Raw genomic sequence first — 56,517 nt, forward strand, 5'->3', positions numbered from 1 at the left:
CGCGTGTCTGCTGGCATTGGGGCTGACCGGCTGGGCCTTGCTGGCAGGCACGCTGGTGGTGGTGTGGATGACCAATCTGTATAACTTCATGGACGGCTCGGACGGGCTGGCGGGCGGCATGGCCGCAATCGGCTTTGGCGCGCTGGCGCTGGCGGCAATGCTGGGCGATGCGCCGGGGCTGGCCGCGTTTTCCGCGGCGATTGCGGCGGCGGCGCTGGCGTTTTTACGCTTCAACTTCCCACCCGCGCGGGTGTTCATGGGCGATGCGGGCTCGATTCCGCTGGGGTTTATGGCGGCGACATTGGGCATAGTGGGTGCGATGCAGGGTGTGTGGCCGTGGCTGTTCCCGCTGCTGGTGTTTTCGCCCTTCATCGTCGATGCCAGCGTGACGCTCATCCGCCGTGCGCTGCGCGGAGAGAAGGTCTGGCGGGCGCATCGGTCGCACTATTATCAGCGGGTGGTGCTGCTCGGCGCGACGCATCGCCAGCTTGCCCTGGCGGCCTATGCGCTGATGCTGGCGACGGCTACGCTGGCCTTCGCGCTGCTGCTTCTTCGGCAATACGCTGCATGGTTGCTTATACTGTCGGCCGCAATATATCTGTTGATCTTCCTGGCAATCGATTGGCGCTGGCACCGTATTCCCAATGAACCTTAATCCCCGCACCGTCAATCCCCGCACCGTCGCCATCATCCTGCACGACATTCTGGCGGCGACCTTCGCCTGGCTGGCTGCGTACTTGCTGCGTTTCAATCTGGAGATGCCGCCAGAGTTTCAGGCGGCGGCGCTGACTACGCTGGTTTGGGTGGTGCCGCTGCAGGCTGTGGTGTTCTGGCGCTTTGGCCTGTATCGCGGCCTTTGGCGCTTTGCCAGCCTGCCCGATCTCAAGCGCATCCTGCTGGCCGTGGGGCTGGCGGCGTTGCTGATTCCATTGGTGCTGATCCTGTTCCGCGTCAGTGCCGTGGTGCCGCGTTCGGTGCTGATCCTCGACCCGCTGCTGCTGGTGGTCCTGATGGGCGGCAGCCGCCTGGCCTACCGCGCCTGGAAGGAACATCGTCTTGCCAGCATGCTGCACCCGGATAGCAAGCCGGTGCTGGTGGCGGGCGCGGGCACGGCTGCGGACTTCTTGCTGCGCGAACTGGCGCGCAATCCGTCAGGGTTTCATGTGGTGGGTCTGCTGGACGACAGCCGCGACAAACGCGGGCGGTTGGTGCAGGGGATCCCGGTGCTGGGAGCGCTCGATGAGGTCGCGGTCTGGGCACGAAAAATGGAAGTAGACGATGTGGTGCTGGCGCTGCCGTCGGCTGCGCACGCGGTGCGCAAGCGTATTACCCAGACCTGCAGCGACGCCAGGCTGAACGTGCTGACCATCCCCTCGCTGGAAGACGTGGTGTCGGGCAGGGTGTCGGTCTCGAGCCTGCGACGCATTGAGCTCGACGACCTGCTGGGGCGAGATCCGGTGGCGCTTGACGACAGTGGCCTGCATCGCTTGCTGACTGGCCATGTGGTGATGGTGACTGGTGCAGGCGGCTCGATCGGCTCGGAATTGTGCCGCCAGATCGCGCGTTTTGCACCTGCGAAACTGGTGTTGTTCGAACAGTCAGAACTGGCGCTGTATGCAATGGAGCAGGAGTTGCCGCAGCGTTTCCCGGGCTTGCAGATTGCACCGGTGATCGGCGACGTGAAGAATTCCGTCTGGGTGAACCAGGTGATGGCCGAGCATCGCCCCGCGGTGGTGTTCCATGCGGCGGCCTACAAGCACGTGCCGCTGATGGAGAACGGCAATGCCTGGGAAGCGGTGCGCAACAACGTGCTGGGTACCCAGGTGGTGGCTGCAGCGGCGCAGGCGCATGGCGTGGGTAAGTTCGTGATGATTTCCACCGACAAGGCGGTCAACCCGACCAATGTCATGGGTGCGACCAAGCGGCTGGCCGAGATGGCCTGCCAGGCGATGCAGCAGCGCCAGCCCAATCAACAACCTGGCGGCACGCGCTTCGTGTCGGTGCGCTTCGGCAATGTGCTCGGCTCGTCCGGCAGTGTGATCCCCAAGTTCCAGAAGCAGATCGAGGCGGGCGGTCCGGTGACGGTGACGCATCCCGAGATCACGCGCTATTTCATGTCGATTCCCGAAGCCGCGCAGTTGGTGCTGCAGGCGGGCCTGATGGGCCAAGGCGGCGAGATTTTCGTGCTCGACATGGGCGAGCCGGTGAAGATCGCCGAGCTGGCCAGACTCATGATCCGGCTGTCGGGCGCGGACGAAGCGAGCATCCGCATCGAATACACCGGCCTGCGCCCAGGCGAAAAGCTCTACGAAGAGTTGCTGGCCGATGACGAATCAACCTTGCCCACCCCGCACCCCAAGCTGCGGGTGGCGAAGGCGCGCGCGGCCGATGCCGGCTGGCATGGCGAATGCCTGGACTGGCTGGCGCTGACCTGCTTTCAGGACGAGGCGGCGGTCAAACGACAACTTAAAGCCTGGGTGCCGGAATACCAGCCGGAGCCGTGGGCTTGAATAGCGCTTTGCTGATTGTTTGCCTAGGGGACCTCTGCAAAAGCTGTCATTGCGAGGAGCAAAGCGACGCGGCAATCCAGAAACTAGCGCTAAATCAACCCTCTGGATTGCTTCGCTTCGCTCGCAATGACGGCCTTTTCGACTTATGCAGACCTTCCTTAGAGCAAAAAAACCGTTGTAGGAGCGGCGCCCCCGCCGCGAATGCCGCGCCCATGCGGCTGCCCGCATTCGGCCCGAGGGCGGGCCTCCTACGCGATTTTCAACGTCCTGTTAGGTAATTTGCACCCTATTCCAGGCATTTCACGCCCTTGAACCGAGCCGCATAGGATAAAGAGATGAAAATCTGCCAGGTATTGGCCAGTCAGGGTGAGGGCGGCTTGGAAAAACATGTCCGTGAACTGGCGGGGCAGCTCGCCGAGGCGGGGCATGAGGTGCTTGTCTTGGGTGACGCAGACTATCTGGCCACCCTGTCCGCGCAAGTGGGCCGTGTGCCAATACGCTGCGACAGGAGCAGGCGAAATCCCCTGCTGTTGCTGGAATTGCTGTTCAAGCTCCGTCGTTGCCGGTGCGACATCATTCATGCGCAAGCCAACAAGGCGACGTCGATGGTTGCCAGTTTGCGGAGGGGGTTGGCTGCGCCAACCGTTGGGACCCTGCACAATATCAAACGCAATATCGCGGCATTCCGTCGACTTGATCACGTCATTGCGGTCAGCCAGCAACTTGCCGGTCCATTCCCGAAGCCGCATTGCTCGGTTGTATATAACGGAATTGCCCCCCCGAGTTTCGAGCGGGTCGACCTGAAAGCCGAGTTTGGCTTGCCCGCAAACCGCCCGCTTCTCCTTGCCGCCGGGCACCTGGTTCAGGCAAAGGGCTTCGACATCTTGCTGGATGCTGTTGACGGGTTGCCGCTCAGCCTGATGATTGCGGGAGAAGGCCCCGAACGCCCTTCCCTCGAACAGCGTATCAAGCGCCTGATGCCTGAAACGCAATGCCGACTCCTCGGGTACCGAACCGATGTCGCGACGCTGATGGCGTCGGCTGATGCGGTGATTATTTCATCGCGACGGGAGGGCTTCTCGTATGTTTTCAGCGAAGCCCTGTTGCTGGGGGCCCGTATTCTCGCCACCGATGTTCCCGTGGCCAACGAAGTGCTGCCAGCCGAGTTGATTGTCCCGGTCGGCGATGCGCAAGCCTTGCGGAACCGCCTGCAGGCGCTTCTCGACAACCTGGACGGCTGGTCGGGCTTGATGAAGGCGCCTCAGGCCCTCTTTAGCGAAGGGATGACGTTGAAGGCAATGGTGGGGGAAACCGTTGCCGTCTATGAAAAGGTGCGCGCTGAAAACTGATCCCTTTGCTTCGCAGGGCACGACAGGGTTGGTTTTGCCGGGGACGGCCTGCCATGACGAGGGTGCCGCGTGTGATATCTTCCCGCAAAACAGCCGTATCATCCGCATATTCACCGCCTGCCCATACGGGGGTAACTCGCCAGACGAGCCCTGTTTGACTGCAGGGCTGACAGTCAGGCGAATGCTTTGAACCTATTGAGCCATGACTTCGCTTTTCACGGAACATCTCCGCAAACATATCGCCGCTGTGACACGCCTTGCCGAGCTTCAGCCGGCAATCGAGGCCGCAGGCAGGCAGATCGCCGACTGCCTGCAGCGCGGCAACAAGCTGTTGCTGTGCGGCAACGGCGGCAGCGCCGCTGATGCGCAGCACATCGCTGCCGAGCTGGTTGGCCGCTTTGTGGCTGAACGCAGGGGCTTGTCCGCCATTGCGCTGACCACCGATACGTCCATCCTGACTTCGGTCGCCAACGACTACGGCTACGACCACGTCTTTGCCCGGCAGGTCGAGGCCCACGCACGCACAGGAGATGTTCTTGTCGGCATTTCCACCAGCGGCAACAGCGCCAATGTGCTTGCTGCGGTCGAGGCGGCCACCCGGCTCGGCTGCACGACGATTGGTCTGCTCGGGCATGATGGCGGAAAACTGAAAGCGCGCGTTGACATCCCGATCGTGATCCCCGCGCCACAAACCGCGCATATCCAGGAATGCCACATCGTGATCGGCCATCTGTGGTGCGCCATGGTCGACGCTGAACACCTTCAGAACCCCGCATGATCCAAAATAATCCATTAGCCCGTCATTCCGGCGAAGGCCGGAATCCAGTCCGAAAAAAAACCCGCAAAGCGGACAAAACCGTGATGTTGTCCCGCTTGCGCGGGAGCGTTTTAATCCGCTGGATTCCGGCTTCCGCCGGAATGACGCAGTTTTATCTAATGGACAATCCCGGATGATTCATCCGCCCGACTTTTCTGCCGCCCGCGTGTTCGTCGTCGGCGATGTGATGCTCGACAGCTACTGGCATGGTCCCACCTTGCGCATTTCGCCCGAGGCGCCGGTGCCGATTGTCCAGGTTCATCAGCAGGAATCGCGCGTGGGCGGCGCCGGCAACGTCGCCATCAATGCGGCCAGCCTGGGTGCTTCAACCCGGCTGCTTGGCCTGGTGGGCGAAGACGAAGCGGCCAATCAGCTGGAAAGCCTTCTCGTCGAGCACGGGATTGAGTGCGCCCTGCAGCGCGTAGCCGGCAGCAAGACCATTACCAAGCTGCGCGTCATCAGCCGCCACCAGCAGATCATCCGTCTCGACTTCGAAGACCATTTCCCGCGCTGGGATCCGGCCACGCTGCTGGATGTCTTCAAACGGAACGCGCAAGCGGCCGATGCCGTCATCTTCTCGGACTATGCGAAGGGCGCATTGCGCGATGTTCAGCCGCTGATCGTGGCTGCCCGGGCGCTCCAGCTGCCCGTCATCGTCGACCCCAAGGGCACGGATTTCGAGCCTTACCGCGGCGCCACCGTGCTCACCCCCAACCTGTCGGAATTCGAAGCCGTAGCGGGGCTATGCGCCAGCGAAGACGAACTCGTCCGCCGTGCCGAAAGGCTGCGCCAGCAGCTGAATCTGCACGCCCTGCTCATCACCCGCAGCGAACACGGCATGACGCTGGTTGCTGAGGGCCAGGCGCCGATCCACCTGCCCACCCAGGCGCGCGAGGTCTTCGACGTCACGGGGGCCGGCGACACCGTTGCGGCCATCGTCGGCGCAGGGCTCGCAGCCGGGCTGACACTGATCGATGCCGTCGCGCTTTCCAATATCGGCGCCGGCATTGTCGTCGGCAAGCTTGGCACCGCCAGCGTGACAGCGGACGATCTGCGTGCGGCGCTGCACCTGAACACCGCGCCACACAGTGCCAGCGGCATCTGCACGGAAGCTGAACTCGTCGCGCAACGCCAGCGGGCGCGTGCCCAGGGGGAGACGGTGGTGATGACCAACGGCTGCTTCGATATCCTGCATCCCGGCCACATCGAATACCTGGAGCAAGCCCGCGCGCTGGGTGACAAACTCATCGTGGCGGTCAACGACGACGATTCGGTGCGCCGGCTCAAGGGGGCGGCGCAGGGGGTGCCCCGGCCGGTCAATTCGCTTGCGCATCGTCTGCGAATGTTGTCTGCCCTGGCCTGCGTGGACTGGGTCGTGCCGTTTTCCGAAGACACGCCGGAACGCCTCATCAGCCGTGTCCTGCCCGACATCCTGGTCAAGGGCGGCGACTACCGGCCGGAACAGATCGCAGGCGGCGAGCAGGTGATCCAGGCGGGTGGGCAGGTACAAGTGCTCGATTTCCTGCCGGGCCATTCCACCAGCAAGCTGATACAGAAAATCAGGCAAGAGGACTGAACATGATCATCGTCACCGGTGGCGCCGGTTTCATCGGTGCCAACATCGTAGAAGGCTTCAACCGGCGCGGCATCGACGACATTCTGGTTGTCGACCACCTCGTCAATGGTCGCAAGATGCACAACCTGTCCGACCTCGATATCCGCGATTACCTCGATCGCGACGACTTCATCGCCCGCATCCAGGCCGGTCAGGATTTCGGTCCGGTCGAAGCCGTGTTTCACCAGGGCGCCTGCTCGGCCACCACCGAATGGGACGGCCAGTATGTGATGCGCAACAACTTCGAATACACCAAAACCCTGCTGCACTGGTGTCAGCAGCGCGCAGTGCCGCTGATCTATGCTTCATCGGCATCGGTGTATGGGACCGGCAAGCATGGCTTTCAGGAAACGCGTGCCTGCGAACGGCCAATCAACATGTACGCCTACTCCAAGTTCCAGTTCGACCAATACGTGCGCCCTATGCTGCCCAAGGCCACTGCGCAGATCGTCGGGCTGCGCTACTTCAACGTGTACGGGCCGCGTGAAGGTCACAAAGGGCCCATGGCGAGCACGGCATTCCACTTTCACAACCAGATCCGGGAAACGGGCAAGGCCCGGCTGTTTTCCGGTACGGACGGCTACGCCGACGGCGAGCAGTTGCGCGATTTCGTCCACGTCAGCGATTGCGTCGATGTGAACCTGTGGTTTTACGATCACCCTGAAAAGTCCGGCATATTCAATTGCGGCACCGGCCGGGCGCGACCGTTCAACGATGTGGCCAAGGCCGTGATTGCCTGGAATGGACAAGGTGAAATCGAATACATCCCGTTTCCTGACCATCTGAAAAACGCGTATCAGAGTTTTACCGAGGCAAATGTCGGGAAGCTGCGGGAGATTGGATACACCAAAGAATTTCTGACGGTGGAAGCGGGTGTGAAGCGCTACCTTGACTGGCTGAGCGAAAACGGTTGAATGTACCGCCCATGCAGGAATCTCAATTGGGCTGCGTGAAACACTTCAACCTTTGCAGTGAAAAATGACGGCCGTGCAGCCTGAAAAAATCCGCCGTATTCTGGTCGTCAAATGGAGCGCGCTGGGTGATGTGGTCATCGCCAGCGCCTTGATGGAAGACATCGCGTGCGCCTTTCCCAACGCTGAAATCCATCTCAACACGCAGCCGAATTGCAGCAGCCTGTTTGCGCACGACCCGCGCTTTTCCGAAGTATGGGCGATCGACGTGCGCAGCAAAAAGCACCGCTGGGCCAATAGCGCCGCGTGGCTGAAAAAAGTGCGCGCCGGGCGGTATGACCTGGTGATCGATCTGCAGCGCTCGGATCATTCCCGGTTTCTGCTTGCGCTGCTCTGGCTCACCGGTGGCGCGCCGCGCATCCGCATCGGCAACCTCGGCGGCTTTCCCTACACCCATCAGCCCGCGATCCGCAAACCCGGCGCGCATGCGCTGCCGATGATGCAGTCGGCGTTGCAGGCCATCGGCATTCCCACGATGACCTCGCATCCGGTGCTGTATCCCCCGCCTGACCGGATGGCGGGGGTGGCCGCGCTGCGTCAGGCACATGGCCTCGAAGAGGGGCGTTATGGGGTGCTGCTGCCCGGGGCGGCAGCCGCGCATCCGCTGAAGCGTTGGGGCACGAAGCGTTTTGCCGAACTGGCGCAACGCTGGCATCAGCAGGGCATGCCGAAAATCGTGCTGATTGGCGGGCCGGACGAGGTGGACGTCTGCGCTGAAATCGCCGAGGTCGGTGACTGGGTGGTGAACCTGAATGGCCAGCTTCAATTGCTGGATATCGCCCCGCTGTGTGCGGGGGCTGCAGCGATCATCGGTAACGATACGGGCACGGCGCATTTTGCCTCGGTGGCCGGGCGGCCTTTGCTCGTCCTCTGCGGGCCCACCGATCCGCGTCGCGTCAAGCCCATTGGCCCGCAGGTTGTCGCGGTGCAGGCGGTGTTGCCCTGCATCAATTGTTATGCCAAAACCTGCAGCAACCCGGACACCCATGCCTGCATGAAGGCGATCACCCCTGAATGGGTGGCTGCCCGGCTGCCGGAGCTCATTTCGGGCGAGTTGAAAGCCGGGCAGGACTTTCCCGGCAATTTGCGCAGTTTCTGAGGACGCCCATGCCCCGCCTGCGCGTGAAAGTGGTCAGCAGTTTGCCGGAGGCCCTCTGGCTGCACCAGTTTCCGCATGGCGAACCGGTGTGGGGCGATTGCACGTTTGTTTTCGATCGTGCGGCGACGGATTACGACTGGCTGCTGGTTTATGACGACCTGCCGGCGCGCGCGGGCGAGGCCAAAAAAACCAGTTCCGAAATCCTGGCCTGCCCACGTGCGCATACGCTGCTGGTCACCACCGAACCGTCGTCGGTGAAAATCTACGGCGACGATTACACGCGCCAGTTCGGTGCAGTGCTCACCAGCCAGCCGGCATGGGCGCTGCCGCATCCGCAGCGGATCTTTTCACAGCCCGCGCTGCACTGGTTTTATGGCGTGGGCAGCCGGGAAACCATGCCCTTCGACAGCATGCTCGCGCATCCGCCCGTGGCCAAAAGCCGCGACGCATCGATGGTGTATTCGCCCAAGGCGATGCGCCACACGCTGCACTATCACCGCGCCCGCTTCATGCACTGGCTGGTGCAGCATATGCCCGAGCTCGACACCTTCGGTCGTGAAACGGCACGCAAACTGGACGACAAGGCCGACTGCCTGCGCGATTACCGCTATCACATCGCGATCGAGAATTTTATCGGCGAACACCACTGGACCGAGAAACTCGCCGACCCGTTTCTCGGGCTGTCGCTGCCTTTTTATTACGGTTGCCCCAACGCGACGGATTATTTCCCCGACGACAGCTTCATCCGCATCGACATTCGCGACCCTGCCGGCGCGCTCGACATCATCCGCACGGCGATCGCCCACAACGAATATGAGAAACGCCTGCCGGCGCTGATCGAGGCCAGGCGGCGCGTGATGTTCGAACACAATCTGTTTGCCGTGGCCGCGCGTGAAATTGCGCGCCTGCATCGAGCCGAGGCGCACATCGATCCGGGTGCCGTGATCCTGTCGCGCCGCGCGATGCGCTTGTCCAGCCCGGCGGTGGCGCTGCGCGATTTGTACGGCAAGCTGCGCGGACGTCTGCTGCATCTGCCCGGCGCGATCAGCGGCCGGGCGTAGGCATCAGCGGCGCGGCGTGCGCACCACCTGCGCGTACAGCGTCAGCGTCTGATCCAGCATGGCCTGCAGGGGGTAGAACGCGCCGGCCGGAACCGGTTCCGGATGTTGCAGCAGTTGGGTGATGCGCTGGCAGGATTCGTCCAGGTGGTCGAGCGGCAACAGTCCGACCGGATAAATCCTGCGCAGGATTTCGCCGACCCCGCCGCGGTCGTAGCCTGCCGTCGGCACGCCGAGCCGCAGCGCCTCAAGCGTGGTGCGGCCGAACGACTCGGGCTGGGTGGAGAGCGACAGCACCAGATCCGAAATCGCCAAGATGTTTTTCAGGTCGTCGCGCTGGCCGGTGAAGCTGATGTCGGCTGCCAGTTCCATGCTGCGCACGCGGTAGCGCAGCTTGTGCAGATAGCGTTGCTTGGATGCCGATGCGCCGCCGACGATCAGACCGTGCACCGGCAGCCCGCGCCGCTTCAGCCGCGCAATCAGCTCGATGAAATCTTCATGCCCCTTGAGCCGGGTGATGCGGCCGGGCAGGGTCAGGATCTGCTTGCCGGCGGCACCGGGGAGCTGGGCATAAAACGCCTGCTGCCAGACCGGGTCGGGCTTCCAGCCGTGCGGATAGGCATGGCCATCGACGCCGCGATGGATGACCTGAATGCGCCACGGCGGCGTGTCGGGGTATTCGCGCAGGATGTAATCGCGCACCGTGTTGGACACCGCAATCACGCGCTCGCCCTGCGTCATGATGCGGCTGTAGCGATTGGCGCCGTACATGCCGTGCACCGTGGTGACAAAACGTGGTCGCGTGGCCGGATTCATGCCGCGCCAGGCCAGCCAGGCGATCCACGCCGGCACGCGCGAGCGCGCGTGGATGATGTCCACTTTTTGTTCCAGCAGAAACTTTCGCAGCTTGCCGACGAGCAGCAGCGTTTTGAACGACTTTTCTCCGATTGTCCAAGCAAAGTGTTCGGCGCCCGATGCAACGAGCGGCGCGACCAGCCGTCCGCCCGCCGATATCACCAGCGCACGGTGGCCGTGCTCGACCAGTGCTTGTGCAATTTCGAGCGTGCCGCGTTCCACCCCGCCGGATTCGAGCACGGGCACCAGTTGCAGGACAGTCAGTTTGTTTTCTTCAGTCATTCGTATTGTCTTGAAATCTCTTTTGGATCCACCCCCCCTGTAGGAGGCCCGCCCCCGGGCCGAATGCCAGCCTCGTGCGGATGCCCGCATTCGGCCCGAGGGCGGGCCTCCTACAAATCTCCCCGCTTGGATTATCCCAAATAATCCATAGGCGGAGCTGTTCCGGGGGTGCGCAGGCGGTTGAAACCAGCCCCCCGTTGCTCGCGGCAGGACGTTCATGATTGCGTGAAGTCGGCTTGTCCTGAATAGGGTGCAGGTTCGATTATTGAGTTGGCGCTCAGGGTTTTAACCCGCGCAGCCATGTCCTGCAACGCTTTTATCAACGCCCCAAAATTTTCCCGACAGCAGTGGCCCTGCGTCGGAATGACGATTTCGAACCTGGTCGCTTTTTACGCTTGGCAGACAATGAACGCTCATTCCCCGCCGGTCCTGTTCGGCGCCTTTGACCGCCACAACTTCGGTGACCTGCTGTTTCCGCATCTGCTGGGGGCGCTGCTGCCGGGGCGGGCTTTCGCCTACGCTGGACTGGTGGCGCGCGATCTGCGGGCTTTGGGTGGGCACCGTGTGAGCGCGCTGGGTGGGGACTTAAGGCCTGCCGGGCTGATCCACGTCGGCGGCGAACTGCTGACGTGCACCGCCTGGCAGGCGGCTGTCATACTGCTCGATCCGGCCGCGGCTGCTGCAGCCGTTTCGCGTTACGGCGACGACCCGGCTGCGGCCGCCGCGTGGGCGACCCGTCAGCTCGGCACCTCGCGAAGCATGCCCTATGTCGTGGGGCGCGATGCGCTGGCGCCGCGCGGCAAGCTGATCTTCAACGCCGTCGGCGGCGTGGAGTGGGGTGTCCTGTCGGCCGCTGAGCGGGGCGAGGTGAAGGCGGCGCTCGTGCAGGCGGACTGGCTCAGCGTGCGCGATCATGTCACGCAGGCGGCATTGCGCGCGGAGGGGATCGCCGCACCGCTGTGTCCCGACCCGGCGGTGATGGTGGAACAGTGCTTCGGCGAGGTGATTCGCCGGCACCAGCAGCAGGGCGCGGTGAAAGCCGTTTTGGGCGCTTTCCCGCGGGGCTATCTGGCGTGCCAGTTCAGCGCGGATTTTGCCGACGATGCCAGCCTGGATGCGCTGGCGCAGGGCCTGTCTAAGGTGGCTGCCGCGACGGGCTTGGGCGTGGCGCTGTTCTGCGCCGGCACGGCGCCGTGGCACGACGATCCGGCGCTGGCTGGAAAACTGCTGCGCCGGCTGTCGCCCGGTACGGCGCGGCTGTTTGCGTCGCTGCATCTATGGGACATCTGCGCCCTCATCGCCGCCAGCCGCGGGGTGGTGAGCAGCAGTCTGCATGGCCGCATCGTCGCGCTGGCCTACGGCCTGCCGCGGGTCAGCCTGATGCCGCCGCAGCAGGGCCCGCGCCCCGACAAACGAGCCGCCTTTGCCGAAACCTGGGAGCCGGACGCGATGCCGCGCAGTGTGGCGGTCGACCGTGTCGAGCCCGCACTGATGCAGGCGCTGGCCGTGCCCGCCGATCTGTTGCGCGAGAATGCGGCAAGCCTGCGCGAACGCTATCTGCAAATTCAGTCGCAGTGGGCCGGCCTGCTGCCGCCATGAATCAGGCCGGCCAACCCGAAAACCGCACACTCGGGCACGTCCAACTGCGGAATCCGGGATAATCCAATCACCACGAAAAGCCCGCCCCCACACCATGCCGATTGCCACCCTGACCCCCGCCGACCTTCGCCTGACCCTCGACCCCGCGTCGCTGGGGTTTGCGGATACCTCAGAATTGATCGAGGAGCCGCTGCCGTGGATCGGTCAGGCGCGTGCCGAGGCAGCCGCGCGTTTCGGCCTGGGGATGGACCAGCCCAACTACAACCTGTTCGTGCTGGGCGAAGTCGGCAGCGGCCGTTCCTCGCTGCTCAAGCAGGCGATGCACGAGGTGGCGGCGAGCAGGCGGGTGCCGCCCGACCTCTGCTACCTGCACAACTTCGACGCACCCGAACGGCCGCTGGCGCTGCGCCTGCCGGCCGGCGAGGGGCGGCTGCTGCGCCAGTCGTTGGCGCAGGCGGTGAAGACGCTGCAAATCGACATCCCGCAGCGGCTGGACGGGCAGGATTACAAGGCCGAGAGCGATCGCATCGAGACAGCGTGGAAGCAAAACGTGGCGCGGCACTATGCCGAGCTGGTGGCGTTTGCCGAGGCGCGCAGCTTTTCGCTGCACCGCGAGGAAGGGCGCATGATGTTCACCCTTGTCGGCAAGAAGGGGCAGGCGCTCACCGAGGACGAGGTGCTGGCGCTGCCGAAGGCGCGCCGCAGCGAGGTGGAACAGGCCGAGCAGGAGCTGCGCGCCGAGATCACCCGCTACATCGAGAAAACCCAGCCGCTGGAACGCGCGATGAACGAGGCGCTGGCGGCATTGCGGCGGCAGGTGGTGAAGCCGTTGGTCGAGCGCGAACTGCAGGCGATCCGAGGTGGGCTGAAGAAGCAGATCAAGGACGCCGCCAAGCTCAACGCCTGGCTCGATGCGCTGGAACAGGACGTGTTCGACAACCTGGAACTGTTCAGCGGCGGCGAGGACGACGAGGATCGGCTGGAGGCGTTGCAAATGGTGCTGGCGCGCTACCGCGTCAACCTGGTGGTTGACAACGGCGGGTTGACCGGCGCACCGGTGATTGTCGAGGACAACCCGCTGTTCCGCGCACTGTTCGGCAGCATCGAGTACCAGTCCGAGAACGACGTGCTGATGACCGACTTTTCGCGCATCCGCGCCGGCAGCCTGCTGCAGGCGCACGGTGGTTTTCTGATGCTGCATTTGCGCGACGTGCTGGCCGACCCGCTGGTGTGGGAGCAGCTGCGGCGCTTTTTGCGCAGCGGCCGGCTGCAGATCGAGGAGCCGGGTGTGTCGTTTTCGCCGATTGCGGCGGTGTCGCTGGTGCCGGAGGCGGTCGACGTCGAGGTCAAGCTGGTGCTGGTCGGCTCGCGCGACCAGTATTACGAACTGCAGGAGGCGGCACCGGAATTCGCCCGGCACTTCCGCGCCAAGGTCGATTTCGCCGACAGCTTCGTCGCCAGCGCCGACACCCGCCGCGCCTCGGCGATTTTCGTCGCCCACGCCTGCCGCGAGTTCGGCCTGCCGCATTTTTCGGCGGCGGCGGTGGCGCGTCTGCTCGAGGAGTCGCACCGCGAGGCCGGCGACCAGGCGCGCGAGAGCGCGATTTTCGCCCGCACCGAGGCGATGGTGATGGAGAGCGCTGCGATCTGCCGTGCGCGCGGGCCGGGTCTGGTAACGGTGGACGATGTCGAGGCGGCGCTAGCGGCGCATGCCGGGCGGCACGATTACCCCGAGCAGCGCCTGCGCGAGGAAATTGCCGAGGGCGATCTGATGATCGCGCTACACGGCGAGCGGCTGGGCCAGCTCAACGGTCTCACCCAGATCGACCTCGGCGACTACCGCTTCGGCCTGCCGGTGCGGCTTTCCTCGCACGCCTATGCGGGCGAGGACGGCCTGCTCAACATCGAGCGCGAGGTCGAGCTGTCCGGTCCGATCCACGACAAGGGCGTATTTATCCTGCAGAACTACCTGGCCGCATTGTTCGCCCATCTGGCGCCGCTCTCGCTCAATGCATCCATCGTTTTCGAGCAGCAGTATCACGGCGTGGAAGGCGATTCCGCATCGTGCGCCGAACTCTACGCGCTGCTGTCGGCGCTGTCCGGCTTGCCTCTCAAACAGGGCATCGCCGTCACCGGCGCGCTCAACCAGCACGGTGAGATACTGCCGGTGGGCGGCATCAACGAAAAGATCGAGGGCTGGTTCCGCGTGTGCGAGGCCGCCGGATTAGACGGCAGCCAGGGCGTGCTGATCCCCGCGCGCAATCGGCGCCACCTGATGCTGTCGCCGCGGCTGGTCGACGCTGTCGCCACGGGGCGCTTCCATATCCATGCAGCAGATCACGTGACCGAAGGCATCGAACTGCTGACCGGCGTTGCGGCGGGTGAGCCAAACGCGGCAGGGCACTATCCCCACGGCAGCGTACTGGGGCATGCGCAGGACGCCCTGCTGGCGTTTCGCCGGGCCTGCCAGATGCAGGAACACCCCAAGGGGCCACGGCGGCATTTTCGCGCGGGCGAGCATCCGCACCGGCGCTAGCGCCAGCAGGCGGAAGATGGGTGATCTATATTGAAATTTCTTTAATTCTCTTGCAAGGAGACGATCATGAACGCACTGCATCGCATGGAACGTTTTCTCGACCAGCACATGATTCCGTTTGACCTCGTGGCACATCCGCACTCGCAGACCAGCGCCGAAACCGCGCGCGCGGCCGGGGTGACCCTCGATCGGGTCGCCAAGGGCGTGCTGCTCGACGGCATGGACTGCCAGATGGTGGCGATGATTCCCGCCGACCAGGAAGTCCAACTTGGTAAATTGAGGCAGGATGTTGGTGTCGAATTCAGCCTGGCCGACGAGGCCAGCGTGAGCCGTCTGTTCCCCGAGTGTGAACCCGGCGTGGTGCCGGGTCTGCCGAATGCCTGGGGAGTGGAAATGGTATGGGACGACGCGCTGATGGCGCAGCCGGACGTGTACCTGGAAGCCGGCGACCACGAACGTCTGCTGCACATCGAAACCCGCTACCTGCGCGAGGCGTTCGGCGACGCGCCGTCCTGCCACTTCAGCCAGCCGCGGATGGCTCACGTCGCCTGAGCCTGGCGTGCGCTTATTGCCGGTTTGTAAGCTTTGCGGGTGTACACGGTTCTCATGGGATTTGAATTAGGTTTGGTCACCCGGCGCGCCTGGCGCGCTGAACGATGAACTACCCAATCGGTCTCACTCGCCGTGAACTCAAAAGAACCTGATTCCGCCCACAACCCATACCGCCCACTCGGGCGCGGCATGGCGCTGGTCGCCAGCCTGCTGTTGCTGGGCCTGCTGTATTTCTACTTTGAAAACGGCCTGCAGGCGCGCAACAATCCAAACCAGCAGTTGCAGATCGCGCAGGGCAGCGAACTGGTGCTGAAGCGCAGCCGCAACGGCCATTATTTTTTCCCCGGTACGATCAACGGCCAGCCCGTCACCTTCCTGCTCGATACCGGCGCCACGCTGGTGTCGGTGCCGGCGCATCTGGCGGAAGAACTGGGGCTCAAGGCGGGTGCGCGGCAGCAGTCGGTCACCGCCAACGGCACGGTCACCACCCGCGCCACCCGGGTGAATGCGCTGGCATTCGGGCCGTTCGATCTGCGCGGCGTGCCCGCCAGCCTCAACCCCGGCATGGGGGGCGATCAGGTGTTGCTGGGCATGAGCGTGCTGAAGCATCTGGAGTTCACCCAGCGCGGCGACACCCTGATATTGCGTGCGATTTGAAGGCGATTGAAAAAAATACTTGGACATGCTATTTTTTTGTGTTATTAATGCGCTGTCTGTTGGATTCAAGCTTTAAATTGCGGTACCTCTGGTAAGCGTTTTCCTTGAAATTCGATCGATAGGGCATGTCGCCCAATTTTTTTTAGATAGATAGGAAACAAAAGATGGAAACGGGTACTGTTAAGTGGTTCAACGATGCAAAAGGTTTTGGTTTCATCACCCCGGATAACGGCGGCGAGGACCTTTTCGCACATTTCTCCGCAATCAATTCCAACGGCTTCAAATCCCTGCAGGAAAACCAGCGCGTCAGCTTTGAAGTGACGACTGGCCCCAAGGGCAAGCAAGCTTCGAACATCCAGGTCGTGTCGTAATCTTTCCGACCTGATGTGAAAAACCCCGGTTCGCCGGGGTTTTTTTATGGGCGCACGCTACAATCCGCGCCTTGTTCGAGAGTGAGTCATCATGGCCCTGCGCGCCACCATCTACAAAGCCGATTTACAGATTGCCGACATGGATCGGCATTACTACGCCGACCACGCGCTGACCATCGCGCGCCATCCCTCCGAAACCGACGAGCGCATGATGGCGCGGGTGCTGGCCTATGCCCTTTACGCCCAGGATGGCATCGCCTTCACCAAGGGATTATTCGACGTCGACGAGCCGGAAGTCTGGGTGAAGAGCCTGACCGGCGAGATCAAGCTGTGGATTGACCTCGGCCAGCCCGACGAAGCGCGCATCCGCCGTGCATGCAGCCGCGCCGAACAGGTCGTGGTGCTGTGCTACGGCAGCGGTTGCGAGGTGTGGTGGAAGCAGATCGCCAGCAAGCTCACGCGCTTTTCCCATCTGACGGTGCTGCAACTGCCCGCCGACACCACTCAGGCGCTGGCCGCGTTGGCCGCACGTGGCATGCAGCTGCAATGCATGGTGCAGGACGGCGAGATTTGGCTCAACAGCGACACCGAAAGCGTGCCGGTGAAACTGACGCACCTGCAATCCGCGCGCTGAGGCTTTATTTGGGCTCTTTCATCGTTTTTGTTGGTGTTGGCCAGCGCTGTGGGCGGGGCGCCCTCGCCCCGATTTGCGCACCGTCGCAACCTCCACGGCATCGGCCCGGGGCGGGCGTGCGTGGTTGTTGCCGACGCGTCGGCTTTTACAACCACGGCCTCCTCCTTGCGGGGGCTCCTACAACACACCCCCTGGTGGCGAGGCCTTGTCGAGCACTTGCCCTTTGCGTCTTGCGGCGCATCGAGGCTGAAGCCGCTCCTACGGCGGCGCCTGCGGGATGCCAAAGGACAGGGGCTTCATCAGGGGGCAAGACATGACTTCAACAACCAACAGTGACATAGCCTTTATTTGTCCGGCGGACAGTTTTTGATGCACACCGTTTCGCTCACCCGCTGTCCGCCGCAACCGACAAAACAGGCGTCGTAAGCGGGCAGGCAGCCGCAGTCTGCCTGGCAGTGCCTGGCGACAAGCTGCGCCCGTACACTGTCGCGTGTCGGCATCACCGGCTCACGATACGGCGGCGGAAAATACAGCCCCGGCCATGGATCCCACCAAAAGGGATGACGGAAGGGATAGCTGTACATCCAGTCGAACCGCAGCTGCATTTCATAGTGGCGCAGCGCCGCGGCATACTGCCTGAGATCGAGTTCGTACTGCTTCAGTGCTTCTGTATAGCGCGCTTCCACTTGCGGTTCGATGTCTTTTACGCAGGCCTCATAGCGGGCCTGGCACTCGGCCTGGCAAGCGATCTTTTGGGCTTCGCAGGCCTGCACGCAAGCCAGGCCCTGCGCATCGGTCGGCGGAATCAGGCGGACCGTCGTCTGGTATTGCGGCGTGGCGCAGCCCGCCAGTGCGACGAGCAGAACCAGTGCGGGGAGGAAAAACGTCAAGGCGGGCAGGCGCATCAGATAATCCAGACAAAACACACGCTTGCTTAAAGCATAGGCTTTTTTCAGGATGACTGCGGGCCCAGAAAGCGTCCTTCAAGTTCCTGCAGGTTAAGTTCCTGCAGAATCTGCTGAAGTCGCTCGCGCGCATTCTTGCGCGGTGCGTCATTCCGGGTGGCGATGATGAGCTCGTTCTTCAGCGAGTGCTCCCAGCCGACCAGTTCGGTGACGGTGACCTGGTAGCCGTGCGATTCAAGCTGCAGGCAGCGCAGCACGTTGGTGAGCTGACTGCCGAATTCGCGGGTGTGGATCGGGTGGCGCCAGATTTCCGACAGCGGGGTTTTGCCGAACGATTCGTTTTTGTGCTTGCGCAGGACGGCCGCGACCTCGGCCTGGCAGCACGGCACCAGCACGATGTGGCGGGCCTCTTTGGCCAGCGCAAACTGGATCGCATCGTCGGTCGCGGTGTTGCAGGCGTGCAGCGCGGTGACGATGTCGATGCGCGAGGGCAGGGCCTCGGTGGTGATCGATTCCGCCACCGTCGCGTTGAGGAAGGACATGCGTGCAAAGCCCAGCCGCGCCGCCAGTTCACGCGAGCGGGTCACCAGTTCATCGCGCGTTTCGATGCCGAAAATATGGCTGCCGGGGCGGTCCTTCAGGAACAGGTCGTACAGGATGAAACCCAGATACGACTTGCCCGCGCCGTGGTCGGCCAAGGTCAGCGTGTCCTGCTGGCCGAGGACATCGTTCAGCAGCGGCTCGATGAAATTGCACAGGTGATACACCTGCTTCAGCTTGCGGCGGCTGTCCTGGTTGAGCTTGCCGTCGCGCGTCAGGATGTGCAGTTCCTTCAGCAGTTCGATCGACTGGCCCGGGCGCAACAGCTCCGCCAGCGGATCGGTGTAAACCGCTTTCGGCGCGTGGGCCGCGGCGGGGGCAGTGCGCTTCATGCCGCACCGATCGCGGTTTGCCGGGTGTGTGCCGGCGTTTGCAGGTGTTGGTCCATGGTCGGGAAGTGGCAGGGGAAGGCCGAAGGGTATCAAAACCACCGGCAGGGCAGAACCACTTCGTATAATGCCGGCTTGCTGAAAGGGTTTTACCGTGTCCGTCGTCAATATTTCCTGCTACAAATTCGTCACCCTCACCGACCGCGAGGCGCTCAAGGCCGACCTCACCGCGCGCTGCCAGGCGCTCGGGCTGATGGGCACCATCCTGCTCGCGCCGGAGGGCATCAACGTGTTCCTGGCCGGTTCGCGCGACGCCATCGACGCCATCGTCGCCACGTTGCGCGCCGACCCGCGCTTTTCCGACCTGCAGCCCAAGGAAAGCCTCTCCGTCGCGCCGCCATTCAGAAAAATGCGGGTGCGGCTGAAGCAGGAGATCATCACCATGAAGCATCCGCTGATCCGCCCGGAAGAAGCGCGCGCGCCATCGGTGGCGGCCGCCACGCTGAAGCAATGGCTGGATCGCGGCTGTGACGACGCAGGCCGCCCGGTGGTGATGCTCGACACGCGCAACGACTACGAAGTCGCCGCGGGCAGCTTCGATGGCGCCGTCGATTACGACATCGGCATCTTCAGCGAATTTCCGCCACGCCTGGCCGAGCACCGCGTCGACTATGCCGGCAAGACCGTCGTGTCATTCTGCACCGGCGGCATCCGCTGCGAAAAGGCCGCCATCCACATGAAGGCCATCGGCATTGAGCACGTGTACCAGCTCGAAGGCGGCATTCTCAAATACTTCGAGGAGGTGGGTGGCGCGCATTACCGTGGCGACTGCTTCGTGTTCGACGAGCGCGAGGCGCTAAGCGCGGATTTGCAACCGGCGGAGGGGAGGGTGCATCGCTAAAGGGTTCAAGTCGGCCCTGGCAAGCTTTGTGACGCCAATAAACATCCATTCCCGTTGATTAAGACCAGCTCAGCGGGGGGCTTTTTCTTTCTGTGGTAGTTTGCAGTCTTAATATCTGGTCGTTGTGTTTGCATTCCATGAGCCTGATTTTTATTAAGCGCAACAACCCGGATTGCCAGGCAACGGACCCTGGCCGTCAGACCTTATGGCTTGGCGCCACGGCCATCCTGCTCCTCGCCCTGACCGGCTGCGGTGGTGGGGGGGGTGGCGCCCCCGGCGCTCTAATTATCCCCGACAGAACACCCGTCAAGGTGGCGGTAATCGATCAAGGCTTTGACATCAACCATCCCGAAATCCGCGATGCAGTGGTGGGTGCGATCGCTTGCACCCGCGTCATGCCGAGTGGGGCGGCCTGCGACACCACCACCAGCATGTTGAACAATACAGGTGATCCACACGGCACTTACGTCGCGCAAATCATTGCGGGAAAGACGGTGGGCTATACCGAAGATGCCGCCCTGCTCTTGGGCAAGGCTACCGATCTCTACGTAAGTGAGATCGCGGCTGCGACCAACTGGGCACTGGATTCTGGGGCGCGCATCGTCAACTACAGCCTGTATCCGATGTTTGAAGTTGACCCCTATATGCGTACTGCCTACGACAACGCTGTCAACAAAGGCGCGGCACTCATTATGGCGGCAGGCAATAAAGCGATCAGCCTCTCGAACTATGCCTACAGCTACCCCTCGCTGTTCAGTAATGCCGACTACACAGGCATTTCGCTCCTGGCCGGTGCGGGACTCGCCTCGGGCGGCACCTATGTGCTCCAGAGTTTCTCCAATTACCCTGGCGCTGACACCACCATCCAGTCGCGTTTCCTGGTTGCGCTGACACCCGTCAATGTGATTGAAGCCGACGGATCAACAATCGCCACATTCAACGGCACATCCGCTTCGGCGCCCGTCATCAGTGCCGCCCTGACCAGCCTGCTGGCCCAGTGGCCACACCTCACGCCGCAACAAAGCACCGGCATCCTGCTGGACACGGCTGACCGTACATTTTCCGGTTATGACCCGTTCTATTTCGGCCAGGGCGTGCTCGACGCGGAGCGGGCATTGCAGCCTGTGGGCGTAACCGCACTGCCTACAGGCAATCAGGTTGGCGGTGCGTCATATTCCGTTGCCGGCACCCGGTTCGTACTGCCGGCGGCATTCGGTGACGCCGCGAGCAGCCTGTCGCTCGACGCGGCGATGTTCGACAGCTACGGCCGGGACTATTCGTTCAATCTGGCCAGCCAGCTGGGCCAGACCGACTTCTGGAAGACCGCCGGGCAGCACTGGATGGGGCTGCTCGCCGGCGACACCCGCGAACATCGGGACAGCGGGCTTTTCACCAAGACATCATTTGACCAGCAAGGCGGCTTGACACAGTCTTATGCGGACTTCACGCCCGGGGACGGACACCGCCTGAGCCTCATGCGTACCCGCGGGCGTTCACTGGAGAACGAGGCCGCGCCTGTACAAATGCTCTCGCTGACGGGCAACGGCGCGCTGGGCGCCTACGATTGGCTCGACCGCGTTGGCGTCGCCTGGCAGCTGAATGGCAAGGCGCGTCTGGATGCCCGCACAACGCGCGCCACCGCCCCATCGGGCGGCATCTCTTCGGATGCATCCGCCTGGCGGCATGAGACCCGCTTGAGTTTTGAGCCTGATGCATCCACAAGCATCAGTGTTGGCCTGGCGCTGACGCAGGAGTCAGGGGCCGCAATGGGGACTTCAGGCACGGGGGCATTCGCACTGAACCAGTCGTTCTCTCAGGCGACCACGTTCAGGCTGCGGCACGACCTGGGTCGGCGCTGGGCAGCCTTTGGATCGGCAGAAATCGGCACCATGAAAGTGGCGGGCGAAACACTGCTCACGGATATCAGCAATGTGATGACCAGTGAGTGGGCGGCTGGCATCGCGTGGCAGGGAGACGACCGCTCTTTTGGTCTGGCGCTCAGTCAGCCGCTTCGCGTAGATCATGCACGCGCCAGCTTTAACCTTCCGGTGGGGCGCTTGGCAGATGGTACGGTGCTGCGCCAGAGCCGGTCAGTCAGCCTGACGCCTACAGGGCAGCAGCTCAACCTGGAGTTGGCGTACCGGCAGCGCTGGGTCGGCGCAGGTGGCAGGCATTCTGCCCTGGGCCTGCATATGGTTTACGCACACGATGTGGGGCATGTCGCCGGCGCGCGCGCATTGACGCTCATGGGCAGTCACCGTTATCACTGGTGAGCGGTCAAATATCGCAAGGGAACAGCGGTGACTGCTGCGACCGGATGATTCCAGCGGCGGGCTGTTCGCCGGGCCACTTGGCGCCTTGATGATCGTTTTGTGACTACGTCAGCGCGAATCGCCATTCAACCCAAAAACCGCAGTTGACCGCTCATCACCTCAATGGAAGCCGCGTGAATGCTGAGTTTTCCGCCTTCGGATGTGGCGTCCTCGCGCAATATGGGATGTGGCGTCCTCGCGCAATATGGGATGTGGCGTCCTCGCGCAATATGTTCGCGTTCACCTTTTGGGTGACAGCGCTACGCACCCGCTGGCACGTCTGGTCGCGCGCCTGCCTTTGTACCCGCAAAGGGTAGGCCGGATTCGTAAAGCCGCTAAAGCGGCAACGACTCCGCTCTCGCGCCTCGTTGCAGGCCCCGGCCTGCCGCCTCGTTGCTTCGCCCTAAAGGACTCCGATCCACTATGGGCTGAAGCCCATGTGGAATCGTATGCGGCAGACACACGCCCAGACGCACCATCGGGCGCGTCCAACTGCGGTTTCCAGGTTCAATTCAGCGCGCGGATCGATTGCATTGGCGGCACGCGGGTGATGTGCCGCGTGGTGAGCCAGCCGCTCATGCCGACCAGCAGCGCCCCGCCCAGCGGCAGCACTAGCCACAGCCAGGGGTGCAGGCGCAGCGGCAGTTCGAACAGGCGGTCGGCGATCAGCGCCATGGCGATTTCGGCGCAGGCGCTGGCGAGCAGGCCGGCCAGCAATCCCAGTGCGATGAATTCGCTCCACAATCCCTTCGCCAGATACGCGCGCTGCGCGCCGAGGGTGCGCAGCAGCACGGCTTCCTGCTGGCGTGCGTCGAGGCTGGCCAAGAGGGTGGCGACGACCACGGCCATGCCGGCGGCGAGCAAAAAGCCCAGCAGCAGCTGGATGGCGCCGATGATCTGCGCGAACACGGCTTCGATGTTGGCGATGAGCTTGTCGAGCGCGAGCACGGTGATGCCGGGGAAGGTCCTGACGAAGCCGGGCAGCACGCCGGTGGCGTCCGGCGGCACGTAGACGCTGGCGATGGAACTGGCGGGCAGGGCGTCGAGCTGGCCGGGGGCGAAGATGACGAAGAAGTTGGGTTGCATCGAGTCCCACTTCACGCTGCGGATGCTGGTGATGCGCGCGGCGAGTGTCTGGTCGCCGACCTGGAAGCCGAGCTGGTCGCCGACGGCAAGATTCAGCCGTTCGGCCATGCCGGATTCGACCGAGATTTCTGCGGAAGGGTCGCTGCGCAGCAGCGGGGCACCCACCGGCGTGCCCTTTACGGGTGCTGCGGAAGGGTCGCTGCGCAGCAGCGGGGCACCCACCGGCGTGCCCTTTACGGGTGCTGCGGCGCGGCGCTCGCCGTGCCACTGCCCGGCCAGCACGGCATTGTTGGCGGGCAGGGTGGCGGTCCAGGTGAGGTTGAGCTCGCGCCGCAGGGTGTTGCTGTCGCGCGCGTCCTCGGGAAGCGTCTCGGCGATGGGCGCGCCGTTTTTGCTGACCAGGCGGCCGCGCACCATGGGGTAGAGCGCGGAGGCCTTGAGGCGATGCTGCGACAGGTAGGCGGCCACCGCTTCCTGCTGGTGCGGCGCGATGTTCACCAGGAAATAGTTGGGGGCTTCGGGCGGCAGCTGCTGTTGCCAGTCGGCGATGAGGTCGCTGCGCACCAGCGCCAGCAGGGCCACCAGGAACAGCGCCAGGGTGAAGGCGCCGAGCTGCAGGGTGCTGTCGAAACGGTGGCGCAACAGTTGCGCGAGACCGAAGCGCAGCGGGCCGTGAGACATGCGCTGCACGCCGCGGCCGGCCACCAGCGCCAGCCGCGCCAGCAGGATCAGCACCCCGACCAGAGCGGCCAGCGCGCCGACGAAGACGCCAACCAGCCTGGCGTCGCCCGCATACCAGGCGATCAGCCCCAGCAGCGCCGATCCGCTGACCGCCGCACTGATCCACGCGGCCACCGGCAGCGGCGGCAGGTCGCGCCGCAACACGCGCAGCGGCGGCACGTGGATCAGGCGCATCAGCGCCGGCAGGCTGGCGCCCGCCAGCGCCAGCAGGCCGCTGGCGACGGCGACACCCACCGGCGCCAGGCCAAGTGACGGCAGACGGGTGGCGGCGTCCGGCAGGATCAGCCCCGCCAGCGCCTGCTGCATCAGGGCGCCGACCGCTACGCCGGCGAGGCTGCCCAGCAGCCCCAGCGTCAGCAGCTGGACGGCATAGAGCGTGCGCAGCTGCGCGGTGGTGGCGCCGAAGCAGCGCAGCAGCGCGGCCTGGTCGTAATGGCGCAGCGCGTGGTGGTGGGCCGCGATGGCGATCGCGGCCACTGACAGCAAGAGACTGATCAATGCAGTGAGCTGGATGTAGCGGTCGGCATTGGCGAAGGCGCCGCGCAGGGTTTCGACGCCTTCGCGCGAACCGATGAGGCGCTGGGTGCTGTCGAGTGCGGGTTTCAGCGCCGCGCTGAAGGCGGCGAGTTGATCGGGCTCGCCGGCAAACTGATAGAGATAGGTGAGCCGGCTGCCGGGCTGCAGCACGCGGGTTTGTTCGACCTCGTCGGCGCGCATGAACACGCGCGGGGCGAGGCCGAACACGCCGCCGAGCTGGCCCGGTTCTTCGGCCACGATGCCGGCGATGCGGAATGTGGCCTCGCCGATCTGCACGCTGTCGCCCACGCTGGCGGACAGCAGCGGCAGCAGCGACGGCTCGACGTAAATCGCGTCCGGCGGCGGCTGCGCCGGACGCGCGACGCCAGGCTCAAAGGGGCGGTCGGCGATGCGCACTACGCCGCGCAACGGATAGGCGGCGTCGACCGCGCGCAGGGTGGCGAGCTGGAAGGCGTCGCCACGGCTGACCATGCTGGCGAATTCGAGCGCCCGACTGGTTGCAAGCGGGCTTGTCTTGAGCGCACTAGTTTCAACGGCGGGGGCAGGCCAGTCCTCGATCGGACGCGGGCTGGTGACCAGCAGATCGGCACCGAGAAAGCTGGCGCCCTGTTCGCTCATCGCGCGCTTGATGCGGTCGCCGAGAAAGCCGGTGGTGGACACGCTGCCGACGCCGATGATCAGCGCCAGCAGCAGTACGCGCCATTCGCCGCTGGCGCGTTCGCGCCGCAGCAGCCACAGGCCGAGCCGCAGCACCCGTAAAGGGTATGCCAAAGGTAGGCAATCCGCATCCAGCCTGCGGCTGGGCGGAATTGACACCGCCGGCGGGTACCCCGCTGCTGCGCAGCGACCCTTCCGCAGGAAAGTCATGCGAGTGCCGCCTCGCGCATCTGGCCGGCGACCAGATGCAGCCGGCGCTGGCAGCGCGCCGCCAGTGCCTCGTCGTGGGTGACCAGGATCAGGGTGGTGTGGGCGGAGGCGTTGAGCTCGAACAGGAGTTCGATGATGCGCGCGCCGGTGTCGGCATCGAGGTTGCCGGTGGGTTCGTCGGCGAACACGATTTCGGGATCGGTGGCGAAGGCACGCGCGAGGGCGACGCGCTGCTGTTCGCCGCCGGACAGCTGGCGTGGCGTGTGCGCGGCGCGCGCGGCGAGGCCGACGCGGTCGAGCCAATGGGCCGCGCGTTCGCGTGCGTCGGCGCGGCCGGCCAGTTCCAGCGGCAGCAGGATGTTTTCCAGCGCGCTAAGCGCGGGCAGCAGTTGGAACGACTGGAACACGAAACCGATGCGGCCGGCGCGCAGGCGGGCGCGGGCATCCTCGTCGAGATCGCCCAGACGCTGGCCGAGCAGCATGATTTCGCCCGCCGACGGCTGGTCGAGTCCCGCCAGCAGGCCCAGTAGGGTCGACTTGCCCGAGCCGGAAGCGCCTGTGATGGCGAGCGTTTCGCCGGCTTTGACCGTGAGTTCGACTTCGCTCAGGATGGCGAGCGTGCCGTCGGCGGTGGTCACGCGCTGCGACAGGGCGCGGGCGATGACGACGCCGTGCGATTGCAATGCGCTGATTGATTCTGCAGGGAACTGGGCGCTGTCTGGGGGCGTCATTAAGATAGGGTCAGATTAAGGTGAGTGAATGAATTATCGCGTATGGGTGCTGTTGTTGCTGGTGTGGCTGCCAGGCTGGGCGCTGGCCGGCTCGTGCACTGTGTTGATTGTCGGCGACAGCCTGAGTTCCGGCTACGGCCTTGCAGCGGGACAAAGCTGGGTGGATCTGCTCGACGCGCGCCTGAAAAAGGCCGCGCCGCTGCAAAAAAATCAGCAGTGGCGCGTGATCAACGCCAGCGTGAGCGGCGACACCACGCAGAACGGCCTGCAGCGCTTGAGGCCTGCGCTTGATCGACAGCAACCGCAAGGCGTGCTGATCGCGCTCGGCGGCAACGATGCCTTGCGCGGCACGCCGCCGGCGGTGATCCGGCAGAACTTGGTCACGATGATCCGTCAGGCCAAGGCGGCGGGGGCTTGGGTGATTTTGCTGGATGCGCCGGTGCTGCCCAATTACGGCAAGCCGTATGCCGACGCGGTGGCAAAGCTGTATGTCGACGTGGCGCGCGCTGAGAAAATCATTCGTGTGCCGTGTTTTGTCTGCGACGTGGGCATCGCGCCCGGCATGATGCAGGCCGACGGCATCCACCCGAACGAGAAGGCGCAGCCCCATATGCGCGATGCTGTGTGGCCGCACATCAAACTCCAACTGCGTTGTCCGGTGAAAAAGCCATGAGTGGCGCGCGTTGCCCGTGCGGATCGGGGCGTCTCTATGCGGTCTGCTGCGGACCGCTTCACGCCGGTGCGCCGGCGCCGGATGCCGAGAGCCTGATGCGCTCTCGCTACAGCGCCTATGTGATGGGGTTGGAGGATTACCTGCGGGCGACCTGGCACTCCGATACCCGCCCCGCTGCAATCGAACTCGAAACCACGCCACCCCCGCGCTGGCTGGGTCTGGCAGTGAAGGCGCATACTCCCTTGGACGACAGTCATGCCACGGTGGAATTCGTCGCGCGCTACAAGCTCAATGGACGCGCATTCAGGCTGCACGAAAGCAGCCGCTTCGAACGGGTGGACGGGCGCTGGCTGTATGTCGACGGCGAGATTCGCGACTGAAGTTAGACGTACATTATGGTGCGCGCACAATGAACAAAACCCGCTTGCGCGGGCTTTGTTCATTGCGTGCAAATAGATGGGGTGGACGATGGGGCTCGAACCCACGACAACAGGAATCACAATCCTGGACTCTACCAACTGAGCTACGTCCACCATTGATGTTGTTGGCAATACCAACAACGGAAAAAACCTGGTCTGCCCGACAGGAATCGAACCTGTAACCCCCAGCTTAGAAGGCTGGTGCTCTATCCAGTTGAGCTACGGGCAGAGACACACTTCTCGGGCGCTATTCTTACTTGGGACAATTGGGGGTGGTCGGGGTGAGGGGATTCGAACTCCTGACATCCTGCTCCCAAAGCAGGCGCGCTACCGGGCTGCGCTACACCCCGAAATCCTATTTATTCATTACAGCCGAATTCGGAGAAGCGAGACTATACATTGCCGAATTGGCCGGGTCAATTTTTGCTTGAGTCGGAGGAGGGGTTCCGGGAAAATCACTCTTTTGCTTCAGGGTTGCCTTGATGAGCGCACGAATTCTAGACGGCAAGGCCATGGCCGACACCATCCTCGCAGTGATCCACGACAAGGTGGCCGAACGCGAGGCGCAGGGCAAACGCCGGCCCGGCCTGGCGGTGATCCTGGTGGGCGACGATGCCGCCTCGGCGGTGTACGTGCGCAACAAGAAGCGCGCCTGCGAACGCGCCGCCGTCACCAGCGTCTCGCACGACCTGCCCAGCGCCACCATGCAGGGCGAGCTGCTGGCGCTGATCGACACGCTGAATGCCGACCCTGCCATCGACGGCATCCTGGTGCAGCTGCCGCTGCCCGCGCATATCGACACGGAGACGGTGATCGAGCGCATCCGCCCCGACAAGGACGTCGACGGTTTCCACCCCTACAACATCGGCCGCCTGGCGGTGAAGATGCCGACGCTGCGGCCGTCCACGCCACGCGGCATCATGACGCTCTTGCGCGCCACCAACGAGGAGCTGCGCGGCAAGAATGCGGTAATGGTCGGCGCGTCCAACATCGTCGGCCGGCCGATGAGCCTGGAACTGCTGCTGGCCGGCTGCACCATCACCGTGTGCCACAGCGCCACGCGCGATCTGGAAAGCTTCGTGCGTTCCGCCGAAATCCTGGTGGTGGGGGTGGGCAAGCCGCGCATGATTCCGGGTGACTGGGTGCGCGAGGGCGCGATCGTGATCGACGTCGGCATCAACCGCCTCCCCGACGGCAAGCTGGTTGGCGACGTCGATTTCGACGCTGCTGCGGAGCGCGCCAGCTGGATCACCCCGGTGCCCGGCGGGGTGGGGCCGATGACCGTGGCGACCCTGCTGGAAAATACGCTCGAAGCCGCGCTGATGCACAATCCTTAGGGAAACACTGATTAATTCGATATAACCGTCATTGCGAGCGAAGCGCGGCAATCCAGCGCATTGATTAAGCAGGCATTTCTGGATTGCCGCGTCGCTTCGCTCCTCGCAAAGACGGATTAATCAGCGTCTCCTTAGGGGTCAGGGGTCAGGGGTCAGGCTCGTAGGGTGCGCCGCGCGCACCCTACTGAACAGCCTCGCGTGTCCTAAATGCACAACCCGGGTTAAATCTGGTGCAGCGCCCGTAGATAGGCCACATCGACGAAGGGCTGGCCGAGATCGGGGCCGGCCAGCACCCGGTTGGGTACGCCAGATTCACCGAGATCGGACAGCACGACCGCTGCGCCGGTGAAGTCGTGGTCCAGCGTGTAGTCGTTGACCGTCACCAGCGTTTTCAGGCCGGCGCCCAGGCTCGCGCGCAGGCCGTTCTCCGAATCCTCGAACGCCAGGCAGTCGGCGGGTTGCAGTTCCATTTTTTCCAGTGTGAAATGGTAGATGTCGGGCGCGGGTTTCTTGACTGGCACGATGTCGCCTGCCGCGATGACTTCGAACCATTCCTGGGTGCCTGAGCCGAGGCTGTGTTCCAGCAGCACGGTGACGTTCTCCGGGGTGGTGGTGGTGGCGATCGCCAGCCGCAGTCCGGCGGCGCGTGCCTCGACCAGCAGCCGCTTGACCCCGGGGCGCATGGGGATGCCGCCGCGCGCGGCGAGCGTCGCGTAGTGCCGGGTCTTGGCCTGGTGGAGATCCGCCACCAGTTCGTCGAAATGGGCCGGTTTTCTATAGTCCGGCCGATAGTGGTCGATATAGTGCTTGATCCGTTCCTTGCCGCCGGTCACGGCAAGCAGTTTGCCATAGAGGGTGACGTCCCAGTGCCAATCGAGACCGGCGTCGGCAAAGGCTTGATTGAAAGCGGGCCGGTGGCCGTCGCGCTCGGTGTCGGCCAGGGTGCCGTCAACGTCGAAGAGTAGGGCGTGTAGTGTCATGTGGGTTGCGATAGTTAAGCGATTCTGATATTAAGTCAGGTTGGGCCAGGCCCGGATTACACTAACTTCAAAGAGAACAAGATGGCTGAAACTTTGATGCGCTTTGAGCCTTACAAGGCAAAAAAAGGCGAAGAATACATGAATGCAAAACAGCTCGGGCATTTTCGAAAAATGCTCGAAGCCTGGAAAGCCGAGTTGTCTCAGGACATCGACAGCACCCGGCATTCCATGCAGGACGAGCAGACGGTGTTTGCCGACCCCAATGACCGCGCCACCCAGGAGTCGGACATGGCACTCGAGCTGCGCAACCGCGATCGCGAGCGCAAGCTGATCAAGAAAATCGGCGAGACCATCGCCAAGATCGACGGCGGCGATTACGGCTATTGCGAAGCGTGCGGTATCGAAATCGGGTTGGATCGCCTGCAGGCGCGTCCGACTGCAACACTGTGCATCGACTGCAAGACGCTCGAGGAAATCCGCGAACGTCAGGTCGCCAAATGAACATGGCACGTCAGGTCTTCAAATAAGCCAGCCCAGTCAGCTTGCCCATTCAGCCCACCCGCAAAGCGCACATGACCGACACCAGCGAATTTGACCGTAGTTTCAATGGATTGCTTTACAGCGTGATGCGCTGGGATCAGCTGACGGCATTCTGGCAAAAGGTCGATGCCGGGGCAGGCTGGTATCTCTATGCGGTCGGTCAGCAGGTGCCGCAAGAATCTTCTGCTGCCGACAAGGTGCAACAGTTCACGCGCGAACTGGATGAACTGCTGCGGCGTGAGCATCATGAGGATTACTGCGCGATTGTTTACGCCGACAACCTCGATGCGCCCAGCTTCATCAAGATCTACGACCCCAATCATCTCGGCAGTTCGTGCGGTTCAAGTTCGGCGAAGTCGTCGGTGTTGCCGGGTTGGGTGATGAGCCAAACGCCACCGTGTGAGCTCGAAATTGGCGGCGTGGTGACCGGCCAGCGCAAGCGCTGGTGGCAGGCGTTTCTGGGTGAAACGACCTGATTTCAGAGCCGGCTGGGCAAATAAAAAACGCGCCGTGTGGCGCGTTTTTTATTTGAAGCCGCCGCGCCGGACGGCGCGGCGTTGCTTAGCTGGCCTCTTCTTCGTCGCCGGGGATAACGGGAGCGGGCGCAGGCGCTTCCAGCAGGGCCTTCATCGACAACCGCAGGCGGCCTTTCTCGTCGGCTTCCAGAATCATCACCTTCACGACCTGGCCTTCTTTCAGGTAGTCGCCGATGGCGTTGACGCGCTCATGGGCGATTTGCGAGATGTGCAGCAGGCCGTCGCGGCCCGGCAGCACGTTGATGATCGCGCCGAAGTCCAGCAGCTTGATGACCGGGCCTTCGTAGACCTTGCCAACTTCGACTTCGGCGGTAATTTCCTCGATGCGCTTCTTGGCGAGTTCGCCGGCTTCCATGCTGGTGCAGGCGATTTTCACGCTGCCGTCTTCCTGAATGTCGATCTGGGTGCCGGTTTCCTCGGTCAGCGCGCGGATGACAGCGCCGCCCTTGCCGATGACGTCGCGGATTTTTTCCGGGTTGATCTTCATCGCGATGATGCGTGGCGCATAGGCTGACATTTCATGGCTGTCGGAGACCGACGCCTTCATGATGCCGAGGATGTGCAGGCGGCCTTCCTTGGCCTGCGTCAACGCGGCATGCATGATTTCCTGGGTGATGCCGTTGATCTTGATGTCCATCTGCAGCGCGGTCACACCCTTTTCGGTGCCCGCCACCTTGAAGTCCATGTCGCCCAGGTGATCCTCGTCGCCGAGGATGTCGGTCAGCACGGCGAAGCGGTTGCCTTCCTTGATCAGGCCCATGGCGATGCCGGCGACGTGCGCTTTCAGCGGCGCGCCGGCGTCCATCAGCGACAGGCAGCCGCCGCACACCGATGCCATCGACGACGAGCCGTTGGATTCGGTGACTTCGGAGACCACGCGCATGGTGTAGCCGAACTCTTCCTTGGAGGGCAGCACCGCCAGCAGCGCGCGCTTGGCCAGTCGCCCGTGGCCGACTTCGCGGCGCTTGGGCGCGCCGATGCGGCCGGTTTCGCCGGTGGCGTAGGGCGGCATGTTGTATTGCAGCATGAAGCGGTCGGAGTAGGTGCCTTCGAGCGCGTCGATGGTCTGCTCGTCGCGTCCGGTGCCGAGCGTGGTGACCACCAGCGCCTGGGTTTCGCCGCGGGTGAACAGGGCGGAGCCGTGGGCACGCGGCAGTACGCCGGTACGGATGGTGATCGGGCGCACGGTGCGGGTGTCGCGGCCGTCGATGCGCGGCTGGCCGGACAGGATGCGGTTACGCACCACGCTGGCTTCCACGCGGTGGAAGGCGTCCTTGACGTGGTTCTGCGCAACCGTGTCCATGTCGGCACGGATGAGCTCGGCGAAGGCCTTGCTGCGGACTTCGTCGATGGCGGTCATGCGCGCCTGTTTCTGCTTGATGTTGTAGGCCTGCTGCAGGCCATCCTCGGCAATGGCTTTGAGGCGTTCCACCATCGCGGTGTCTTCGGCGACCGGCTGCCAGTCCCAGGCGTCGGCGCCGGCTTCGTCGGTCAGTTCGTTGATGGCGTTGATCGCGGCCTGCAGCTGCTGGTGGCCGAACATGACCGCGCCCAGCATGATGTCTTCGGGCAGTTCCATCGCTTCGGATTCGACCATCAGTACGGCGGCTTCAGTGCCGGCGACGACCAGATTCAGTGCCGAATCTTTCAGCTCGGAGTTGGCCGGGTTCAGCACGTATTCGCCGTTGATGAAACCGACGCGCGCCGCGCCCACCGGGCCGTCGAACGGCAGGCCGGACAGCGACAGCGCGGCCGAGGCGCCAATCAGCGCGGGGATGTCGGCGCTGATTTCGGGGTTGGACGACATCACCGTGGCGATGATCTGCACTTCGTTGAAGAAGCCTTCGGGGAAGAGCGGGCGGATGGGACGGTCGATCAGGCGGCAAATCAGCGTTTCGCCTTCTGACATCCGGCTTTCGCGCTTGAGGAAGCCGCCGGGGATGCGTCCGGCAGCGTAGGTTTTTTCCTGGTAATCGACGGTCAGCGGGAAGAAATCCTGACCGGGCTTGACTTCGTTCTTGGCGACCACGGTGACCAGCACCACGGTGTCGTCCATGTTGACGATGACAGCGCCGGAGGCCTGGCGGGCGATTTCGCCGGTTTCAAGTGTGACCAGATGGCGGCCATAGGTAAACGTTTTCTTGATAGCGCTCATACGAGTTCCTTTCAAAAGCAAAAACGCCCCGCATGGGCGGGGCGTGAAAAATTCAGGGGACGACACGCCCCATCCACAGTTCCGATACAGCCAGTGCCGATACAGCCGGGTGCTGGGTCATCACAGGGGTCTTGCCGGACTTACTTGCGCAGACCGAGGCGTTCGATCAGGGTCTTGTAGCCTTGGAGGTGGGTGCGCTTCAGGTAGTCCAGCAGCTTGCGGCGGCGGCTCACCATCTTCAGCAGACCACGACGCGAGTGGTGATCCTTCATGTTGGCCTTGAAGTGGCCGGTCAGGTCGTTGATGCGGGCCGTCAGCAGGGCAACCTGCACTTCGGGCGAGCCGGTGTCGGCGGCGGCGCGTTGGTAATTCTGGACGATTTCAGCTTTTTGAGCGACGGTAACAGCCATGGTGTACTCCTTCTAAATCGCGTGGCCTGCGGCTGAGCGGGACACGTTCTGGGAAACCGGCGATTTTACGCCGAATGGGGGGGGTAACTCAAGCTTGTTGGGTGGCAATCAGGCGGCGCGGAAGCAGCTGGCCGGCATCGGCATCGGCCAGACCGATGAAAACATGGGCGGCGGTGTAAATGCGTGTCAGCCCTTGAAGTTCGGTCAGGTGCGGCACGCTGCGGCCCTGGCACAGGGCCGCAGCGTCGGCGTCGTCAAGCTGGATGGCGGGCAGATGGGCTACGAGGCAGTCTGCGGGCAGCAGCAGGGCGTGGCGCTGGCTGGCCTCGAGCGCTTCAAGGACGGTGAGCGTGTGCGCCTGGCCCAGTGTGAACCCGCCAGCCGTCGTGCGCGTCAGCGCGGTGAGGTGGGCGCCGCAGCCGAGCACGGCGCCGATGTCCTGCGCCAGGGTGCGGATGTAGGTGCCGGCGCTGCATTGCACGTCGAGCACCACGCGGGGCGGATCGCATTCGATGAGCTCAAGTGCGCGGATCGTCACCTTGCGCGGCGGGCGGTCGATTTCGATGCCGGCGCGGGCGTATTCGTAGAGTGGGCGTCCCTGGTGCTTGAGCGCCGAATGCATGGGCGGGATCTGCTCGATTTCGCCTGTGAAGCGGGGCAGCACGGCGCTGATGTCGGCACGGCTGACAGTGACCTCGCGGGTGCTGAGAACCTCGCCTTCCGGGTCGCCCGTGGTCGTGGTGACGCCGAGTTGCAGTACGGCACGATAGTGCTTGTCGGCCTCGAGCAGGTAGGCGGAAAACTTGGTGGCCTCGCCGAAGCACAAGGGCAGCAGGCCGTCGGCGAAAGGGTCGAGGGTGCCGGTGTGGCCTGCCTTTTTAGCATTGAGCAGCCACTTGGCTTTTTGCAGCGCGGCGTTGGAGGTGATGCCGACCGGCTTGTTCAGCAGCAGCACGCCATCGATCGGCTGGCGGGGAGGCTTCACTCGTCTTTGGGGTGTTTGGCGTCTTCGGCGACGGCCGCTTCGATCAGCTGGCTGAGCTCAATACCGCGTTCAACCGAGCGGTCGTAGACGAAGCTGAGTTTGGGCACTACGCGCAGCTGCATGCGGCGCGACAATTGCGTACGCAGAAAGCCGCTGGCACGTTGCAGGCCCAGCAGACAGGCGGAATGCTCGGCTTCGCCACCCAGCGTGGTGAAGTAGACCTTGGCAAACTCCATGTCGCGGTTGACCTCCACCTCCGTGATGGTCAGCATGCCGACGCGCGGATCCTTCACTTCCTGCCGGATCAACTCCGGCAGTTCGCGCTGAATCTGGTCGGCGACCCGACGGGCGCGTGGGAAATCCTTTGGCATTACAGGCTACGCGCGAATTCCACGACCTCAAACACTTCGAGCAAATCACCTTCCTGGATGTCGTTGAAGTTCTTGATGGAGAGGCCGCACTCGAAGTTGGCCTTGACTTCCTTGACGTCATCCTTGAAGCGCTTGAGTGAATCGAGCTCGCCCTCGTGGACCACCACGTTGTTGCGCAGGATGCGCACGCCGGCGTTGCGTTTGATCATGCCATCGGTCACGTAGCAGCCGGCAATGGTGCCGACCTTGGAGACGTGGAAGACCTGGCGGACTTCCACGCTGCCGATGACGCTTTCCCGCTTTTCGGGCGCCAGCATGCCGGACAGCGCGGCCTTCACCTCATCTACCGCTTCGTAAATGATGTTGTAGTAGCGGATATCCACGCCGCTGGATTCGGCCAGCTTGCGGGCGGCCGCATCGGCACGTACGTTGAAGCCGATCAGCACGGCCTTGGAGGCGAGTGCCAGGTTGACGTCGGATTCGGTGATTGCACCCACTGCACTGTGGATGATGTTGACCTTGACCTCGTCGGTCGACAGCTTGGCCAGCGCGTGCGCCAGGCCTTCGTAAGAGCCCTGCATGTCGGCTTTGAGGATGATGGGCAGTTGCTGGACTTCGCCCGCACCCATCTGCCCGAACATCGATTCCAGCTTGGCAGCCTGCTTTTTGGCGAGTTGCACGTCGCGGAACTTGCCCTGACGGAACAGCGCGATTTCGCGCGCCTTGCGCTCGTCGGGCAGCACCATCATGTCCTCGCCGGCACGCGGCACGTCGGACAGACCCTGGATTTCGACCGGGATCGAGGGGCCGGCTTCGTTCACGACCTTGCCCGACTCGTCGAGCATGGCGCGCACGCGGCCGAAGGCCTGGCCGGCCAGCACCATGTCGCCGCGGCGCAGGGTGCCGGATTGCACCAGCAGCGTGGTGACCGGGCCCTTGCCCTTGTCCAGTCGCGCTTCGATGACGAGGCCTTTTGCCGGCCCTTCGGCAGCCGCCTGCAGTTCCAGCACTTCGGCTTGCAACAGGATGGCATCGAGCAGGCCGTCGATGTTGGTATTGGCCTTGGCCGACACTTCGACGAACTGGGTGTCACCCCCCCATTCTTCGGGAGTGACGCCCTGTGCAACGAGTTCCTGACGGATGCGCTCGGGGCTGGCATCGGGCTTGTCGACCTTGTTGACGGCCACCACCAGCGGCACACCTGCTGCCTTGGCATGGTGGATGGCTTCGATGGTTTGCGGCATGACGCCGTCGTCCGCCGCCACCACCAGTACCACGATGTCAGTTGCTTTGGCGCCGCGCGCCCGCATCGCGGTAAACGCTTCGTGGCCCGGGGTGTCGAGGAAAGTGATGACGCCTTTTTCGGTTTCGACGTGATAGGCGCCGATGTGCTGGGTGATGCCGCCGGCTTCGCCGCTGGCCACCCGGGTGCGCCGGATGGTGTCGAGCAGCGAGGTCTTGCCGTGGTCGACGTGGCCCATCACCGTGACCACAGGCGGGCGGGCGCGCACGACCATTTCGCCGGTAAAGCCGGTATCGATGAGGAAGGCTTCAGGCGTATCGAGCGCGGCAGGCTTGCCGATGTGGCCCATTTCCTCAACCAGGATGATCGCAGTTTCCTGGTCGAGCACCTGGTTGATGGTCACCATGCTGCCCAGTTTCATCAATGCCTTGATGACCTCGGCCGCCTTCACCGACATCTTGTGGGCAAGCTCAGCCACGGTGATGGTTTCGGGCACCAGCACCTCGCGCACGATCGGCTCGGTCGGCGCCACAAAGGTGGTTTCCTCATGGCCGGATCTGGATTTGCCCTTACGGCCACGCCAGCCGGCGTCGGGCGCAGCGCCGCCGCGGGTCTTGAGTCCGCCCTTGCGCTTTGCCGCATCGTCTTTCCAGGTGCCGCCCGCTTTCTTGTCCGGGCCTTTGGCGCCTTTGGCGGCAGCCGGCTTGTCGGGCTTGTGCAGGGTTTTGGCGGTGGGTGCAACCGGCGCGGGCGGTGCAGCGGCTTTTTCCGCTGCCGCAATCTTGGCGGCTTCGCGTGCGGCTTCGGCCTGCTTGCGCAAGGCCTCGCGCTCGGTGCGGGCGCGGGCATCCGAGGCCTGGCGTTCCTGCAGCGCCAAGTGGCGGCGTGTTTCTTCTGCGCGCACCTTGACTTCAGCTTCGTTCAGGATCGAGGCTTTTTTGATGCGGGTGGTTTTCTTGACCACCGGGGCGGGTTCCACTGCGGACTCCGCAGCCACCTCGGGCGGCACGGGGGTAGCTTCAGCGGCTGCGACGGGTTCCACAACCGCAGGCTCGGCAGCGACAGGCTCAATCGCGGCAGGTTCGGCGACGACCGGTTCGGCCACTGCAGGCTTGGCCTTGGCCTTAGCCGGTTTAGCCGCTACCGGCTCGACGATGGGCGCTTCAACCTTGGCTTCAACCGGAGCTTCGACCACTGCCGGAGCCTGCTCCTCGGCCAACGGAGCGGGTTCGACTTCTGGCACGGGCTCTGCCACGGGCGGGGCTTCGGCCGCCAGCGCAGCGGCATCGCGCTTGACGTAGGTGCGTGACTTGCGCACTTCCACCTGAATGGTGCGCGACTTGCCGGTGCTGTCGGTCTTGCGGATCTCGCCGGTCTGCTTGCGCGTGATGGTGATCTTGGTCTTGCCGGTTTCAGCGCCGCCGCCGTGCATCTTGCGCAGATAGTCGAGCAAATGCGCCTTGTCCGCTTCGGTGACGGAATCGACGACATCATTCTTGCTGACGCCCGCCGCTTTCAGCTGTTCAAGCAACAGCTGGGGCGGCAGTTTCAGTTCTTGGGCGAATTGTTCAACGTTCATGCAGTCCTCTTAGCCTTGGGCGAACCAGGGCGCGCGTGCGGCCATGATCAATTGTTTGGCGCGTTCGGCATCCATGGCGGATATTTCAGTCAGTTCATCGACTGCCAGTTCCGCCAGGTCCTCGGTGGTGTGGATGCCTTTGCTGGCAAGCGTGCGTGCGGTTTCTGCGTCCATGCCTTCGAGCGACAGCAGGTCGCCGGCGGAGGCCTCGACCTGTTCTTCGCCGACGATGGCTGCGGTCAGCAATGCGTTACGGGCACGGTTGCGCAATTCGTTGACCAGGTCTTCGTCGAACGCCTCGATCTCGAGCATTTCGTTCAACGGGACGTAGGCGACTTCTTCCAGCGTGGAGAAGCCTTCGTCGACCAGAATCTGGGCGACTTCCGCGTCCACGTCGAGATTCTCGACGAAGAGCGCGAGGGTCTTGCCGCTTTCGCTCGACTGCCTCTCTTCTGCCGCTTCGCGCGACATGATGTTGAGTTCCCAGCCGGTCAGCTCGGACGCCAGTCGCACGTTTTGGCCGCCGCGGCCGATGGCCATGGCCAACTGTTCCTCGTCCACCACCACGTCCATGCTGTGCTTGTCTTCGTCCACCACGATGGAGCTGACTTCGGCGGGCGCCAGCGCATTGATGACGTACTGCGCGGGGTCGGCCGACCAGTGGATGATGTCGACGCGCTCGCCTGCCAGCTCGTTGGTCACCGAGGTGACGCGCGAACCGCGCATGCCGATGCAGGTGCCGATCGGATCGATGCGCGGATCGTGCGACACTACCGCAATCTTGGCGCGCAGGCCGGGGTCGCGGGCGGCTGCCTTGACTTCAAGCAGGCCTTCCTCGATTTCCGGCACTTCGAGCTCGAACAGTTTCATGATGAATTCGGGTGCGGTGCGCGACAGCACCACCTGCGGGCCGCGGGCGCCGCGGTCGATGCGCAGCAGGTAGGCGCGGACGCGGTCGCCGACGCGCAGGTTTTCGCGCGGGATCATCTGGTCGCGGTGCAGGAAGCCTTCGATGCGGCCCGATTCGATGACGGCGTTGCCGCGGTCGATGCGTTTGACCACGCCGTTGACAAGGTGTTCCTTGCGGTCGAGGAAGTCGCTGATGATCTGCTCGCGCTCGGCGTCGCGGATCTTTTGCAGGATGACCTGCTTGGCCGCCTGCGCGCCGATGCGGCCGAACTCGATATTTTCCAGCGGCTCTTCGATGTAGTCGCCGATTTCGATGTCGGGGTGCTTGTCCTGGGCGTCGATCAGCAGGATCTGGTGACCCTCGGATTCGAGGTCGGCCTCGGACACGACCTGCCAGCGGCGGAAGGATTCGTATTCGCCGGTTTCGCGGTCGATCGACACGCGCACGTCGGCCTCTTCCTTGAAGCGTTTTTTGGTGGCGGAGGCGAGCGCCTGCTCGAGTGCTTCGAACACCACCTCTTGGCCCACGTTCTTTTCGCGCGCCAGCGCATCGGCCAGCATTAACAATTCACGACTCATCATTCCCTCCAGCTTGCCTAAACCTTGGGGTTCAGGCGGGCAGCGTCCACATTCCTTAAATCGACCGACACTTCCGTGCCATCGACGATCAATTTCACCACGTTTTCTTCCAGACCGACCAGCTGACCGCCGAGGCGTCGTCGGTTGTCCATCGGCACCCGCAGCTTGAGCATGACCTGCTCGCCGGCGAAGCGCACATAGTCCTGCGGCCTGACCAGCGGCCGGTCGATGCCGGGCGAGGACACTTCCAGCCTGTCGTAGTCGATGTTCTCGACGGCAAACAGGTGGCTCAGGTGATTGCTCACCTTGGCGCAGTCTTCAATCGTGATGCCGCCCGGCTTGTCGATGAAAATCCGCAACAGCCCGCGCCCGGCGCGCTCCAGCGTCACCAGCTCGTAGCCGAGTTCGGTGAGTACAGGCTCCAGGCGGGCGGGTAAATCCATCATCGAAAATCCATCGTTGTGTCGCGGCGCAACACAAATAAAAAATGGGCAAACTGCCCATTGTGTTAGTAATCAAGCGCCGGAATTATACCACTCGGGCCGACGGACTGAAAGATAAGATGGTGCCCGGAACCGGAATCGAACCGGTACGCCATCGCTGGCGAGGGATTTTAAGTCCCTTGTGTCTACCAATTTCACCATCCGGGCGAAGCGGACAGCTAGCCCGGATGTTTCATGAATTCACGCGCCCGCGCTGGTTTTTTGCCTGACATGAAAGATTTGCTCGGTCGGTCGTATGAATAACTACGATGCTCCTTCCCAAAACTTCCCTGTCAATCAAAATCCTGCGCGATCATCACGCGAATTCATGAAACATCCGGGCTGACCCGAATCTGGAGGCGCGAGCCGGAGTCGAACCGACCTACACGGATTTGCAATCCGGTGCATAACCGCTTTGCTATCGCGCCATTGCGGTAAACCACTGTAAACGAAAAGGGGAAAACATCCGGTCTAAACCATCTGTTTTCCCCAGAATGCTGGAGCGGGAAAGGAGGCTCGAACTCCCGACCTCAACCTTGGCAAGGTTGCGCTCTACCAGCTGAGCTATTCCCGCGTTGAAGGCTGCGCATTATGGGGATTTCGCTTTTTGCTGTCAACAATTTTCACGAAGTTTTTTGCAGCGCGCGTGTTGCCATGACAAGGTAATACGCCATCGACACCAGGGTGAGCAGCGCGGCGACCCAGATCAGCAGCGTGCCGATGTCTGCGATGGGCAGGCCAGCGACCGGGTCGAAATACAGCAGTAGCACGATGGCGATCATCTGCGCCGTGGTTTTCAGCTTGCCGACGAAGGATACGGTGACGCTGGCAGATTTGCCGGCCATCGCCATCCATTCGCGCAAGGCCGAGATGGTGATTTCGCGACCGATGATGATGAGCGCGATGAGTGGTGCCACGCGGCCGAGGTCGATCAGCACGATCAGCGCGGCGGCGACCATCAGTTTGTCAGCCACCGGGTCGAGAAAGGCGCCGAAGGCCGAGGTCTGGCCGAGCGCGCGCGCCAGATAGCCGTCGAGCCAGTCGGTCAGTGCTGCCACCCCGAAAAATGCCGCGGCTAGCAGATTGGCTTCATGCGGCGTGACCCAGTCGTCGGGCAGGTAGAACACCCCCACCATCAGCGGAATGAAAAGGATGCGCAGCCAGGTGAGCAGGTTGGGGAGGTTGAGGGGCATTATTAATGGCGGGCGATTAGTGGAGGGCGTTGTAGAGGGTTTCCGCCAATTCTCGGCTGATACCGTTCACCGTGGCAAGTGCGTCGACGCCGGCGTCACGCACGCCCTGCAGGCCACCGAAGTGTTCCAGCAGCTGTTTGCGGCGCTTGGGGCCGATTCCGGCGATGTCTTCCAGGGTCGACTGCACGCGCGCCTTGCCGCGTTTGGCGCGGTGGCCGGTGATGGCAAAGCGGTGCGCCTCGTCGCGCACCTGCTGGATCAGGTGGAAGCCGGGGTGGTCCTTGGCGAGCTTCAGTTCGCGGCCGTCGGCGAAGATCAGGGTTTCCAGGCCGGGCTTGCGCGCCTCGCCCTTGGCCACGCCAAGCAGCAGCACATCGCCGAGGCCAAGCTCGGTCATTGCCTCGACCGCGCTCGAAATCTGCCCCTTACCGCCGTCGATCAGCAACAGATCGGGCAGTACGCCGTTTTCCTCGATGCTCTTGTGGAAGCGCTTGGTGAGCGCGGCGCGCATCGCAGCGTAGTCGTCGCCTGGGGTGATGCCGCTGATGTTGTAGCGGCGGTAATCGGATTTCTTCAGGTCGTCGCCTTCGTAGACGACACACGAGGCCACCGTGGCTTCGCCCATGGTGTGCGAGATGTCGAAGCATTCGATGCGGTTGAGCGTCGGCAGGTCGAGCGTGTCGCGCAGCGCGGCCAGCCGTTGCGACTGGTTGGCGCGGTCGGCGCTGCGGCGCGCGGCGGACAGGCGCGCGTTGGCCTGCGCCATGCCAATCCAGACTTTGCGTTCGCCGGTGACGCGGTGCAGCAGGGTGACTTTCTTGCCGGCCTGTTCGGTCAGCAGCGCTTCCAGCGCGTCGGTTTCGATCGTCTCGCTGATCAGGATGCGCGCCGGAATCGGGTGCTCGAGGTAATGCTGGCCGATGAAGGCTTCCAGCGCTTCGGCCGGCGTGGCGCCCTCGCCGTGCTGCGGAAAGAAGCTGCGGTCGCCGAGATGCCGGCCGCCGCGGATCATGGTCAGGTTGACTGCGATCACCCCGCCGGCCTCGGCCACCGCCACCACGTCGGCATCGGCCTCGCCGCCGGTGGTGTCGACGAACTGCTTCTCGCGCACCGTCGCCAGCATGCGCAGGCGGTCGCGCAGGTGGGCGGCAGTCTCGAAATTGAGATTTTTTGCGGCGGCGTTCATCTGCTCGGTGATCAGTTCGGTCAGCGCGCTGGCCTCGCCGTGCAGCAACTGCGCGGCCGCGCCGACGTCGCGCGCGTAGGCTTCAGGCGTGATGAGCTTGACGCAGGGCGCGCTGCAGCGCTTGATCTGGTGCAGCAGGCAGGGGCGCGAACGGTTGGCGAACACCGTGTCCTCGCAGGTGCGCAGCTGGAACACCTTCTGCAGCAGCTGGATGCTCTCGCGCACCGCATACGAATTGGGGTAGGGGCCGAACGTCTGGTCGTGTTTTTTCGGCGTGCCGCGGAAATAGGCCAGGCGCGGAAAGCGATGCCCGGTCAGCAGTAGATAGGGATAGGACTTGTCGTCGCGGAACAGGATGTTGAAGCGCGGCTTCAGCCCCTTGATCAGGTTGTTCTCCAGCAGCAGCGCTTCCGCCTCGGTGCGCGTCACCGTGGTGTCGATGTGGTCGACGCTCTTCAGCATCAACCGGATGCGCGGACTCTGGTCGGTTTTCTGGAAATAGCTGGTGACGCGCTTTTTCAGGTCCTTCGCCTTGCCGATATACAGCACTGCGCCGGCCGCATCGATCATGCGGTAGACGCCGGGCAGGGTGGGCAGCGAGGCGAGGAATTCCTTGTCGACGCTCAAGGTTGAAAACCGATTTGTCCGCGAAGGACGCGAAGAAACACGAAGAAAGTCATCAAGGTTTTACCCCGCGACCCTTCGCGTTCTTTGCGGATGAAAAATATCATTTCTCGTCGAGCAGCTTGCCGGCGATCGCCCAGTTCTCGTACGGCAGTTCCTCGAACGCGATGTGGGTGTACGACGCCGGCTTGCCCGCGTGGCGCTCCAGCGTGGCGGTAATTTCCTCCGCGACTTTCCGCTTCTGTTCGCGGGTGAGCGTGCCGGCGAGCTTGATGGTGACGACGGGCATGATCAGTCCTCGGCTTGGATCCTGGTGAATACCGCCGCGAACATGTCGGGGGTGAGGCGGCGCGTCTGGGTATTGTAGCGGGAGCAGTGGTAGCTACTGACCAGCCGTCGACCGTCGGGCAGGCGGTAGTCGCTGGCGTGGCCGAAGGGGTAGTCCTTGAGCTTGAGACCTTGCGCGCGCAGAACAGCCTGATGCGCGATCTGTCCCAATGCCAGGATGCTGGCGTGCTCGGGCAGGGCCGCGAGTTCGGCCGCCAGATAGCGGTTGCATTCGCGGATTTCGCCCGGTTCCGGCTTGTTGGCGGGCGGCAGGCATTTCACCGCGTTGGTGATGCGGCAGCCGGTGAGTGTCAGGCCATCGTCTGCCGAGATCGATTCCGGCGCGCTGGCGTAACCGAAGCGGTGCAGGGTCTGGTACAGCAGCACGCCGGCGTAATCGCCGGTGAAGGGCCGCCCGCTGCGGTTGGCGCCGTGCATGCCGGGGGCGAGGCCGACAATCAGCAGATCGGGCGCGGGATCGCCGAAGGCGGGCACCGGGCGCGCGTGATAGTCGGGGTGGCGGACGCGCACCTCGTCCAGAAAGGTGGCGAGGCGCGGGCAGGCGCGGCAGTCGAGGTCGAAGTGCATCGGAAGCAATAAAAACGCCCCACAGCGGGGGCGTTCATTGTACGCGTGACGCGGGTCAGCTTTCGATCGGCCCGGCGGCGGTCTGCATGTAGTTCTGCTCACCCATGCGCTTGACCAGGTCAAGCTGGGTTTCGAGGTAGTCGATGTGCGCCTCGGTGTCGGACTGGATGCCGGTTAGGATTTCGCGCGAGACATAATCCTTGACCGCCTCGCAATGCGCGATGACTTCGACGTACAGTGCGCGCCCGGTGAGCTCCAGCTTGAGGTCGCAGCCCAGGCATTCGACCACGTTCTCGCCGATCATCAGCTTGTTCAGGTCCTGCAGGTTGGGCAGGCCTTCCAGAAAAAGAATGCGCTCGATCAGCTTGTCGGCGTGGCGCATCTCCTCGATCGATTCCTCGTATTCGTGCTTGCCCAGTGCAGTCAGGCCCCAGTTCTTGTACATGCGGGCGTGCAGGAAATACTGGTTGATGGCCGTGAGCTCCACCGTCAGGGCCTTGTTCAGATACTGGATGACTTTCTTGTCGCCTTTCATGCTGCTCTCCTGGTCGTTATGAGAATACCCGCGAGCGTGCCGGTGGCTGGTTGGCTAAAGGGCGGTGCAGGTTTACCCGGCATTCTAGATATGGAGGCGCGCAAAGCAAGCGCTGCCGTGGCGCCAAAGGCACGTATTGTGAATAAGAATGGGAAAAGGTCTGATCAGGCTGCCATGAGTCCGGGGCAGACGGCATCGTTGCGCACCTCGTCCACTGCTTCGCGCAGGACTTCCCTGGCGCAGCGGCCGCATTTGCCGCACTGGGTGGCAACGCCCAGTTCCCGGCTCAATTCGCGCATGGTGCACACGCCTTCGGTACGCACCAGCCGCCGGATATCGGTATCGGTGACACTGTGGCAAAGACAGACGTACATGTGAAATCTCCGGCGGCTGCATTGATGAACATATTTTTATCGTAATGAGAATGATTGTCAACAATAATGTTGTTGCAGGGGGAATGTTGCCCACAGGGGGCAGCATTCCCCCGCACTCATTTGTCGTCAGAACTGATAGCCGACGCCCAGGTTGAAGCCGTCCTGGTTTTTGCCGTCGTCGTTGTCCTGCGTCTGATAGTCGGTCTTGACCACCCCGACGGGGTGGGGCCACCAGTTCACGCTGGCGTCGATCTGCTTCTTCTCGCTGCCGGCGTTGTCCGCCTTGTTGTCCCACAGGTTGTAGCGGGCGAACACGCCCCATTGCTCGGACAGCTTGAACGAGGGCTCGACGTACCAGCCCAACTGCCTGTCGGCGCCAATCGCCGCCGGGCCGCTGCCATCCAGAGTCCATTGCGCGTACAGCGCCTTGAGGCCGAACGGGCCCTTGTTCACGATGCCGTGCAGTTCGACCAGCTTGGCGCTGCCGGCCGTGGCGTCGGCCCCCTGGGTGATGTCGCTCTGGTGCTGGAAGGTGCCGCCGAGTTCGACGCCGGGCAGGCCGGTCCACTTCAGGCGGGCGGGCGGTGTAGGCGAGGTCGCTGGCATTGGCCTCGCTGGTTTTCTGGCGGCCGTCCCGGCTTGTAGCGCTTGGCCGCGGTGGTGGCGAGGCCCTCGTGGACGGCGAAATCGTAGCCGAATCCCGCCACCCAGTTACCCGGAGAGCGCCGCGCCGCCCGCCCACCAGGTGGCGGGAATGATGTCCTTTTCGACCGGGTTGCGCTCGACGCCGTAGAACGCCGGCGTCTCGTGCGTCTCGTTGAGGATGCCGACCGGGATCAGGAACAGGCCGGCCTTGGCGCGATGGTCGGCGTATTCGACGTAGGCCTGTTCGAGTTCGATCTCGCCCTTCTTGCCTTCGCCCGCGATGCTGTGTTCGACTTCCAGCTCGGAGAAGAAGCGGGGAGGTTGGTTGAAAAGCCGCGCCGTGCAGGTCTCACCAGACAAAAAACTGCGTGCTCCAGGCGGCAAGCGGCAGAACCGTAGCCATCGCTGTTCCCAACGCTGCCGCGGCGCGGTGTCGTTCCGCCAGACGCCATGCCAGGCTCGCGCCCCACAGCGCGGCGAGTGCCAGCAGCGCCATGCGCACACCATGAATCCAGGGCAGCGTCACGCCTTCGCCAGCGAGTTGAGAGGTGGTGAGCAGGCTCAGTCCCACGAAAACGCTGATACCGGCGAAAGGGATGAGGGCATGGGCAAGACGCTGCCAGGGTAATTTCGTCAGCGCGGCGGTCAGCCTGAGCCAGCCCCATACCCAGCCGCCGACGACGAGCGTTTCGGCGGCGATGTAGGCGAGCAGCGTGCCGCCGTCCAGCCAGGTGAAGACGTCGTTTGCTTCCGGGTAATAGGTGAGCAGCCACCAGTGCCCTGTCTCGTTGAGCGGCCACCCTATCTCGTGATCTATCAGCCATTCGGCTGCAGCCTGCTTCGCGGCCACAAACCAGGGTGACGCGCTCCACTGGAACGCTCCGAGCGCCACGCCCAGCATGCCGAAAACCAGCAAGCGGGCAGGCCAGCGCGTGAGGTCTTCGGCTTTGTCTTCCAGCGTGCCGTTCTCGTTCAGGATTTCCGCATTCGGTGAGCGCAGTGCCAGCCGCACTGCGTCCCGTTCCCCGGCGCAGCGGCCGCACATGTGGCAGGCCGAAGCGCTTTCCATGCGCCGGATGTTGATCAACGGCGCGCAGTTGACAACATGCTGGCGGCTGGTGCGATGGCCGCCAGGCGCCGCGTCCCAGGCTGATTGATCGACCTTGAAATGAACAGGAGCGATCTTCGCCAGCAGGCCGAACACGCCGGAAACGGGGCAAAGATGCCTGCACCAGACGCGTTTTTCCCGGCCCCAAATAAGGCCCACGGCGATGGCTGCGATGGTCGAGCCGCCCAGGATGAGCAGGGCGGGCTTCGGGTATTCGTAAACGCTGGTCATCTGCCCGAATACGGTGGTCATGACGAAGGCCACGAACGGCCATCCCCCCCACTTCATCCAGCGCGGGATGCCACGCCCCAGGCCGTACCGGGAAACCCATTCGGTGAGCGCGCCCTCCGGGCACAGCACCCCGCACCACATGCGGCCAAGCAGCATCATGGAAAGAATGACAAAGGGCCACCAGATGCCCCAGAACGCGAACTGGGCGAAGCGGGTCAGGTTGTTCCAGATATGGGCCTGGTCCGGCGGCAGGGGTAAAAAAGCCGGCAGGGCCACCAGTACCAGGTAGCCAAACACGATCCCCCATTGCATGGCGATGATGGCGCCACGATAGCGTCTCATGGCCAGCCCAAGGCGGGCAAGGTGGCTCGGGCCGGGGCCGACGGCAGGGATTTGCCCGGTCACCACGTTCATGCCTTTCGTCTCATCGGCTTCAGCTTGAGCAGCACCCCGAGGGCAAGCGCCCAGTAGACCGCCAGCAGCGCGTAGGCCATGCCCGAGGGGGCAGCCCGGTAACCGGTGAAGGCCGCCACGAGTCCGCCTGTCCGCGTGCTGTCATCCAGCAGGGACATCGTGTTCCATAGGGGATCGGCCAGCGGCGGCAGGGTTTCCAGGCCGACGAGTTTTTCCGCGCCGTCCACCAGCAGCGCCCCGCCAAGAAGCAGGAGCAGCACTTCCGTGACGCGGAAAAAGGCGCGCCATGAAACAAACCGGGTGCTACGGGACAGCAGCCAGTAGGCGGTCAAAGCGAGCAGGAAGCCTGCCGCGCCGCCCAAGGCGATATCGGCATGCGTGCTGCCCTTCACCGCGCCGTAGAGGAACACGACCGCCTCCGCGCCTTCGCGCCCCCGGCCACCATCGCCAGTAGCGCAATGCCCAGCCAGTTGGCCCGTTCGGCGGCGCTGGCCATTCCTGCCTCCAGTTCCGTTTTCAACCCGGCGCCGTGGCGGCGCATCCACCAGACCATCTGGAAGATCAGGCCACAGGCGGCGAGCGGCATGATGGCCTGAAACCATTCCAGCGCGGTCGCCGAAACCCATGACTGGATATCCATGATCATCACGGCCAGGAACACGGCCAGCCCCAGGCCCGCCGCTATTCCGCCCCACAGCCAGGGAAATCCGGCGCGGGCGTCGGGGCGGGCACCGAGCCATCCGTGCAGAATGCCGATCACCAGCATTGCCTCGATGGTTTCGCGCCATACGATGAACAGGGCATTACCCATGTGTCACTCCTTTATTTCACGACGATGCGGCTTCGTCCGGTGTCGGGATGGAATTCGTCGAAAAAGTCATACTCGCCGGGCTTCAACGGGGCGATCACCATGAACGATTCGGCGCCCGGCGCGAGCACTTTCTCTTTCCGCAGTTGCAGGCTTTCGAACTCGATTGCGTCGTGCCCCTGATTGCGCACCACGATCTTGAAGCGCACCCCGGCAGGCACGTTCAGCATGCTGGGGATGAACCGTCCTTCCTTGGCCACCACGGTATAGGTGAGCAACTCGGCGGCGCCGGCTTTCGCAGGCAGGAACAGGAAGGCCACCGCCATCAGGGCAAGGATGCCGACGGCACGGCCGCGCAGCCAGGACAGGAGGCCGGGTACGCCCGGGGCGGTTTTCTTTTCATTCATGCCGGTCTCCTCATCAGAACGCCAAATTGGCCCGCACGCCGAAAATCGTCACCGCCCGTGCGCCCGGGTTGCCCGCGGGATTGCGGATGTACTGGAAGTCGGGTGTGAGTTCGAACCGCTCGTGGACGCGGAAACGGTAATAGGCCTCCAGCGCCTGTTCCCAGCCCGTGGCGGCAAAGCCATAGTCGGGTATGCCGTCCGCGTCCGCATCCAGGGTCGCGGACTGCGCGCGGAAATCCTTGCCGGTACGGTTGCTGCCGATGGCAAGCCCGACGGCGTCGGCGCCGCGGTCCCAATAGCTGCCGCTGAACTCGGCGCCGAAACTGGCGGTACGATCGAAGGGCAGGCGCTCGCCATCGCCCATGCCCAGGCGTCCGAACAGCGTGATGCCATCGCCCAGGCGCTGGTCGAAGCTGAATCCGATGCCGTTATGGGAAGCGGTTTCATCCGTGACGAAGGTCGGCGCCTGGCCGTTGCGCCAGAAGTAAAGCCGGTAGTTGCCTTCGAGGCCGGCGAAGAAGCGCCGGCTGGTTTCCGCCTGCAGGATGACGAACGGCGACTTGAAGGAATCGCTGAAATTGGCGCTGCGTCCCGCGCCGAACACGCCGAGGGAAAGGCGGTAGGTCTCGGGCTTTGCGCCCCAGTTGAAGTAGGAGAGGCGCATGCCCGGCGAGAAGCCGAATCCGTCGGCGCCGATGTTGGCCGCCAGCGGGTTGTCCAGCAACGCGTTGTGCACGAACGGGCTGGCCAGGAACTGGCGGGTTTCGTCGTTGGCGGCCGTGTTCTGGTCGAAGAAGGCGAAGGGATCCATCTTGCCGAAATTGACGGTGAGGGTTTGCCGCGAATGGGGTTGGAAGCCGCCGAAAGGCAGCGGGATGTCCGCCTGGTACCAGGCCTGCGCCAGCATCATGGCGCTGGACTCAGGCTCCACCACCGAGCCGAGCTGGAACGAGGTGGCGTTGGGCCCGACAAAGGAGGTGAACTTGTCGCCGAGTCCCTTGCCCTGGCCTACCCGGAAATGGCCGAACAGCTTGCTTTCGATGTCGCCGGTCTTGATGGTCGGCGTGGTCACCGTGATGTCCGCGCGGTAATTGAGCTGGGTACCGCTGTTATCGATGCCGCTCGCGCGCTGGGCGACCGTGGTGAAGTTCGCGCCGGCGGAAAATCCCTCGATGGAGTCGATGACCTTCGCCTGCTTCTGGATATCCAGTGCCTGGTACTCCACCGCCTTCAGTCGCGCCGCCAGTTCCGGTCCCTTCTCGCTCACGTCCTCGGTAGACAGGGCGGAATTGAGGCGCGTGTTGCGCTCTTCCAGCGCCTTCAGGCGCGCCTCGATCTGGCTGTTCGCACCGGTTGCAGGGGGCTGCAATGCCTGTTCGAGCTCGGCATTGCGCTTTTCCAGCTGCTCCACCCGTTCCATGAGACGCTGAAGCTGGCGGTGGGTGTCGGCATCGTCCGCCGCCAGCGCGGGGAAGGCAGTGACGACGGCTGCCGCCAGCAGGCCGAAGCGTGCTGCCTTGCCTTTCCCCATCCTAGTACCCGCCCTTTTTCCCGATGCCGACATAGGTGAATTCGTATTCCACCTCGAAGGGCTTGAACCACGGCCGCACGCCGGTCAGGCGGTCGGTATGGCGGCCGAAGTGGGTGTGCGGATCCGCAGAGGGAGGCGAAATGGTGTATTTGACGCGGTATTTCCCCGGCCCCTTGAGCTTGACGTTGTCGCCGTAGTGGGGGCCATCGTTGGCGACCATCGGCATGAAATTGCCGCTGATCTTGTCGTTGCTGCCGATCTTGGTGACTTCGTATTTGATCCCCAGATAGGGCATCCAGGCGCCTTCGTCGAACCCATTGGGGTTATTGGCCAAGGCATGAATGTCGGCTTCCAGATGGACATCGGAATCCTTGGCCGGGCGCATCATGCCCTCCGGTTCCATTTCCACCGGTTGCAGATAAACGGCGGCGATCTCCATGCCGCTGCGCTGCTGCGGCGCGCCGATGGGATATTCCACGGCAAGGACGGGAGTGGACAAACTGGCAGCAAGCGCCAGGGAGGCAAGAGGGGGGAAACGCATGTACGACTCCTTATTCAATAGACCAAAAATCTTTGGTTTTGGCTGGCTATGGGGCGGGGCGTCCGTTGGCTGGCTGGCCTGTAAAGGAAACCCTGACGGCTCCTTCTCGCGCGGTGGCGGCGGTGCGGGTTGCCGCCGCGCCACCTTGTCTCTCAGCACGGCGTCAGAATTTATAATTCACACCCAGTTCGAAATTACGCTCTGCCCCTGGGAAAATGCCGTCAGGATTGCGGCTGGCGATGTATTTCCGGTCGGCGAGATTGCGCACCGTGCCGAACACACTGAGTTGCTTGTCGACGGCGTAGTGCGCGTTGAGGTCGAAGGTGGTGTAAGCCGGAATCACACCGCGGCGACCATCCGCGTTTTCGACAACGGTATTTTCCGGATCGACGAACTGGCGGGAGACGTGATAGGCACCGAGGCTGGTTTTTAGCCCACCGACGCGGTAGCTCACGGAGAGATTCGCGGTGAGTTCAGGCGCGTAGGGCAGGCGATTGCCGTTGCGGTCGATGCCGCCGACGATCTTGGTGCTGTTGTATTTGGCCGTCGGCACCCAGGTTGCGTTGGTGTCTACCCCCCAGCCCGCGCCGAGGTCGTAGCCGATCGCGCCTTCCAGCCCCTGGTTCAGAGTTGCGCCGGCGTTGGTTGCGGTGGCGCCGACGCCGCCCGATTCGGACTGCGGCACGATCTGGTTGGAAAAATCCATGCGGAAGGCGGTGGCTTCGTAGCTTAGGCGCTGTGCCTTGCCGCGCACGCCGATTTCGAAGTTGGTCGAGCGTTCGGCGTCGAGTTGCTGGTCGACGCCACCACCGCTGATCGCGGTGGCGACCATCGCGGGCGAGAAGCCCTTGAACGCGCCGGCGAAAAGCTGCGCCTGCGGTGCAAGCTGCCAGGTTGCACCGAGGCCGGGCATGACCTCGGTAGTGCTCGACTCGCCGGAAATACCGGTCAGTTCATTTTTGCGGCTTTGGTCGTAGGTCTCGATGCGCAGGCCCGGCGTGATCGCGAAACGGTCGCTGACGATAAAACGGTTCTGGCCGTAGAAGGCGATGCCACGCGCCTTCTGGGTGTCGTCGGTGGTCAGGTCGCCGGAACGCGCGTTGGGGTCGGTCCTGGAGCGTAGCTTCGTGTTGTTCAGCTTGTCGCTGTGCAGGCGGATGCCGACTTCGGCTTCATTCTTGATGCCGAAGCCGTCGTAGTTGATGTGCAGGCGGCTGTCCAAGCCCATCATTTCAAAGGCGCGATTGTTGCCGTTCATGCAGTAGGCGCTGCCGTCGCAGGGGACGAAGGTTGTGCCATTGGCGCTGCGACCTTGCACCTCCCTGCGCCAGTAATCGCGCGTCAACTTGCTCCAATAAACGAGGGTGTTGAGCTTGATGCTGTCACTAATCTGGAACTCGTGGTTGACGTCGAACGCGTTGCGGTCGGTCAGGAAATAGTCGTTGGGGGCCGGGTTTTTGGTCGGGTCGTTGCGGAATTCGTTGGGACGCAGGCCAACATAGGAAGTGTTGATCTCGTTGTCGTATCGGGCGAACTTGACGCCGACCCATTGCTTTTCGCCGATGGCCATGCCGCCCTTGAGCATGAGATCGGTCATGTCGAAAGCGTTGTTGCGAAAACCGTCGCCCTTGGCCTTGACCAGGCTGATGCCGCCGATGGCTTCGCCCGAAGGGGCGGTTCCGCCGGCATCGAGGCCAATCAGGCGATAGCCGTGCGAGCCCGCCTTGGCGGTCACTTTCGCGCCCTGTTCGGGGTCTTTGGTCTTGTAGTTGACGACGCCGCCGATGGTGGTGGGGCCGTAGCGCAGGCCGGCTGCGCCCTTCAGCACTTCGATGCTTTGCATGCGCTCGATGCGCGGGCTGTAATAGGACTCGTTAGCCAGGAACAGGCCGGGCGCGATCGGCACCCCGTCTTCCAGTACCAGCAGTTTCTGGCTGCGATTGGGGTTGAGGCCGCGCATGCCGATGTTCGGAATGAAGCCGTAGCCTTCCTCCTCGCGAACCACAATGCCTGGGACGGACTTGAGCGCGTCCTGGACCGACAGCGGCTGCGTCAGTTCCAGTTCTTCCTGGGTGACGATGGCCACCGAACCAGGCTGCCTGGCGATGGCCTGCTCGTCTTCGCCGACCACGTTGATACGCGGCAGCTCAATTTCAGCGGCAAGCGCATGGGCTGGAAAACTGATGGCTGCCGCTACGGCCAAAGCGAGGCAGAGTGGTTTGATCCTGGGGGTCTTGCGGGTCATGTAAAGGCTCCTTGCGTCAGAAAAATTGGCTGGCTGGCGCAAGGCATGCGGCTGGCTGGCTGGTGGGTAAATTGTGCGGGTGGGGCTTTGTTATCGCGCGCCGCGCGGATCGGTGACGAATCCGAGCTTGCTCAACCCGGCGCGCGCGGCGTCGGCCATGATCCGCGCGACGTGCTTGTAGGCGAGGTCGCCGTCGGCGCGGAGGTGGATTTCCGGCTGCGGCATCTGCTGCGCGACAGCGTCCATGCGTGCCTGCCAGGCGGCGGCGTCGACGGCTTCGGCGTTCCAGTACACCGAGCCGTCGGCCTTGATCGAGAGGTTGATCGTCTCCGGCCTCACCTCGTTCGGCTGGCTTGCGGCGACCGGCAGGTCGACCTTGACCGCGTGCGTCATCATGGGCGCGGTGATGATGAAAATCACCAGCAGGACCAGCATCACGTCGATCAGCGGAATCATGTTGATTTCCGCATTGTCGCCGTCGCCGCTGTCGTTTGTGAGTCCGCCGAAGGCCATTACGCGCTCCTTGCGACGGGCGCGGTGTAAACCTGCGCGGCGTCCTTCTCGATACGGGTGTTGTTGCGCACGCCGGTGGACATGAAGGCGAACAGGTCGTGCGCAAAGCCGTCGACCTCGGACAGCATCTGGCGCTTGGCGCGGTTGAAGAAGTTGTAGGCGAGCACGGCAGGGATGGCGACGGCCAGACCCAGCGCGGTCATGATCAGCGCCTCGCCCACCGGGCCGGCCACTTGATCCAGACTGCCCGAGCCGCTCATGCCGATGTTGACCAGCGCGTGATAGATGCCCCACACCGTGCCGAACAGGCCGACGAAGGGGGCGGACGACGCGATCGATGCCAGCATGGTGTGGCCGTATTCGAGGCGCGCGGTGTCCTGGTTGATCGCGCGGCGCAGTGCACGGGTGAGAAATTCATCTTCCGACCCCGACTCGATCAGGCGTTGCCCGGTCTTGTTGCGGTATTGCTCGGCGGCCTTGAGTCCGTGGTGGGTAAGGTGCGAGAACGGATCGTTGACGCCGTGGTTCTGCAGGTATTCGGCCACCGAGGCGAGACCGGGCGCGTCCCAGAAGCGCGCAAGGAAAGCCTGGGCGTGCTTCTTCATGCGCCAGTTGGCGATGCTCTTGCTGACGATGAGAGTCCAGGTAATGACCGACATCACCAGCAGCACGACGAGCAGGAAGTGCGCGAGGCCGTCGGCCTGCGCGATAAAGTGGGCAAAGCCCAGCTGGGTTTGAGTTGCGGCGGTTTCCATGACTTAACTCCTGAGGGTGAACTGAATCGGCACGATGACCCACGCGGCCACCGGCCTGCCGCCCTGACGGGCGGGTTCGAATTTCCAGCTGGACTGCACGGTTTCCATGGCGGACCGGTCGAGGCGCGGATAGCCGCTGCTTCTCGCCAGTTCCAGCCGCGCCACGCTGCCGTCCAGGTTGACCAGAATGTTGAGGCGAACCGTCCCTTCCTCGCCCAGGCGTTTCGACAGCGCCGGATAGGGTGGTTTGGGATTGTTCAGGTAATCCGCCGGGCGCGGCGGCGAGGGCGCTGGGGGAAGCGGTGGCGCCGGTTTGGGCGCTTCCGCCACCGGCGTGGGCGGCGGCAACACGTCGGGCACGGGTTCGGGCGCCGGTGTCGGCTCGGGCGCTTCGATCACGGGCTGCGGGATGGGGGCCGGCGTCGGCTTGGCGGCCAATACAGGCGTCGGCAGCGGCTTGACTACCGGTTTGGGCGGCTGCGGCTTGGGTTCCGGTTTGGGTTGCGGCTGGGGTTCTTCGACTTGGGTCTCGATCAGGCTCACCATCAGCGGGCGCGGCGGCGTGATCGGTTCGGGCGTGTCGGGCGCGAGCAACAGCAGGCCAAGTAGTCCGGCGTGCGCGAACGTCACCCCGATGAGCGAGGCGGGCGAAATGCGCGCGCGCGCGAACATCGACGATGCCGGGCGCGACGGCTCAACCGCAGGATCGGGTTTCAAGGCAAACGTGGCGGAAAGCGAAGCGGTCATCCCAGACGTGTCCAGTTCAAATATCAAACAGCGCTGGCTGGGGACGCATCGAAGGTTTACGAAGCCCGTGGCTGGCAAGGTGTCTCAGACCATCCAGGCAGCAAGGTCTGGGCGAACTAAAACAATGCGAATAATAATGGTTCTTATTACCGAGGTCAATGGGGGCGCCGGGGCGAACGCCAAGGTTTCCCTTTCCTGCGGCTTTTCCACATCACAAAGCCCGTAACAAACAGGAGGGTCGGCGCCAGACCGACCGCAATCTGCAGGACGCGGGTGGGCGTTCCCGCTATTGCACCGATATGTATCGGGTAAAGCGCGTTGGAAATACGCGTGCCCAGGGGTGCCGTCAAGGCGTGTTCCACCTGTAACACCTGGCCCGTATATTGATCGAGATAGACGAAATTCCTCCCGTTCGAATGGGATTCCTGCGGAAGTTTCTTGCGTACCACCACGGGCGCCTGCGATGCCTGCGGAAGACCGATCCATGTGGTCGCGGCGGGCAGGACGCGGTCGGCCTGACGCAACAGCGCATCGAGCGAACGCGCCGGCGTCCCTGCCCGAGGCGGGGTGGGTAGCGGCGGCGCAGCGCGCGGCGGGCTTGCGGTTATGGCATCGATGAGTTTGGTAACAGTCTTGTTGAACACCAATGAAACGCCAGTGAACGCCGTGATCAGAAGAAGCAGCGCCACATAGACGCCCGATACGCGATGCAAATCGAAATTCAGCCTTTTCCAGCGGGCGGACCACTGGACCTTGAACCCCTGCGAAATCTTTCCGTTTCGCGGCCACCACAGCACGAGCCCCGTCACGCACAGGCCGATCAGCAGCAAACCGCCGATACCGAGCGCCGTTTCGCCGGCTTCGCCGCTCAAGAGTTCGGTGTGCAGGAGCAAGATCCATCCGGTCACGGAATCTTCCTGCCGGTGTGCGCCAAGGATCCTGCCGCTGTAGGGATCCACGTAGACGAACAAGTCGTGCGCAGTGTTCATCTTGACCAGATAGGTCTGCTGCGGCGTGCGCGGCATGCGGATGGCAAAGGGCCTGTCTTCCGGATATGCGCGCTGCACCGTCTGCAGCATCTCGTCTACAGCGACACGCTCGCCTTGTGCCGCGGTGACGAGCAGTTCCGGATAGGCAAATACTTCTATCTCGTCCCGAAACACCAGCACGCTGCCGCTCAGGCCGCTCAGCACCAGCAGCAGCCCGACGAACAGCCCGGTATAGAGGTGCAGCTTGAATACGAATCTGCGCGCCGTCATGGCAGCGGGCGCCCGAAGGCGCGGCTTCCCGCGGGCAACGGAGGGGTGTGCTTCATGATGTCAGTTCCAATGTTTGCTGGAGCAGCGAAAGACCGAGCTGTCCCGGCAACCCGGCGCAGCGTCTGGCGGAGGCTTCGCGGCCTGCCGCCAGCAGGTGCCGGGGAGAGGCAAATCACGCCTGGCTGCTTAAATCGCGGCGCTCAGAATTCGACCTTGGCCGTCAGCTTCAGCGTGCGCGGCATGCCCACGCCCAGCAAGCCGTTGCCGGCTGTGCCCCAGTAGTTTTCATTGGTCACGTTGTCGAGCACCGCCTGGAAGGTCGTGCGTTTTCCTCCGAGCTTCGTGGTGTGACGGGCGCCGAGGGAAAGCGTGGTGTAGCCGTCGACGAAGGCCCGGTTCTCGTTGTCCACCGGCCGCTTGTCGACGTAGTACAGCCCGCCGCTCAGCGCGAGCCCCGGCACGTTCGGCAATCGATATTCGGCGAACAGGCTGGCCGTGCGTTCCGGTGTATTGTCGGGCACCTTGCCGAGGGTCGCGGGGTTGGCCGCGTTCAGCTGCTTGGCGTCGAGAAAGAGAGCGGACGCGATAAGTGCGAGGTTCCGCGTAACTTCCCCGCTGGCGGCGAGCTCCAGCCCTTTGTATTGCGCCAGGCCATTCAGGACGAAGCGGTTGGACGCGTCCACCGTGGTCGAGGGGCGCTCGATGTCGAAATACGCCGCTTGCAGCAGAACCCCTTTCGCCACCTCGGCCTTGACGCCGATTTCCTTTTGCTTCGACAGCGCGGGCGGAAGCAGCTCGCCCGCGTTCGCGCGGTTCGCCGGCGCCTGGCCGCTTTCCTCGAGGCCTTCCAGATAGCTGCCATATACGGAAACGCCCGCGACCGGTTTGTACACTAGCGACACGGCCGGATTGATGTCGTTCGCCTTGTAGCGCATGCTGGTGGTTTCGCTTTCGTAGCGGCTGCCGCGCGCGCCGAGCATGAGCTGCCATTTCTCGCCGAAGGACATGCGGTCGAACACATACCAGCCGCTGTCCTCGATGGTGGACGGGTTGTGGTTGGGCGCCGAGGGCGCAGACTGCTCAGGGACGTCCACCGGATCGTAGAGATTCTGGGCGACGGTGGCCGTTCCTGCGGCGCGAGGATTCTGGTCGCGCTGATTGGCCGTATATCCGAACGACACATCGTGGCTGACCCAGTCGCCGGGTACGTGACCGAAGATTTCCGTCCGGTAGTTGCTGTTCTCGAATTCCTGGTTCGGATTGAAGAATATCCTCAGCGTGCCGGCGCCTGTGGCGAGGTTGTAGTTTTCGAACTGGGAGTAGTGGCGGTCACGCGTGGTCTTGGCATGGCCGGCTTCCAGCAGCAATCCCCAG

54 protein-coding genes and 6 tRNA genes (1 of these 60 only partly in view) are annotated in these 56,517 nt (G+C 63.4%); 21 read left to right on the forward strand and 39 right to left on the reverse strand.

The features are described from left to right. From ABW22_RS14060 to ABW22_RS14095, 8 genes are all read left to right on the forward strand, one after another. Positions 1-655: UDP-phosphate N-acetylglucosaminyl 1-phosphate transferase (locus ABW22_RS14060; protein ID WP_237763358.1), on the forward strand; the 655-nt coding region annotated here is incomplete at its 5' end. Further along, positions 645-2,510, forward strand: a complete 1,866-nt coding sequence (locus ABW22_RS14065; protein ID WP_059758074.1) for a polysaccharide biosynthesis protein — start codon at positions 645-647, stop codon at positions 2,508-2,510. The genes ABW22_RS14060 and ABW22_RS14065, both read left to right, overlap by 11 nt. A 335-nt stretch (positions 2,511-2,845) precedes the next feature. Continuing rightward, positions 2,846-3,859, forward strand: a complete 1,014-nt coding sequence (locus ABW22_RS14070; protein ID WP_059758078.1) for a glycosyltransferase — start codon at positions 2,846-2,848, stop codon at positions 3,857-3,859. Between the two features lie 202 nt (positions 3,860-4,061). Continuing rightward, a complete protein-coding gene (locus ABW22_RS14075) occupies positions 4,062-4,637 on the forward strand; it encodes a D-sedoheptulose-7-phosphate isomerase (RefSeq protein WP_059758081.1) in 576 nt (191 codons plus the stop codon). Between the two features lie 172 nt (positions 4,638-4,809). Further along, positions 4,810-6,252, forward strand: coding sequence for a bifunctional D-glycero-beta-D-manno-heptose-7-phosphate kinase/D-glycero-beta-D-manno-heptose 1-phosphate adenylyltransferase HldE (gene hldE, locus ABW22_RS14080; RefSeq protein WP_059758083.1), 1,443 nt, complete (start codon positions 4,810-4,812; stop codon positions 6,250-6,252). Positions 6,253-6,254: 2 nt separating this feature from the next. Then, positions 6,255-7,205: an ADP-glyceromanno-heptose 6-epimerase gene (rfaD, locus tag ABW22_RS14085; protein ID WP_059758086.1), complete on the forward strand. Its 951-nt coding sequence runs from the start codon at positions 6,255-6,257 to the stop codon at positions 7,203-7,205. A 64-nt stretch (positions 7,206-7,269) separates the two neighbouring features. Then, positions 7,270-8,361, forward strand: coding sequence for a glycosyltransferase family 9 protein (locus tag ABW22_RS14090; protein ID WP_059758089.1), 1,092 nt, complete (start codon positions 7,270-7,272; stop codon positions 8,359-8,361). 8 nt (positions 8,362-8,369) lie between these two features. Continuing rightward, positions 8,370-9,422, forward strand: coding sequence for a glycosyltransferase family 10 domain-containing protein (locus ABW22_RS14095; protein ID WP_059758090.1), 1,053 nt, complete (start codon positions 8,370-8,372; stop codon positions 9,420-9,422). Positions 9,423-9,425: 3 nt separating this feature from the next. Here ABW22_RS14095 and ABW22_RS14100 read toward each other — a convergent pair whose 3' ends face one another. Further along, entirely contained in the window at positions 9,426-10,556 is a 1,131-nt protein-coding gene (locus ABW22_RS14100; RefSeq protein WP_059758092.1) for a glycosyltransferase family 4 protein, read from the reverse strand. Positions 10,557-10,961: 405 nt separating this feature from the next. Between ABW22_RS14100 and ABW22_RS14105 the strand changes: the two genes are divergently transcribed. The 6 genes from ABW22_RS14105 (at position 10,962) to ABW22_RS14130 (ending at position 16,905) form a co-directional block, all read left to right on the forward strand. Beyond that, entirely contained in the window at positions 10,962-12,155 is a 1,194-nt protein-coding gene (locus ABW22_RS14105; RefSeq protein ID WP_059758600.1) for a polysaccharide pyruvyl transferase family protein, read from the forward strand. A gap of 94 nt (positions 12,156-12,249) precedes the next feature. Continuing rightward, on the forward strand, positions 12,250-14,691 hold the full coding sequence (locus ABW22_RS14110; protein ID WP_059758095.1) for a Lon protease family protein: 2,442 nt from the start codon (positions 12,250-12,252) through the stop codon (positions 14,689-14,691). A gap of 66 nt (positions 14,692-14,757) precedes the next feature. Continuing rightward, the gene (locus ABW22_RS14115; protein WP_059758098.1) at positions 14,758-15,243 is read left to right on the forward strand and encodes an aminoacyl-tRNA deacylase; all 486 of its coding nucleotides are present in this window, start codon (positions 14,758-14,760) and stop codon (positions 15,241-15,243) included. Positions 15,244-15,375: 132 nt separating this feature from the next. Then, on the forward strand, positions 15,376-15,900 hold the full coding sequence (locus ABW22_RS14120) for a retropepsin-like aspartic protease family protein (RefSeq protein WP_059758101.1): 525 nt from the start codon (positions 15,376-15,378) through the stop codon (positions 15,898-15,900). A gap of 164 nt (positions 15,901-16,064) precedes the next feature. Then, entirely contained in the window at positions 16,065-16,271 is a 207-nt protein-coding gene (locus ABW22_RS14125) for a cold-shock protein (RefSeq protein ID WP_059758104.1), read from the forward strand. 91 nt (positions 16,272-16,362) lie between these two features. Next, the gene (locus tag ABW22_RS14130; protein ID WP_059758108.1) at positions 16,363-16,905 is read left to right on the forward strand and encodes a YaeQ family protein; all 543 of its coding nucleotides are present in this window, start codon (positions 16,363-16,365) and stop codon (positions 16,903-16,905) included. 344 nt (positions 16,906-17,249) lie between these two features. Here the strand turns inward: ABW22_RS14130 and ABW22_RS14135 are convergent, their stop codons facing one another. Further along, the gene (locus ABW22_RS14135; protein ID WP_059758603.1) at positions 17,250-17,810 is read right to left on the reverse strand and encodes a hypothetical protein; all 561 of its coding nucleotides are present in this window, start codon (positions 17,808-17,810) and stop codon (positions 17,250-17,252) included. Positions 17,811-17,857: 47 nt separating this feature from the next. Further along, positions 17,858-18,742, reverse strand: coding sequence for a class I SAM-dependent methyltransferase (locus ABW22_RS14140; protein ID WP_082708885.1), 885 nt, complete (start codon positions 18,740-18,742; stop codon positions 17,858-17,860). A 151-nt stretch (positions 18,743-18,893) separates the two neighbouring features. On the opposite strand from ABW22_RS14140, the gene ABW22_RS14145 reads away from it, so the two are divergent. Continuing rightward, positions 18,894-19,640, forward strand: coding sequence for a sulfurtransferase (locus ABW22_RS14145; protein WP_059758111.1), 747 nt, complete (start codon positions 18,894-18,896; stop codon positions 19,638-19,640). A 137-nt stretch (positions 19,641-19,777) separates the two neighbouring features. Further along, on the forward strand, positions 19,778-21,913 hold the full coding sequence (locus ABW22_RS14150; protein WP_082708887.1) for a S8 family peptidase: 2,136 nt from the start codon (positions 19,778-19,780) through the stop codon (positions 21,911-21,913). Positions 21,914-22,459: 546 nt separating this feature from the next. On the opposite strand, the gene ABW22_RS14155 is transcribed toward ABW22_RS14150, so the two are convergent. Together ABW22_RS14155 and ABW22_RS14160 are read right to left on the reverse strand one after the other, a co-directional pair. Then, the gene (locus ABW22_RS14155) at positions 22,460-25,087 is read right to left on the reverse strand and encodes an ABC transporter permease (RefSeq protein WP_237763359.1); all 2,628 of its coding nucleotides are present in this window, start codon (positions 25,085-25,087) and stop codon (positions 22,460-22,462) included. A gap of 92 nt (positions 25,088-25,179) precedes the next feature. Beyond that, positions 25,180-25,914: an ABC transporter ATP-binding protein gene (locus ABW22_RS14160; protein ID WP_082708891.1), complete on the reverse strand. Its 735-nt coding sequence runs from the start codon at positions 25,912-25,914 to the stop codon at positions 25,180-25,182. Positions 25,915-25,942: 28 nt separating this feature from the next. Here ABW22_RS14160 and ABW22_RS14165 point away from each other — a divergent pair, with 28 nt between their 5' ends. Both ABW22_RS14165 and ABW22_RS14170 read left to right on the forward strand, forming a co-directional pair. Beyond that, positions 25,943-26,587, forward strand: coding sequence for an arylesterase (locus tag ABW22_RS14165; RefSeq protein ID WP_059758124.1), 645 nt, complete (start codon positions 25,943-25,945; stop codon positions 26,585-26,587). Beyond that, positions 26,584-26,967 carry a YchJ family protein gene (locus ABW22_RS14170; RefSeq protein ID WP_059758126.1) on the forward strand — a complete coding sequence of 128 codons (384 nt, stop codon included), beginning with the start codon at positions 26,584-26,586 and terminating at the stop codon, positions 26,965-26,967. Before ABW22_RS14165 ends, ABW22_RS14170 begins: the two co-directional genes overlap by 4 nt. A gap of 77 nt (positions 26,968-27,044) precedes the next feature. On the opposite strand, the gene ABW22_RS14175 is transcribed toward ABW22_RS14170, so the two are convergent. The 3 genes from ABW22_RS14175 to ABW22_RS14185 all read right to left on the reverse strand — a co-directional run bounded on the left by ABW22_RS14175 (position 27,045) and on the right by ABW22_RS14185 (position 27,356). After that, a tRNA-His gene (locus tag ABW22_RS14175) sits at positions 27,045-27,120 on the reverse strand. Between the two features lie 38 nt (positions 27,121-27,158). Next, positions 27,159-27,235, reverse strand: a tRNA-Arg gene (locus ABW22_RS14180). A 44-nt stretch (positions 27,236-27,279) separates the two neighbouring features. Beyond that, positions 27,280-27,356 (reverse strand) — tRNA-Pro (locus tag ABW22_RS14185). Positions 27,357-27,488: 132 nt separating this feature from the next. On the opposite strand from ABW22_RS14185, the gene folD reads away from it, so the two are divergent. Then, positions 27,489-28,343 (forward strand): bifunctional methylenetetrahydrofolate dehydrogenase/methenyltetrahydrofolate cyclohydrolase FolD, encoded by an 855-nt coding sequence (gene folD / locus ABW22_RS14190; protein WP_059758129.1) that lies wholly within the window; start codon positions 27,489-27,491, stop codon positions 28,341-28,343. Positions 28,344-28,564: 221 nt separating this feature from the next. Here folD and ABW22_RS14195 read toward each other — a convergent pair whose 3' ends face one another. After that, positions 28,565-29,323, reverse strand: a complete 759-nt coding sequence (locus ABW22_RS14195; protein ID WP_059758133.1) for an HAD family hydrolase — start codon at positions 29,321-29,323, stop codon at positions 28,565-28,567. A gap of 81 nt (positions 29,324-29,404) precedes the next feature. Between ABW22_RS14195 and dksA the strand changes: the two genes are divergently transcribed. Together dksA and ABW22_RS14205 are read left to right on the forward strand one after the other, a co-directional pair. Further along, entirely contained in the window at positions 29,405-29,824 is a 420-nt protein-coding gene (dksA, locus tag ABW22_RS14200) for an RNA polymerase-binding protein DksA (protein WP_059758136.1), read from the forward strand. A 71-nt stretch (positions 29,825-29,895) separates the two neighbouring features. Beyond that, positions 29,896-30,339, forward strand: a complete 444-nt coding sequence (locus tag ABW22_RS14205; RefSeq protein ID WP_059758611.1) for a hypothetical protein — start codon at positions 29,896-29,898, stop codon at positions 30,337-30,339. An 85-nt stretch (positions 30,340-30,424) separates the two neighbouring features. On the opposite strand, the gene pnp is transcribed toward ABW22_RS14205, so the two are convergent. From pnp to ABW22_RS14350, 30 genes are all read right to left on the reverse strand, one after another. Further along, positions 30,425-32,554 (reverse strand): polyribonucleotide nucleotidyltransferase, encoded by a 2,130-nt coding sequence (gene pnp, locus ABW22_RS14210; RefSeq protein ID WP_059758139.1) that lies wholly within the window; start codon positions 32,552-32,554, stop codon positions 30,425-30,427. 140 nt (positions 32,555-32,694) lie between these two features. Further along, positions 32,695-32,964: a 30S ribosomal protein S15 gene (rpsO, locus tag ABW22_RS14215; RefSeq protein ID WP_059758141.1), complete on the reverse strand. Its 270-nt coding sequence runs from the start codon at positions 32,962-32,964 to the stop codon at positions 32,695-32,697. Between the two features lie 88 nt (positions 32,965-33,052). After that, on the reverse strand, positions 33,053-33,949 hold the full coding sequence (truB, locus tag ABW22_RS14220) for a tRNA pseudouridine(55) synthase TruB (protein WP_059758144.1): 897 nt from the start codon (positions 33,947-33,949) through the stop codon (positions 33,053-33,055). Continuing rightward, a complete protein-coding gene (gene rbfA / locus ABW22_RS14225; protein WP_059758147.1) occupies positions 33,946-34,320 on the reverse strand; it encodes a 30S ribosome-binding factor RbfA in 375 nt (124 codons plus the stop codon). The genes truB and rbfA overlap by 4 nt, the downstream gene beginning before the upstream one ends. Further along, complete coding sequence (gene infB / locus ABW22_RS14230; RefSeq protein ID WP_059758150.1) at positions 34,320-37,142, reverse strand: translation initiation factor IF-2; 2,823 nt, start codon at positions 37,140-37,142, stop codon at positions 34,320-34,322. Before infB ends, rbfA begins: the two co-directional genes overlap by 1 nt. A gap of 9 nt (positions 37,143-37,151) precedes the next feature. After that, positions 37,152-38,630, reverse strand: coding sequence for a transcription termination factor NusA (gene nusA / locus ABW22_RS14235; RefSeq protein ID WP_059758615.1), 1,479 nt, complete (start codon positions 38,628-38,630; stop codon positions 37,152-37,154). A gap of 17 nt (positions 38,631-38,647) precedes the next feature. Then, positions 38,648-39,076 (reverse strand): ribosome maturation factor RimP, encoded by a 429-nt coding sequence (gene rimP, locus ABW22_RS14240; protein WP_082708893.1) that lies wholly within the window; start codon positions 39,074-39,076, stop codon positions 38,648-38,650. Between the two features lie 117 nt (positions 39,077-39,193). After that, positions 39,194-39,280: transfer RNA gene (locus ABW22_RS14245), tRNA-Leu, on the reverse strand. A gap of 186 nt (positions 39,281-39,466) precedes the next feature. Then, positions 39,467-39,540, reverse strand: a tRNA-Cys gene (locus ABW22_RS14250). A gap of 70 nt (positions 39,541-39,610) precedes the next feature. Next, positions 39,611-39,686, reverse strand: a tRNA-Gly gene (locus ABW22_RS14255). Between the two features lie 49 nt (positions 39,687-39,735). Then, positions 39,736-40,305, reverse strand: coding sequence for a CDP-diacylglycerol--glycerol-3-phosphate 3-phosphatidyltransferase (gene pgsA, locus ABW22_RS14260; RefSeq protein WP_059758152.1), 570 nt, complete (start codon positions 40,303-40,305; stop codon positions 39,736-39,738). A gap of 16 nt (positions 40,306-40,321) precedes the next feature. Continuing rightward, positions 40,322-42,118, reverse strand: coding sequence for an excinuclease ABC subunit UvrC (gene uvrC, locus ABW22_RS14265; protein ID WP_082708894.1), 1,797 nt, complete (start codon positions 42,116-42,118; stop codon positions 40,322-40,324). Between the two features lie 100 nt (positions 42,119-42,218). Continuing rightward, entirely contained in the window at positions 42,219-42,404 is a 186-nt protein-coding gene (locus tag ABW22_RS14270) for a tautomerase family protein (RefSeq protein ID WP_059758155.1), read from the reverse strand. A gap of 2 nt (positions 42,405-42,406) precedes the next feature. Then, positions 42,407-43,030 carry a uracil-DNA glycosylase gene (locus ABW22_RS14275; RefSeq protein WP_059758156.1) on the reverse strand — a complete coding sequence of 208 codons (624 nt, stop codon included), beginning with the start codon at positions 43,028-43,030 and terminating at the stop codon, positions 42,407-42,409. 55 nt (positions 43,031-43,085) lie between these two features. Continuing rightward, positions 43,086-43,565: a bacterioferritin gene (gene bfr / locus ABW22_RS14280; protein ID WP_059758159.1), complete on the reverse strand. Its 480-nt coding sequence runs from the start codon at positions 43,563-43,565 to the stop codon at positions 43,086-43,088. Positions 43,566-43,729: 164 nt separating this feature from the next. Then, positions 43,730-43,939: a bacterioferritin-associated ferredoxin gene (locus tag ABW22_RS14285; RefSeq protein ID WP_059758162.1), complete on the reverse strand. Its 210-nt coding sequence runs from the start codon at positions 43,937-43,939 to the stop codon at positions 43,730-43,732. Positions 43,940-44,065: 126 nt separating this feature from the next. Then, positions 44,066-44,545, reverse strand: a complete 480-nt coding sequence (locus tag ABW22_RS17765) for a hypothetical protein (RefSeq protein WP_059758164.1) — start codon at positions 44,543-44,545, stop codon at positions 44,066-44,068. Positions 44,546-44,650: 105 nt separating this feature from the next. Beyond that, the gene (locus ABW22_RS17770) at positions 44,651-44,944 is read right to left on the reverse strand and encodes a hypothetical protein (protein WP_059758168.1); all 294 of its coding nucleotides are present in this window, start codon (positions 44,942-44,944) and stop codon (positions 44,651-44,653) included. Next, positions 44,934-46,337: a 4Fe-4S binding protein gene (locus ABW22_RS14300; RefSeq protein WP_059758171.1), complete on the reverse strand. Its 1,404-nt coding sequence runs from the start codon at positions 46,335-46,337 to the stop codon at positions 44,934-44,936. Before ABW22_RS14300 ends, ABW22_RS17770 begins: the two co-directional genes overlap by 11 nt. Then, entirely contained in the window at positions 46,334-46,747 is a 414-nt protein-coding gene (locus ABW22_RS17860) for a hypothetical protein (protein WP_202813966.1), read from the reverse strand. Before ABW22_RS17860 ends, ABW22_RS14300 begins: the two co-directional genes overlap by 4 nt. Then, the gene (locus ABW22_RS17865; RefSeq protein WP_202813967.1) at positions 46,726-47,148 is read right to left on the reverse strand and encodes an FTR1 family protein; all 423 of its coding nucleotides are present in this window, start codon (positions 47,146-47,148) and stop codon (positions 46,726-46,728) included. The genes ABW22_RS17860 and ABW22_RS17865 overlap by 22 nt, the downstream gene beginning before the upstream one ends. A gap of 11 nt (positions 47,149-47,159) precedes the next feature. Then, the gene (locus ABW22_RS14310; RefSeq protein ID WP_237763360.1) at positions 47,160-47,552 is read right to left on the reverse strand and encodes a cupredoxin domain-containing protein; all 393 of its coding nucleotides are present in this window, start codon (positions 47,550-47,552) and stop codon (positions 47,160-47,162) included. Between the two features lie 13 nt (positions 47,553-47,565). Further along, positions 47,566-49,083 (reverse strand): carbohydrate porin, encoded by a 1,518-nt coding sequence (locus ABW22_RS14315; protein WP_059758173.1) that lies wholly within the window; start codon positions 49,081-49,083, stop codon positions 47,566-47,568. A gap of 1 nt (position 49,084) precedes the next feature. Then, the gene (locus ABW22_RS14320; RefSeq protein ID WP_059758178.1) at positions 49,085-49,624 is read right to left on the reverse strand and encodes an iron transporter; all 540 of its coding nucleotides are present in this window, start codon (positions 49,622-49,624) and stop codon (positions 49,085-49,087) included. A gap of 163 nt (positions 49,625-49,787) precedes the next feature. Next, the gene (locus tag ABW22_RS14325; RefSeq protein WP_082708896.1) at positions 49,788-51,869 is read right to left on the reverse strand and encodes a TonB-dependent receptor family protein; all 2,082 of its coding nucleotides are present in this window, start codon (positions 51,867-51,869) and stop codon (positions 49,788-49,790) included. A gap of 90 nt (positions 51,870-51,959) precedes the next feature. Next, the gene (locus ABW22_RS14330) at positions 51,960-52,382 is read right to left on the reverse strand and encodes an ExbD/TolR family protein (RefSeq protein WP_059758181.1); all 423 of its coding nucleotides are present in this window, start codon (positions 52,380-52,382) and stop codon (positions 51,960-51,962) included. Then, the gene (locus ABW22_RS14335) at positions 52,382-53,137 is read right to left on the reverse strand and encodes a MotA/TolQ/ExbB proton channel family protein (protein ID WP_059758184.1); all 756 of its coding nucleotides are present in this window, start codon (positions 53,135-53,137) and stop codon (positions 52,382-52,384) included. The genes ABW22_RS14330 and ABW22_RS14335 overlap by 1 nt, the downstream gene beginning before the upstream one ends. Before the next feature lie 3 nt (positions 53,138-53,140). Beyond that, positions 53,141-53,884, reverse strand: coding sequence for an energy transducer TonB (locus ABW22_RS14340; protein ID WP_082708898.1), 744 nt, complete (start codon positions 53,882-53,884; stop codon positions 53,141-53,143). Between the two features lie 155 nt (positions 53,885-54,039). Next, complete coding sequence (locus ABW22_RS14345; protein ID WP_059758186.1) at positions 54,040-55,143, reverse strand: PepSY-associated TM helix domain-containing protein; 1,104 nt, start codon at positions 55,141-55,143, stop codon at positions 54,040-54,042. A 200-nt stretch (positions 55,144-55,343) separates the two neighbouring features. After that, a protein-coding gene (locus tag ABW22_RS14350) for a TonB-dependent siderophore receptor (RefSeq protein ID WP_059758189.1) crosses the window boundary here: on the reverse strand, positions 55,344-56,517 show its 3' portion. 926 nt of this gene lie beyond the right edge of the window; only the last 1,174 of its 2,100 coding nucleotides appear in the window; its start codon lies off the right edge, out of view; the stop codon is at positions 55,344-55,346.

Origin of the sequence: Thiobacillus denitrificans (assembly GCF_001530125.1) — a bacterium.
GTDB lineage: Bacteria > Pseudomonadota > Gammaproteobacteria > Burkholderiales > Thiobacillaceae > Thiobacillus > Thiobacillus denitrificans_C.

Bases quoted from the DNA above. Each gene is read 5' to 3' on its own strand.
- ABW22_RS14340 (WP_082708898.1), bottom strand. From the start codon at position 53,884: ATGACCGCTTCGCTTTCCGCCACGTTTGCCTTGAAACCCGATCCTGCG.
- ABW22_RS14335 (WP_059758184.1), bottom strand. From the start codon at position 53,137: ATGGAAACCGCCGCAACTCAAACCCAGCTGGGCTTTGCCCACTTTATC.
- ABW22_RS14130 (WP_059758108.1), top strand. From the start codon at position 16,363: ATGGCCCTGCGCGCCACCATCTACAAAGCCGATTTACAGATTGCCGAC.
- infB (WP_059758150.1), bottom strand. From the start codon at position 37,142: ATGAACGTTGAACAATTCGCCCAAGAACTGAAACTGCCGCCCCAGCTG.
- ABW22_RS17765 (WP_059758164.1), bottom strand. From the start codon at position 44,545: ATGCCAGCGACCTCGCCTACACCGCCCGCCCGCCTGAAGTGGACCGGC.
- ABW22_RS14100 (WP_059758092.1), bottom strand. From the start codon at position 10,556: ATGACTGAAGAAAACAAACTGACTGTCCTGCAACTGGTGCCCGTGCTC.
- ABW22_RS14315 (WP_059758173.1), bottom strand. From the start codon at position 49,083: ATGGGGAAAGGCAAGGCAGCACGCTTCGGCCTGCTGGCGGCAGCCGTC.
- bfr (WP_059758159.1), bottom strand. From the start codon at position 43,565: ATGAAAGGCGACAAGAAAGTCATCCAGTATCTGAACAAGGCCCTGACG.
- ABW22_RS14330 (WP_059758181.1), bottom strand. From the start codon at position 52,382: ATGGCCTTCGGCGGACTCACAAACGACAGCGGCGACGGCGACAATGCG.
- rbfA (WP_059758147.1), bottom strand. From the start codon at position 34,320: ATGCCAAAGGATTTCCCACGCGCCCGTCGGGTCGCCGACCAGATTCAG.
- ABW22_RS14310 (WP_237763360.1), bottom strand. From the start codon at position 47,552: ATGAATGAAAAGAAAACCGCCCCGGGCGTACCCGGCCTCCTGTCCTGG.
- ABW22_RS14160 (WP_082708891.1), bottom strand. From the start codon at position 25,914: ATGACGCCCCCAGACAGCGCCCAGTTCCCTGCAGAATCAATCAGCGCA.
- nusA (WP_059758615.1), bottom strand. From the start codon at position 38,630: ATGAGTCGTGAATTGTTAATGCTGGCCGATGCGCTGGCGCGCGAAAAG.
- rfaD (WP_059758086.1), top strand. From the start codon at position 6,255: ATGATCATCGTCACCGGTGGCGCCGGTTTCATCGGTGCCAACATCGTA.
- ABW22_RS14270 (WP_059758155.1), bottom strand. From the start codon at position 42,404: ATGCCCGTCGTCACCATCAAGCTCGCCGGCACGCTCACCCGCGAACAG.
- hldE (WP_059758083.1), top strand. From the start codon at position 4,810: ATGATTCATCCGCCCGACTTTTCTGCCGCCCGCGTGTTCGTCGTCGGC.
- ABW22_RS14345 (WP_059758186.1), bottom strand. From the start codon at position 55,143: ATGACGGCGCGCAGATTCGTATTCAAGCTGCACCTCTATACCGGGCTG.
- ABW22_RS14065 (WP_059758074.1), top strand. From the start codon at position 645: ATGAACCTTAATCCCCGCACCGTCAATCCCCGCACCGTCGCCATCATC.
- ABW22_RS14135 (WP_059758603.1), bottom strand. From the start codon at position 17,810: ATGCGCCTGCCCGCCTTGACGTTTTTCCTCCCCGCACTGGTTCTGCTC.
- ABW22_RS14115 (WP_059758098.1), top strand. From the start codon at position 14,758: ATGAACGCACTGCATCGCATGGAACGTTTTCTCGACCAGCACATGATT.
- ABW22_RS14320 (WP_059758178.1), bottom strand. From the start codon at position 49,624: ATGCGTTTCCCCCCTCTTGCCTCCCTGGCGCTTGCTGCCAGTTTGTCC.
- ABW22_RS14105 (WP_059758600.1), top strand. From the start codon at position 10,962: ATGAACGCTCATTCCCCGCCGGTCCTGTTCGGCGCCTTTGACCGCCAC.
- pnp (WP_059758139.1), bottom strand. From the start codon at position 32,554: ATGAGCGCTATCAAGAAAACGTTTACCTATGGCCGCCATCTGGTCACA.
- ABW22_RS14195 (WP_059758133.1), bottom strand. From the start codon at position 29,323: ATGACACTACACGCCCTACTCTTCGACGTTGACGGCACCCTGGCCGAC.
- folD (WP_059758129.1), top strand. From the start codon at position 27,489: ATGAGCGCACGAATTCTAGACGGCAAGGCCATGGCCGACACCATCCTC.
- ABW22_RS14285 (WP_059758162.1), bottom strand. From the start codon at position 43,939: ATGTACGTCTGTCTTTGCCACAGTGTCACCGATACCGATATCCGGCGG.
- ABW22_RS14070 (WP_059758078.1), top strand. From the start codon at position 2,846: ATGAAAATCTGCCAGGTATTGGCCAGTCAGGGTGAGGGCGGCTTGGAA.
- ABW22_RS14150 (WP_082708887.1), top strand. From the start codon at position 19,778: ATGAGCCTGATTTTTATTAAGCGCAACAACCCGGATTGCCAGGCAACG.
- dksA (WP_059758136.1), top strand. From the start codon at position 29,405: ATGGCTGAAACTTTGATGCGCTTTGAGCCTTACAAGGCAAAAAAAGGC.
- ABW22_RS14170 (WP_059758126.1), top strand. From the start codon at position 26,584: ATGAGTGGCGCGCGTTGCCCGTGCGGATCGGGGCGTCTCTATGCGGTC.
- rpsO (WP_059758141.1), bottom strand. From the start codon at position 32,964: ATGGCTGTTACCGTCGCTCAAAAAGCTGAAATCGTCCAGAATTACCAA.
- ABW22_RS14275 (WP_059758156.1), bottom strand. From the start codon at position 43,030: ATGCACTTCGACCTCGACTGCCGCGCCTGCCCGCGCCTCGCCACCTTT.
- ABW22_RS14140 (WP_082708885.1), bottom strand. From the start codon at position 18,742: ATGAAGCGCACTGCCCCCGCCGCGGCCCACGCGCCGAAAGCGGTTTAC.
- ABW22_RS14095 (WP_059758090.1), top strand. From the start codon at position 8,370: ATGCCCCGCCTGCGCGTGAAAGTGGTCAGCAGTTTGCCGGAGGCCCTC.
- ABW22_RS14110 (WP_059758095.1), top strand. From the start codon at position 12,250: ATGCCGATTGCCACCCTGACCCCCGCCGACCTTCGCCTGACCCTCGAC.
- ABW22_RS14165 (WP_059758124.1), top strand. From the start codon at position 25,943: ATGAATTATCGCGTATGGGTGCTGTTGTTGCTGGTGTGGCTGCCAGGC.
- rimP (WP_082708893.1), bottom strand. From the start codon at position 39,076: ATGATGGATTTACCCGCCCGCCTGGAGCCTGTACTCACCGAACTCGGC.
- ABW22_RS14205 (WP_059758611.1), top strand. From the start codon at position 29,896: ATGACCGACACCAGCGAATTTGACCGTAGTTTCAATGGATTGCTTTAC.
- ABW22_RS14300 (WP_059758171.1), bottom strand. From the start codon at position 46,337: ATGAACGTGGTGACCGGGCAAATCCCTGCCGTCGGCCCCGGCCCGAGC.
- pgsA (WP_059758152.1), bottom strand. From the start codon at position 40,305: ATGCCCCTCAACCTCCCCAACCTGCTCACCTGGCTGCGCATCCTTTTC.
- ABW22_RS14125 (WP_059758104.1), top strand. From the start codon at position 16,065: ATGGAAACGGGTACTGTTAAGTGGTTCAACGATGCAAAAGGTTTTGGT.
- ABW22_RS14075 (WP_059758081.1), top strand. From the start codon at position 4,062: ATGACTTCGCTTTTCACGGAACATCTCCGCAAACATATCGCCGCTGTG.
- ABW22_RS14090 (WP_059758089.1), top strand. From the start codon at position 7,270: ATGACGGCCGTGCAGCCTGAAAAAATCCGCCGTATTCTGGTCGTCAAA.
- ABW22_RS17865 (WP_202813967.1), bottom strand. From the start codon at position 47,148: ATGGGTAATGCCCTGTTCATCGTATGGCGCGAAACCATCGAGGCAATG.
- ABW22_RS14325 (WP_082708896.1), bottom strand. From the start codon at position 51,869: ATGACCCGCAAGACCCCCAGGATCAAACCACTCTGCCTCGCTTTGGCC.